Source organism: Allobosea sp. Tri-44, from assembly GCF_004123845.1.
Classification (GTDB): Bacteria; Pseudomonadota; Alphaproteobacteria; order Rhizobiales; family Beijerinckiaceae; genus Allobosea.
On record NZ_NBDP01000005.1, the window covers coordinates 167,932 to 223,404 of the forward strand.

At 67.0% G+C, this 55,473-nt stretch carries 54 protein-coding genes and 3 tRNA genes (2 of these 57 cut by a window edge); 27 read left to right on the forward strand and 30 right to left on the reverse strand.

Going from position 1 to position 55,473, the window contains the following annotated elements; translation table 11 throughout:
• Both B6S44_RS05390 and B6S44_RS05395 read right to left on the reverse strand, forming a co-directional pair.
• Positions 1-385, reverse strand: partial view of a glutathione S-transferase family protein gene (locus B6S44_RS05390; RefSeq protein ID WP_129155745.1) — the 5' portion only. Its footprint begins 242 nt before the window's first position; only the first 385 of its 627 coding nucleotides appear in the window; its start codon is at positions 383-385; its stop codon lies off the left edge, out of view.
• A gap of 86 nt (positions 386-471) precedes the next feature.
• Positions 472-831, reverse strand: coding sequence for a hypothetical protein (locus B6S44_RS05395; RefSeq protein WP_129155746.1), 360 nt, complete (start codon positions 829-831; stop codon positions 472-474).
• A 200-nt stretch (positions 832-1,031) separates the two neighbouring features.
• Here B6S44_RS05395 and B6S44_RS05400 point away from each other — a divergent pair, with 200 nt between their 5' ends.
• Positions 1,032-2,780 carry a PHA/PHB synthase family protein gene (locus tag B6S44_RS05400; protein WP_248309473.1) on the forward strand — a complete coding sequence of 583 codons (1,749 nt, stop codon included), beginning with the start codon at positions 1,032-1,034 and terminating at the stop codon, positions 2,778-2,780.
• 122 nt (positions 2,781-2,902) lie between these two features.
• Here B6S44_RS05400 and B6S44_RS05405 read toward each other — a convergent pair whose 3' ends face one another.
• Positions 2,903-4,243, reverse strand: coding sequence for an OmpP1/FadL family transporter (locus B6S44_RS05405; RefSeq protein WP_129155748.1), 1,341 nt, complete (start codon positions 4,241-4,243; stop codon positions 2,903-2,905).
• 463 nt (positions 4,244-4,706) lie between these two features.
• Here B6S44_RS05405 and B6S44_RS05410 point away from each other — a divergent pair, with 463 nt between their 5' ends.
• On the forward strand, positions 4,707-5,555 hold the full coding sequence (locus B6S44_RS05410; RefSeq protein WP_129155749.1) for a fumarylacetoacetate hydrolase family protein: 849 nt from the start codon (positions 4,707-4,709) through the stop codon (positions 5,553-5,555).
• A gap of 71 nt (positions 5,556-5,626) precedes the next feature.
• On the opposite strand, the gene B6S44_RS05415 is transcribed toward B6S44_RS05410, so the two are convergent.
• The 14 genes from B6S44_RS05415 to B6S44_RS05480 all read right to left on the reverse strand — a co-directional run bounded on the left by B6S44_RS05415 (position 5,627) and on the right by B6S44_RS05480 (position 15,077).
• On the reverse strand, positions 5,627-5,848 hold the full coding sequence (locus tag B6S44_RS05415; protein ID WP_129155750.1) for a hypothetical protein: 222 nt from the start codon (positions 5,846-5,848) through the stop codon (positions 5,627-5,629).
• 143 nt (positions 5,849-5,991) lie between these two features.
• Positions 5,992-6,924, reverse strand: a complete 933-nt coding sequence (gene argC / locus B6S44_RS05420) for an N-acetyl-gamma-glutamyl-phosphate reductase (RefSeq protein WP_129155751.1) — start codon at positions 6,922-6,924, stop codon at positions 5,992-5,994.
• Between the two features lie 246 nt (positions 6,925-7,170).
• Positions 7,171-7,686: a P-loop nucleotide/nucleoside kinase family protein gene (locus B6S44_RS05425; protein WP_129155752.1), complete on the reverse strand. Its 516-nt coding sequence runs from the start codon at positions 7,684-7,686 to the stop codon at positions 7,171-7,173.
• Between the two features lie 94 nt (positions 7,687-7,780).
• The gene (speB, locus tag B6S44_RS05430) at positions 7,781-8,737 is read right to left on the reverse strand and encodes an agmatinase (protein WP_129155753.1); all 957 of its coding nucleotides are present in this window, start codon (positions 8,735-8,737) and stop codon (positions 7,781-7,783) included.
• 21 nt (positions 8,738-8,758) lie between these two features.
• Positions 8,759-9,037: a hypothetical protein gene (locus B6S44_RS05435; RefSeq protein WP_129155754.1), complete on the reverse strand. Its 279-nt coding sequence runs from the start codon at positions 9,035-9,037 to the stop codon at positions 8,759-8,761.
• A 113-nt stretch (positions 9,038-9,150) separates the two neighbouring features.
• On the reverse strand, positions 9,151-9,906 hold the full coding sequence (locus tag B6S44_RS05440) for an SDR family oxidoreductase (protein WP_129155755.1): 756 nt from the start codon (positions 9,904-9,906) through the stop codon (positions 9,151-9,153).
• A 48-nt stretch (positions 9,907-9,954) separates the two neighbouring features.
• On the reverse strand, positions 9,955-10,938 hold the full coding sequence (locus B6S44_RS05445; protein ID WP_129155756.1) for a TRAP transporter substrate-binding protein: 984 nt from the start codon (positions 10,936-10,938) through the stop codon (positions 9,955-9,957).
• Positions 10,929-12,806: a TRAP transporter large permease gene (locus tag B6S44_RS05450; RefSeq protein ID WP_129155757.1), complete on the reverse strand. Its 1,878-nt coding sequence runs from the start codon at positions 12,804-12,806 to the stop codon at positions 10,929-10,931. The genes B6S44_RS05445 and B6S44_RS05450 overlap by 10 nt, the downstream gene beginning before the upstream one ends.
• 3 nt (positions 12,807-12,809) lie before the next feature.
• Positions 12,810-13,124: an NIPSNAP family protein gene (locus B6S44_RS05455; protein WP_057192325.1), complete on the reverse strand. Its 315-nt coding sequence runs from the start codon at positions 13,122-13,124 to the stop codon at positions 12,810-12,812.
• A 245-nt stretch (positions 13,125-13,369) separates the two neighbouring features.
• Entirely contained in the window at positions 13,370-13,873 is a 504-nt protein-coding gene (locus B6S44_RS05460; protein ID WP_129155758.1) for a GNAT family N-acetyltransferase, read from the reverse strand.
• A gap of 88 nt (positions 13,874-13,961) precedes the next feature.
• A complete protein-coding gene (locus B6S44_RS05465) occupies positions 13,962-14,195 on the reverse strand; it encodes a hypothetical protein (protein ID WP_129155759.1) in 234 nt (77 codons plus the stop codon).
• An 83-nt stretch (positions 14,196-14,278) separates the two neighbouring features.
• On the reverse strand, positions 14,279-14,485 hold the full coding sequence (locus tag B6S44_RS05470; protein ID WP_126112477.1) for a hypothetical protein: 207 nt from the start codon (positions 14,483-14,485) through the stop codon (positions 14,279-14,281).
• 108 nt (positions 14,486-14,593) lie between these two features.
• Positions 14,594-14,818, reverse strand: a complete 225-nt coding sequence (locus B6S44_RS05475; RefSeq protein ID WP_129155760.1) for a hypothetical protein — start codon at positions 14,816-14,818, stop codon at positions 14,594-14,596.
• A 10-nt stretch (positions 14,819-14,828) separates the two neighbouring features.
• A complete protein-coding gene (locus tag B6S44_RS05480) occupies positions 14,829-15,077 on the reverse strand; it encodes a hypothetical protein (protein ID WP_129155761.1) in 249 nt (82 codons plus the stop codon).
• A 605-nt stretch (positions 15,078-15,682) separates the two neighbouring features.
• Between B6S44_RS05480 and B6S44_RS05485 the strand changes: the two genes are divergently transcribed.
• The 9 genes from B6S44_RS05485 to B6S44_RS05525 are packed head-to-tail and all read left to right on the forward strand — an operon-like array spanning position 15,683 to position 24,968.
• The gene (locus tag B6S44_RS05485) at positions 15,683-16,471 is read left to right on the forward strand and encodes an enoyl-CoA hydratase/isomerase family protein (RefSeq protein WP_129155762.1); all 789 of its coding nucleotides are present in this window, start codon (positions 15,683-15,685) and stop codon (positions 16,469-16,471) included.
• A 1-nt stretch (position 16,472) separates the two neighbouring features.
• Positions 16,473-17,288, forward strand: coding sequence for an ABC transporter ATP-binding protein (locus B6S44_RS05490; RefSeq protein ID WP_129155763.1), 816 nt, complete (start codon positions 16,473-16,475; stop codon positions 17,286-17,288).
• Complete coding sequence (locus B6S44_RS05495; protein ID WP_129155764.1) at positions 17,288-18,166, forward strand: branched-chain amino acid ABC transporter permease; 879 nt, start codon at positions 17,288-17,290, stop codon at positions 18,164-18,166. Before B6S44_RS05490 ends, B6S44_RS05495 begins: the two co-directional genes overlap by 1 nt.
• A gap of 4 nt (positions 18,167-18,170) precedes the next feature.
• Positions 18,171-19,211, forward strand: a complete 1,041-nt coding sequence (locus B6S44_RS05500) for a branched-chain amino acid ABC transporter permease (RefSeq protein WP_129155765.1) — start codon at positions 18,171-18,173, stop codon at positions 19,209-19,211.
• Between the two features lie 53 nt (positions 19,212-19,264).
• Positions 19,265-20,449 carry an ABC transporter substrate-binding protein gene (locus B6S44_RS05505; protein ID WP_129155766.1) on the forward strand — a complete coding sequence of 395 codons (1,185 nt, stop codon included), beginning with the start codon at positions 19,265-19,267 and terminating at the stop codon, positions 20,447-20,449.
• 27 nt (positions 20,450-20,476) lie between these two features.
• On the forward strand, positions 20,477-21,286 hold the full coding sequence (locus B6S44_RS05510; RefSeq protein ID WP_129155767.1) for an ABC transporter ATP-binding protein: 810 nt from the start codon (positions 20,477-20,479) through the stop codon (positions 21,284-21,286).
• Positions 21,287-21,297: 11 nt separating this feature from the next.
• Positions 21,298-23,121 carry an AMP-dependent synthetase/ligase gene (locus tag B6S44_RS05515; RefSeq protein WP_129155768.1) on the forward strand — a complete coding sequence of 608 codons (1,824 nt, stop codon included), beginning with the start codon at positions 21,298-21,300 and terminating at the stop codon, positions 23,119-23,121.
• Positions 23,122-23,133: 12 nt separating this feature from the next.
• On the forward strand, positions 23,134-24,315 hold the full coding sequence (bktB, locus tag B6S44_RS05520) for a beta-ketothiolase BktB (protein WP_129155769.1): 1,182 nt from the start codon (positions 23,134-23,136) through the stop codon (positions 24,313-24,315).
• Positions 24,316-24,323: 8 nt separating this feature from the next.
• A complete protein-coding gene (locus B6S44_RS05525; RefSeq protein ID WP_129155770.1) occupies positions 24,324-24,968 on the forward strand; it encodes a TetR/AcrR family transcriptional regulator in 645 nt (214 codons plus the stop codon).
• Positions 24,969-25,017: 49 nt separating this feature from the next.
• On the opposite strand, the gene B6S44_RS05530 is transcribed toward B6S44_RS05525, so the two are convergent.
• A tRNA-Gly gene (locus tag B6S44_RS05530) sits at positions 25,018-25,091 on the reverse strand.
• A gap of 97 nt (positions 25,092-25,188) precedes the next feature.
• Positions 25,189-25,326 (reverse strand): hypothetical protein, encoded by a 138-nt coding sequence (locus B6S44_RS29255; RefSeq protein ID WP_164547461.1) that lies wholly within the window; start codon positions 25,324-25,326, stop codon positions 25,189-25,191.
• A gap of 160 nt (positions 25,327-25,486) precedes the next feature.
• On the opposite strand from B6S44_RS29255, the gene B6S44_RS30025 reads away from it, so the two are divergent.
• From B6S44_RS30025 to B6S44_RS05545, 4 genes are all read left to right on the forward strand, one after another.
• A complete protein-coding gene (locus B6S44_RS30025; protein WP_282568168.1) occupies positions 25,487-25,609 on the forward strand; it encodes a hypothetical protein in 123 nt (40 codons plus the stop codon).
• A 270-nt stretch (positions 25,610-25,879) separates the two neighbouring features.
• On the forward strand, positions 25,880-26,377 hold the full coding sequence (locus B6S44_RS05535; RefSeq protein WP_248309459.1) for a hypothetical protein: 498 nt from the start codon (positions 25,880-25,882) through the stop codon (positions 26,375-26,377).
• Positions 26,378-26,393: 16 nt separating this feature from the next.
• Positions 26,394-27,014, forward strand: coding sequence for a L,D-transpeptidase (locus tag B6S44_RS05540; protein ID WP_129155771.1), 621 nt, complete (start codon positions 26,394-26,396; stop codon positions 27,012-27,014).
• Positions 27,015-27,076: 62 nt separating this feature from the next.
• Positions 27,077-28,114 (forward strand): amino acid ABC transporter substrate-binding protein, encoded by a 1,038-nt coding sequence (locus tag B6S44_RS05545; RefSeq protein WP_129155772.1) that lies wholly within the window; start codon positions 27,077-27,079, stop codon positions 28,112-28,114.
• A gap of 96 nt (positions 28,115-28,210) precedes the next feature.
• On the opposite strand, the gene B6S44_RS05550 is transcribed toward B6S44_RS05545, so the two are convergent.
• From B6S44_RS05550 to B6S44_RS05565, 3 genes are all read right to left on the reverse strand, one after another.
• Positions 28,211-28,295 (reverse strand) — tRNA-Tyr (locus B6S44_RS05550).
• 262 nt (positions 28,296-28,557) lie between these two features.
• A complete protein-coding gene (locus tag B6S44_RS29260; protein WP_164985731.1) occupies positions 28,558-29,136 on the reverse strand; it encodes a YkgJ family cysteine cluster protein in 579 nt (192 codons plus the stop codon).
• A 34-nt stretch (positions 29,137-29,170) separates the two neighbouring features.
• Positions 29,171-29,755 (reverse strand): AAA family ATPase, encoded by a 585-nt coding sequence (locus tag B6S44_RS05565; RefSeq protein ID WP_206735082.1) that lies wholly within the window; start codon positions 29,753-29,755, stop codon positions 29,171-29,173.
• A gap of 107 nt (positions 29,756-29,862) precedes the next feature.
• Between B6S44_RS05565 and rlmB the strand changes: the two genes are divergently transcribed.
• Positions 29,863-30,654 carry a 23S rRNA (guanosine(2251)-2'-O)-methyltransferase RlmB gene (gene rlmB, locus B6S44_RS05570; protein ID WP_129155776.1) on the forward strand — a complete coding sequence of 264 codons (792 nt, stop codon included), beginning with the start codon at positions 29,863-29,865 and terminating at the stop codon, positions 30,652-30,654.
• Between the two features lie 3 nt (positions 30,655-30,657).
• On the opposite strand, the gene B6S44_RS05575 is transcribed toward rlmB, so the two are convergent.
• Positions 30,658-31,026 (reverse strand): hypothetical protein, encoded by a 369-nt coding sequence (locus tag B6S44_RS05575; protein WP_129155777.1) that lies wholly within the window; start codon positions 31,024-31,026, stop codon positions 30,658-30,660.
• A gap of 440 nt (positions 31,027-31,466) precedes the next feature.
• On the opposite strand from B6S44_RS05575, the gene B6S44_RS05580 reads away from it, so the two are divergent.
• Positions 31,467-33,095 carry an MFS transporter gene (locus tag B6S44_RS05580; protein ID WP_129155778.1) on the forward strand — a complete coding sequence of 543 codons (1,629 nt, stop codon included), beginning with the start codon at positions 31,467-31,469 and terminating at the stop codon, positions 33,093-33,095.
• Between the two features lie 213 nt (positions 33,096-33,308).
• The gene (locus tag B6S44_RS05585) at positions 33,309-34,478 is read left to right on the forward strand and encodes a GGDEF domain-containing protein (protein ID WP_129155779.1); all 1,170 of its coding nucleotides are present in this window, start codon (positions 33,309-33,311) and stop codon (positions 34,476-34,478) included.
• A 48-nt stretch (positions 34,479-34,526) separates the two neighbouring features.
• Here B6S44_RS05585 and B6S44_RS05590 read toward each other — a convergent pair whose 3' ends face one another.
• Positions 34,527-35,231, reverse strand: coding sequence for a L,D-transpeptidase (locus tag B6S44_RS05590; protein WP_129155780.1), 705 nt, complete (start codon positions 35,229-35,231; stop codon positions 34,527-34,529).
• A 92-nt stretch (positions 35,232-35,323) separates the two neighbouring features.
• Complete coding sequence (locus tag B6S44_RS05595) at positions 35,324-40,567, reverse strand: autotransporter-associated beta strand repeat-containing protein (RefSeq protein ID WP_129155781.1); 5,244 nt, start codon at positions 40,565-40,567, stop codon at positions 35,324-35,326.
• A gap of 347 nt (positions 40,568-40,914) precedes the next feature.
• On the opposite strand from B6S44_RS05595, the gene B6S44_RS05600 reads away from it, so the two are divergent.
• From B6S44_RS05600 to ssb, 5 genes are all read left to right on the forward strand, one after another.
• Positions 40,915-40,989 (forward strand) — tRNA-Thr (locus B6S44_RS05600).
• Positions 40,990-41,060: 71 nt separating this feature from the next.
• Positions 41,061-41,486, forward strand: coding sequence for a hypothetical protein (locus tag B6S44_RS05605; RefSeq protein WP_129155782.1), 426 nt, complete (start codon positions 41,061-41,063; stop codon positions 41,484-41,486).
• Between the two features lie 242 nt (positions 41,487-41,728).
• Complete coding sequence (locus tag B6S44_RS05610) at positions 41,729-42,715, forward strand: MBL fold metallo-hydrolase (RefSeq protein WP_129155783.1); 987 nt, start codon at positions 41,729-41,731, stop codon at positions 42,713-42,715.
• A 138-nt stretch (positions 42,716-42,853) separates the two neighbouring features.
• Positions 42,854-43,627 carry an NAD kinase gene (locus tag B6S44_RS05615; RefSeq protein WP_129155784.1) on the forward strand — a complete coding sequence of 258 codons (774 nt, stop codon included), beginning with the start codon at positions 42,854-42,856 and terminating at the stop codon, positions 43,625-43,627.
• Between the two features lie 225 nt (positions 43,628-43,852).
• Positions 43,853-44,386, forward strand: a complete 534-nt coding sequence (ssb, locus tag B6S44_RS05620; protein WP_129155785.1) for a single-stranded DNA-binding protein — start codon at positions 43,853-43,855, stop codon at positions 44,384-44,386.
• Between the two features lie 119 nt (positions 44,387-44,505).
• Here ssb and B6S44_RS05625 read toward each other — a convergent pair whose 3' ends face one another.
• The 5 genes from B6S44_RS05625 to B6S44_RS05645 form a co-directional block, all read right to left on the reverse strand.
• A complete protein-coding gene (locus tag B6S44_RS05625) occupies positions 44,506-45,777 on the reverse strand; it encodes a 3-phosphoshikimate 1-carboxyvinyltransferase (protein WP_129155786.1) in 1,272 nt (423 codons plus the stop codon).
• A 161-nt stretch (positions 45,778-45,938) separates the two neighbouring features.
• Entirely contained in the window at positions 45,939-46,238 is a 300-nt protein-coding gene (locus B6S44_RS05630; RefSeq protein WP_129155787.1) for a putative quinol monooxygenase, read from the reverse strand.
• Between the two features lie 87 nt (positions 46,239-46,325).
• Positions 46,326-47,183, reverse strand: coding sequence for an ABC transporter permease (locus B6S44_RS05635; protein ID WP_164985732.1), 858 nt, complete (start codon positions 47,181-47,183; stop codon positions 46,326-46,328).
• Positions 47,180-48,175, reverse strand: coding sequence for an ABC transporter substrate-binding protein (locus B6S44_RS05640; protein WP_206735083.1), 996 nt, complete (start codon positions 48,173-48,175; stop codon positions 47,180-47,182). The genes B6S44_RS05635 and B6S44_RS05640 overlap by 4 nt, the downstream gene beginning before the upstream one ends.
• Before the next feature lie 193 nt (positions 48,176-48,368).
• A complete protein-coding gene (locus B6S44_RS05645) occupies positions 48,369-49,253 on the reverse strand; it encodes a LysR family transcriptional regulator (protein WP_129155788.1) in 885 nt (294 codons plus the stop codon).
• Between the two features lie 323 nt (positions 49,254-49,576).
• Here B6S44_RS05645 and B6S44_RS05650 point away from each other — a divergent pair, with 323 nt between their 5' ends.
• The 4 genes from B6S44_RS05650 to B6S44_RS05665 all read left to right on the forward strand — a co-directional run.
• Positions 49,577-50,158, forward strand: a complete 582-nt coding sequence (locus B6S44_RS05650; protein ID WP_248309474.1) for a GNAT family N-acetyltransferase — start codon at positions 49,577-49,579, stop codon at positions 50,156-50,158.
• Positions 50,134-51,333: an MFS transporter gene (locus B6S44_RS05655; protein ID WP_248309460.1), complete on the forward strand. Its 1,200-nt coding sequence runs from the start codon at positions 50,134-50,136 to the stop codon at positions 51,331-51,333. The genes B6S44_RS05650 and B6S44_RS05655 overlap by 25 nt, the downstream gene beginning before the upstream one ends.
• 190 nt (positions 51,334-51,523) lie before the next feature.
• On the forward strand, positions 51,524-54,439 hold the full coding sequence (gene uvrA / locus B6S44_RS05660) for an excinuclease ABC subunit UvrA (RefSeq protein WP_129155950.1): 2,916 nt from the start codon (positions 51,524-51,526) through the stop codon (positions 54,437-54,439).
• An 88-nt stretch (positions 54,440-54,527) separates the two neighbouring features.
• On the forward strand, positions 54,528-55,473 hold the 5' portion of the coding sequence (locus tag B6S44_RS05665) for an NACHT domain-containing protein (RefSeq protein ID WP_129155790.1). Its footprint extends 908 nt past the window's final position; 946 of the gene's 1,854 nt are visible here — the first part of the coding sequence; its start codon is at positions 54,528-54,530; its stop codon lies off the right edge, out of view.

Here is a 55,473-nt window from a genome sequence, read left to right on the forward strand (position 1 = left end):
GGCCGCGGCATCGCCCGGCCCAGACCTCGGAGATCGGATCGTGCAGCCGCAGCTCGTAGAACAGGCTGACTGCCTTCTCGGCCAGCCCCATCGCCAGTCCGGCGACGCGCAGAGCCCGATGGCGCGCTGGCTCCTGCCGAGGAAACAAGGCGCGTTCGGCCGGAACCAGACTGTCGAGATAGTCCAGCATGGCATGGCTCTCGGCCAGTACGAGCCCGTCATCGAGCGCAAGCGTCGGCACCCGGACCAGCGGGTTGAGCGGCGCGATCCTCTCGCCGTCGCCGAAGACCGACCAGGGCCGGTGCTCGAAGGGCAACTCATAGAGTGTCAGCGCGATGCCGACACGGCGCACGAAAGGCGAATCATACTGGCCAATCAGGATCATTGCGGCGGCTCCAGTGCGGAACCGTCATTGGATCGATCCGGGAGACGTCGGGCAAGCCGCCCAAACGAGTGGGCGTCCCCCCATTTTTACGGCAGCGGCGGAGGAGCAGGCGGCGGCGCCGGTGGTGGCAGGACTTTGCCAAGGGTCTGCGCCTGCGAGCCGGCCGCCTCATTCGATGTCCGTTTGGCCTCGAGCTCGGCTTCGAGCTTCTTGAACTCGTCCACGGTCTTGCGCTTGGCCTGGCGCGTGACGGTGGTGCCGATGGGAATGAACTTTGGATCCTGCGGGCGTGTCTCGACCACGAAGGGCTTGGGTTCGCCCGGCGTGGTGGCGAAATCTGTCATCTCAGCGACGCCGCGAGCGGCCCCGCAGCCGCCGAGCACAGCTGCGACGAGCAGAACCAGCCCGGCCGCCTTGAGCGAGATTTCTGTCCGCCTGTCAGCCATTGCCCTGCTTCCGCAAAATTTCTTTGTCACTCATACCGGTTAGGTCCTTAATGGGTCCAAAATGGGGAGTGCAACTCCTGCGTAAGGCTACCGAGGGGAGCGTCGCCATGTGTCCGCCTGCTGACGAGAAGGGCAAAGCCGGCCACAAGGCAACCGAAACGCCGTTCGCCGACCTGCCGCCCGTGCCCGACTTCGAATCGATGGCGCAGAACATGGGCAAGCTGGTCGAGCACGCCGGCAAGGTGACGGCTGCCTATCTGAAACCGATCGAACGGGGCGAGGCCAAGACCGGCCAGGCCGACGAGGCGAGCGAGATGGTCAAGGTGCTTGGCCGCGTCGCCGAGCGCTGGATCAGCGATCCCCAGAAGATCATCGAGGCTCAAGGCGCGCTCACCAGCGACTTCCTCAGCCTGTGGAGCGCGACGCTGAAGCGCCTCGGCGGCGAGCAGGTCGAGCCGGTGATCGAGCCCGAGAAACGGGACGCCCGCTTCGCCGACCCCGAATGGAACACCCATCCGGTCTTCGACTTCGTCAAGCAGGCCTATCTTCTGACCACGCGCTGGGCCGAAGGCATGGTCGAGCAGGCCGACGACCTCGACCCGCATACGCGCAACAAGGCCCGTTTCTACGTCAAGCAGATCGCCGGGGCCCTCTCCCCCTCTAATTTCGTCGCGACCAATCCCGAGCTGCTGCGCGAGACCATGGCGCAGAGCGGCGAGAACCTGGTGCGCGGCATGAAGATGCTGGCCGAGGACGTCGAGGCCGGCGGCGGCGAGCTCAAGATCCGGCAATCCGATGCCGGCGCCTTCGAGGTCGGCGTCAACATCGCGACGACGCCCGGCAAGGTCATTTACCGCAACGACATCATCGAGCTGATCCAGTATGCGCCCTCGACCGAGACGGTGCTGAAGCGGCCGCTGCTGATCGTGCCGCCCTGGATCAACAAGTTCTACATTCTCGACCTCAATGCCGAAAAGAGTTTCATCCGCTGGTGTGTCAGCCAGGGACTGACGGTCTTCTGCATCTCCTGGGTCAACCCCGATCACCGCCACGCGCTCAAGGATTTCGAGAGCTATATGCGCGAGGGCATCTTCGCCGCGCTGGAGGCGGTCGAGCAGGTGACCGGCGAGAAGCAGGTTTCGACGATCGGCTATTGCGTCGGCGGCACGCTCCTGGGCGTTACCCTCGCCTATATGGCCGCGGTGAAGGACAAACGCATCGCCAGCGCCACCTTCTTCACCACGCAGGTCGACTTCACCCACGCCGGCGAGCTCGCGGTCTTCGTCGACGAGGAGCAGGTCCGCGCCGTCGAGGAGCAGATGGCCGAGCGCGGCTATCTCGACGGGTCACGCATGTCGGGCGCCTTCAACATGCTGCGCCCGAACGACCTGATCTGGTCCTATGCCGTCAACAACTACCTGAAGGGCAAGGCACCGACAGCCTTCGACCTGCTCTACTGGAATTCGGATTCGACCCGGATGCCGGCCGCCAACCACTCCTTCTACCTGCGCAACTGCTATCTCGAGAACAAGCTGAGCAAGGGCGAGATGCGTCTCGGCGGCAAGCTGCTCGACCTCAAGAAGGTGACGATCCCGGTCTATAATCTCGCGGCCCGCGAAGACCATATCGCGCCGGCGCAATCGGTTTTCCTCGGCTCGCAGAGCTTCGGCGGCCCGGTCGACTACGTCATGGCCGGGTCGGGCCACATCGCCGGCGTGGTCAATCCGCCGAACAAGGTCAAGTACCAGTTCTGGACCGGCCCGAAACCGGAGGGCGCCTTCGGCGATTGGATTCGGAAGACGCAAGAGCATCCGGGCTCCTGGTGGCCGCATTGGCTCGCCTGGCTGGAGAAGCAGGCGCCCAAGCGCGTCAAGCCGCGCGTCCCTGGCGAAGGTCCCCTGCCCGCGCTGGAGGACGCTCCCGGAAGCTATGTGAAGATCAAGGCGTAGCGGCGGCGCCGTTCGGTGCCCTGGTAGGCAAGCCGCTTGCCGGAGCGGCGAAACCGCCCGTTCCCTGACACAAAAAAAGCCGGCCCGAAGGCCGGCTCTTTCCTCGTCGCCGAACGCGCCGCTCAGTTCTTGCGAACGACCGGGCGAGCCGGGATCGTCTCCGTCGGGGTGTCCCAGCGATAGGTCAAGCCGGCCGAGACGATGTGGATGAAGGGATCGGCCTTGGCGGTGTAGAGCACCGGGCCCTGCTGCGGGTGGGCGCCGCCATAGTTCACCGTCGCCTCCTTCACCTTGATGAAGGTATAGCCGACATCGAGCTTCAGCTTCTCGGTCAGCTGGTAGCTGCCGCCGGCCGAGAGCCAGAGGCGGTCATTGTCCGAGATGAAGACGGTGCGATTGCGGTCGTTCACCGGCGAGAGCTCGTAGGCAATACCAGCGCGCAGGGTCAGATCGCGGTTCCACTTGTACTCGGCACCGAGAGCGAAATACCAGCTGTCGTCATACTCGAAATTGAGGCTGGTGACCGGCGTGCCGACGAGCCGGTTGACGATGCCGATGCGATTGAAGCGGCTCCAGTTGGTCCACTCGACGCCAGCATGCACCTGCCACTGCTCGTTCAGCTCATGCGAGACGCCGAACACCACCGAATCCGGCAGGTTCAGGCTGGCCTTGATCGGCAACGCCAATGTCGGGCTGGCCTGGAAAGTGCCCTTCAGCGTCTGGCGGATCGAGGAGCGGTAGGCCAGGCCGATGGTGGTCCCCGGCCCCCAAGGCGTCAGGGTGACACCGACACGGTAGCCGTAATCGATCGAGTCGCCGTCAAGGATGGCGCTCGTTGCACCGATACCGACGCCCGTCGCCTGCTTCAGCGTGGTCTTGATGTACTGGCCCTGGAAGGCGCCGCCGATGGAGAGCCAGTCGTTGACCTTGTAGCCGAAGGTCGGAGCCACGTTGATCGTGCGCACCTTGGCCGAGCGGCCATAGGTCTGCGCGGCGTGATAATCGTCGGTCTTCGAGCGCAACCCGAACGGTGCGCCGGTCGTCAAGCCGACCCAGAACCTGTCGGTGAGCTGCCAGGCCATATAGGAGGCCGGGATGAAGGCGCCGTCACCGCCGAGATTGCCGGTGCCGAACGGGCTGCCGCCGAGTGCGGTGTTCGGCACGCTCGTGCCCGGCCCGGTAACGATACGCGTCTGCGAGGTCGGATCGTATTCGGCGTTCGCATTGAGATAGGTGAAATTCCACTGGCTGTTGCGGCCTGGGAACATGGTGATCGTCGCCGGGTTCCAGGCCATCGAGCCCATGCCGATGCCGCCGGCAGCGGCGCCGGCATAGGCCATGCCGAGACCCTCGGCGCTCTGGCCGGAACGGATCGCGAAGGAGCCGGCGGAAGCCGCGCCGGCCGCCAGCAGCGCCGCGAGCGAGACGGTGGTGGCGGCGGTGAGTTTCAGGAGGCTCTTCATCGCGGCTTCTTCCCCAGGCTGAGGTTCTTGTTGAGACGGCTGCGGCAAATCACGCCGCGGAATCTGTCACCACCATGCCGCCTGCTCGTTTCCGCCGCAATCCCGCCCAGATCGCGCTCAAATCGCCATGCTCCACCGGCCGACCGCGGTGACATGGACGAAAACGTGCAAAAACGACGCGTTTCGCGCGTCGTGCCCGAATCTCGGTGACGGAAAAGATGGTTTACATGCGAACTATTGCGATTTTGCCATTGTGCGCCGCAACGTAGCCTTCTCCACCGCCTCGAAAAGGCGACACGGTTTCGCCAGGACCGTTGCATAAGCGCCACAATTACCGGAGCCTTCGCAAGCATGGCATGCGTCCCGACGGGCTTGCATCACGGCGGCAGTCCGCACAGGATCGCCGCGACCTCAATTCTGGTCTCACACTCTGTTTTAAACGTTTGAAAAAGGGGGAAACGACGTGAAACTGGTTCGTTACGGCGCATTTGGCCAGGAGAAGCCCGGCCTTGTCGACGCCGCCGGCAAGCTCCGCGATCTGTCGGCCCATGTGTCCGACATCGCCGGCGCTGGATTGAAGTCGGCCTCGCTCGCCAAGCTGAAGGCGCTGTCCCCCGAATCACTGCCGCTGGTCGAGGGCGCGCCGCGCATCGGCGCCTGCGTCGGCGACGTCCGGAACTTCATCGCCGTCGGCCTCAACTTCGCAGATCACGCCGCCGAGACCGGGGCTGCGATCCCGGCCGAGCCGATCCTGTTCAACAAGGCGCCGAATTGCATCGTCGGCCCGAATGACGACGTCATCATCCCGAAGAATTCGAAGAAGACCGACTGGGAAGTCGAGCTCGCCATCGTGATCGGCGATGGCGGCTCCTATATCGACGAGAAGGACGCGATGGCGGCGATCGCCGGCTTCTGCGTCTGCAACGACGTCTCGGAGCGCGAATTCCAGACCGAGCGCGGCGGGCAATGGGCCAAGGGCAAGGGCTGCCCGACCTTCGGCCCGCTCGGTCCCTGGCTGGTGACGCCGGACGAGATCGCCGACGTGCAGAACCTGGCGATGTGGCTCGAGGTCGACGGCGAGCGCGTCCAGAACGGCTCGACCAAGACGATGATCTTCGGCGCCGCCTATCTCGTCCACTATATCAGCCAGTTCATGCAGCTCGATCCGGGCGACGTCATCACCACCGGCACGCCCCCCGGCGTCGGGCTCGGCTTCAAGCCGCCGCGCTTCCTCAAGGGCGGTGAGACCGTGGCCCTCGGCATCGAGGGGCTGGGCACACAGAAGCAGCTGTTCAAGCCCTACGCAGGCTGACGAAAAAAGCGCTGCCGGGGTCGTTCGACCACCCCCGGCAGCGCTGGCAGCCTTGCTCCAGCAACGCTGCTTCAGTCCCGGACGCGCTCGTTCGAGCGCGGAAACGCGATCACCTGTGCGGACACGGTCTTCGGCCTGCCGAGTATCGCGAGCTGGCTCCCGGTGTCGCCCTGGTCAGAGCCCCCCAGCCCCTGCTCCACCGATTGCTCAGTCGCGGCGGCAACTGCACGCTCGCGTTCCAATCTGCGCCGGCTGCGCGCCAGGCGCACGCCCAACGTATCGAATCCCGGCATCGAATCGCCCCCGCTCCTAGCTGCCGGCATCAGCTATGATGTCGAGCATGAGCCGCTGCAGCCCCCATTTGGGGGGTGCAGCGGCTGTTTGGTCGCAGATTGCGGGAGTCAATGCCTCCGGAGAGCCGTGATGTGAACGGCCGTCAACCTTCCGCCAAGCCGAGCATCAGGCGGATGTTCTGGACGGCGGCGCCGGACGCGCCCTTGCCGAGGTTGTCGAGCCGGGCGACGAGCACGGCCTGGCCGAGATCGGCATTGCCGAAGACCCGCAGCTCCAGCTTGTTGGTGTCGTTCAGCGCTTCAGGTTCGAGCTTGCCCCCGGCTTCAGCCGGCAGGACGCTGACATAGGTCGAGCCGGCATAGCGCTCGGCGAGCGCCGCCTCGAGGTCCGCGGGCCTGGGCTTGCCGGGCAGCGTGTCGAGATGCAGCGGTATCGAGACCAGCATGCCTTGCCGGAAATTGCCGACCGACGGCACGAAGATCGGCCGCCGCTCAAGCCGCGAATAGACCTGCAGCTCGGGCAGATGCTTGTGCTTGAGGCCAAGACCGTAGAGCTCGAAATCGGGCGCGGTGCCGGCCTCATAAGCCTCGATCATGCTCTTGCCACCGCCGGAATAGCCTGAGACCGCGTTGACGGTGATCGGGTAATCGACCGGCAGCAGCCCGGCATCGACGAGCGGGCGCAGCAGCGCGATGCCGCCGGTCGGATAACAGCCCGGATTGGCGACGCGGTTGGCGTTGGCGACCCTCGTGGCGAAGCCCGGCTCGAGCTCAGCGAAGCCATAGATCCAGTCCGGCGCGACGCGATGGGCTGTCGAGGCGTCGACGATCTTGGGCGCGTCATTGCCGAGCTCATCGGCGAGCGCGACCGACTCCTTGGCGGCATCGTCGGGCAGGCAGAGCACGACGAGATCGACGCCCGCCATCATCGCCTTGCGGGCGGCCGGGTCCTTGCGCTTGTCGGGGTCGATGCTCTTGACCACGACCTCCGACACATCGGCCAGGCGCTCGCGGATGCCGAGCCCGGTGGTGCCGGCTTCGCCGTCGATGAAAATGGATTTCAGGTTCTGGCTCATCGGACCCTCGCAAGGTGTCTGGTGGAAGCGGGCGGAACTAGTTGGCTGGCTTGGGAGTACGGCCTTGTCGCAAAACCGGACATCACTTTTGCGACGGGCATAAAAAAACCGCGCTCGGGGCGCGGTCGCGGGCGTTCGGACTAGAAGCCGAGCGTCATCGCGGGCGCGCCGGGGCGGCCTGTTCACTGCGACGTCGGGTCGGGTTCGTGGTCATGGCGCGGTATATGTTCCCTGTCCGGCCGCCTGTCAATCCGCGCTGCGCGCCAGCGACGCCAGACGGCCTTCAATCAGGCGCAATGCGTCCTCTACCGACAGAACGGCCGTGTCGACGATCAGCCGGTCGCTCGTCCAGGGCCGATAGGCGTGTGTCTCCACTGAGGCCCAGTCCGGGAGGGTAAATCCCGCGATATCGGGCTGTCGCTGCTCGACCCTGCGGCGATGCTCCGCCCTGTCGGAGCAGACGACCTCGATGTCGAGATGCGGCACAGCCGAAGCGCTGGCGAGCTCGTGCCAGGCACCCCGGCTCTCGGCGACCGGGTTCACGCAATCGGCCACGACCGCGATGCCAAGCGAAAGGTTTCCGCCCGCGATCGCGAGAGCCACGTCATAGCCCGCCGGCCCGATGTCATCGCCGGGCCTCGCCTTGCGCAATACATGCTCGATGCTGTCGATGCGCAGATAGGTCGCTGACCGCCCTGCCGCGAGTTGGCGGGCAAGGGTCGTCTTGCCGCTACCGGGGAGTCCACTGAAGACGATCAGCACGTATGCCTCCGGTCGGTTCGGTTGATTTAACCCGCGTTTCGAAGCGCTCGGTGTGTTCGCTTCTCAAGGAGATTCAAACGCCTCGCATCGCGATTCAACCCGCTTTCCTCAACGCCAGCGCCTGGAGGTAGTGCTGCGCCACCGCCGCGCCTGCGATCGCCGTCGCGTCGGCATGGTCGTAGGGCGGAGAGACCTCGACCACGTCCATGCCGCGGAAATCGAGATCGCGGATCGCCCAGACCATCCGCAGCGCTTCTGCTGAAGAGAAGCCGCCGGCGACTGGCGTGCCGGTGCCCGGCGCGAAAGCCGGATCGAGCGCATCGATGTCGAAGGTGAGGTAGGCCGGCCCCTGCCCCACGCGCTCCTTGATCTGATCTGCGATGCCGTCGACGCCGAGCGCATGCGCCTGATGCGCGTCGATCACTTTGATCCCGCAATCGCGCGGTGCGACGGTGCGGATGCCGATCTGGATCGAACGTTCGGTATCGATCAGCCCCTCCCGCACTGCCTCAAGCACGAAAGTGCCGTGGCTGATCGCGCCGACGCCGTCATCCCAGGTGTCCTGATGCGCGTCGAACTGGACGATGGCGAGCTTGCCATGGCGGGCGGCATGGGCGCGCAGCAGCGGCAGGGTGATGAAATGGTCGCCGCCGAGCGTGATGAGCTGGGCACCGCTCGCGATGATCGCGGCCGCCTCGCTCTCGATCGCCCGGGCACAGCCCTGCAAATCGCTGCGCGGCAAGAGGCAATCGCCATAGTCGACCACGGCGAGCGTCTCGAACGGGTCGATCCGCGAAGGATACTGCGCATCGCCGTCGAAGATCGTGCTGACGCGGCGCAACGCCTGCGGCCCGAAGCGGGTGCCCGGCCGGTTCGAGACGGCAAGATCGAAGGGCACGCCCCAGACCACGGCATCGCAGCCGGCAACGTCCTTGCTGTAGCGGCGGCGCATGAAGGAGAGCGCACCGGCATAGGTCGGGTCATGGGCCGGGCCCTTGCGGTCGCCGGTAAAGGCGTGGTCGATCGGCGGGATCTGGGCGGGTTCGGTCATCTTGAATAAGTCCGTAGGAGGTCAGCGCCGGCCGTTCAGCCAGACATAGAGGCACCAGGGCAGGATCAAAGCGAGCCCGGTCAGGACGAGCCGAAGCGTGGTCCAGGCGACCGGGTATTGCAGCGCCCTGCCGTCGAGTTCCGGCACGCCGTGGATCAGGCCGAGCGCGAAGGCCGGCGCCAGGAAGACGATCAGCGCGTTGACGATGCGGCGGCCGCGCGGGAGCTCGCTGCGTGCCAGCGCCAGCAGCGCTGGCACCGCGACCATGCCGAAGGCGATCAGGATGAGCAGGACGCGCATGGCGGCTTCCGGTTGAACAGGCTGGCAGCCGATTTAGCACGGACAGAGTGCGGCTCCAGCCGTCTGCGGCTGTTCCTGCAGCCGTTTCTGTCGTTCGAATGCCCGCTGGGACCTTAGCGGCCGCCGCCGACCCGAATGATCGAGCCGACCATGTAGGACGCCGCCTCGGACAGTGCGAACAGCACGGCTTCGGCGATTTCCTCCGGCTGGGCGACGCGCTTCAGCGGGATCGACGGTGCGATGCGGGCGACGCGCCCGGGTTCGCCGGTCGAGAGCGCATGGATATCCGTCTGCGTCATGCCCGGCGCCACCGCATTGACGCGGATGCCGGCCGGGGCGAGCTCGATCGCGAGGCCGATGGTCAGGGAATCGACTGCCGCCTTCGAGGCCGCGTACCAGACATATTCGTTCGGCGAGCCGAGGCCGGCGGCGATCGAAGAGATATTGACGATCGAGCGGTTCTTCGCGCCCTCATTGGCGAGCAGGGCCTGCGCCGCCTCGCGCGCCACCAGGATCGCGCCGGTGACGTTGAGGTCGATGCAGGCGCGGATGACCTGCGGGTCGGACTTGGCGAGCGGGCTGCTCTTGCCGGTGATCGCCGCGTTGTTGACGACCGCGGTCAGCGGCCCGAGCGCCGCCTTGGTCTCGGCAAAGACACGGGTGATGTCGGCGAGGTTCGCCATGTCGCCCTGGATCGCGACCGCCTTCGCCCCCGCCCTTCCGCAGGTCGCGACGACATCGGCCGCCGCCTGCGCATTGCCCTGGTAGTTGACGGCGACGTCATAGCCGCGCTCGGCGGCGAAACGGCAGATCGAGGCGCCGATGCCACGGCTGCCGCCGGTGACGAGAAGGACGGGACGGTCGGACATGCGGACAGCGCTCCTGTAATATCGATGCGGCGTTGGACGGCGGCAGCCTCAAGTGCTGCTGGCGATCGCCTCGATCTTCTCGATCCCGCCCAGCTTCGGCGCGAAGGAGGCCCAAACCTTGCGCGCGCCGGCTTCCCAGCCGGGGCGATCCTGCGGCTGCACGACCTTGCCGCCTTCGGCCTTGGCCTTGGCCATCGAGGCATCCTCGTCGGCGACGATGAGCTCGTCGAAATAGCCCGCCCCCTCCGCGGCTGCGACCGCGAACGCCATCTTGTCCTCGGCGGAGAGGCCTTTCCAGAAGCTGGCCGAGACCGCCACCACGCCGGCCGCCCAGATATGGCCGGTCTCGATCAGGTAGGGCACGACCTCGTGCAGCTTGAAGCCGACATAGGCCGACTTGGTCAGGTCCATGCAGTCGACCACCCCGGTCTTCAGCGCGTTGTAGGTCTCGGGGATCGGAATCGGCGTCGGATGGGCGCCGAAGCCGGACCAGAGCTCGGTGTGCAGCGGGCTCTGGATGACGCGGATGCGCTTGCCCTTGACGCTGGCCGGCGTGGTCAGCGGCTCCTTGGCGAGGAGATGGCGGGCACCGTAGTTGATGAAACCGAGCACGACGAAGCCCTGCGCCTCGTATTTGTGCTTGAGCTCCTCGCCGAGCGGCCCGGCGAGCACGCGCTTCAGATGCGCACGGTCGCGGAACAGGAAGGGCAGATCGAGGAGCTGCCCGTCCGGCACCCATGAGGAGAGCGCCGAGATGGTGAACAGCGAGGCCTGGACCGAACCGAGCCGCAGGCCCTCGGCAACCTCCTTCTCACCACCAAGCGCGGCATTGGGCACGACGCGCAGGTCGAAACGGCCGGGCGCGCTCTGCGCGAGTTTTTCCATGACGCGGCGCCAGATCCGGGTTTCCGGCTTGTCCTCGCCGAGCAGCGAGGCGACCGTGACCGGCCGGCCGGCGGCGAAGGCGTGGCCTGACAAAACGGCCGGCGCAGCGATCGTGGCGGCGGCAAAGGCGCGGCGGGTCAAAGCCATCGGAACAACTCCTTGAAGGACAGAGGTAGCGACGGCCAGACCGCCACCGCAAGGCAGAGAACGAAGAGCGCGACGAGCAGGCTCGCCAGCAAGGGCAGCACCGCGCGGAACACCGCGGCCGGCGACAGCCGCATGATGCCGCTCGTGACATAGACGAGGATGCCGAGTGGCGGCGTCAGGCCGTGGATCATCAGGTTGACCACGAGGACGACGCCGAACTGGATCGGGTCGAGGCCGGCGGCGATGGCGGCCGGCAGCAGCAACGGCGCCAGCAGCAGGATCGCCGCGCCGATGTCGAGGAAGAGGCCGGCGATCAGCAGGACGAGGTTCGACAGCAGCATCACCGCGAGCGGCCCGCCGCCCAGCGCCGTCACCAGCCCGGCCATCTGCTCCGAGACACGGTCGACCGCGAGCAGGAACGCGAAGGGCGCGGAGGCGCCGATCAGGAGGCCGACGGCTGCCGCCTCCCCTGCCGCTTTGCGCAAGGACGCCAGCACGGTGCCGGCGTTCAGGCTGCGCAGGAGAAGGCAGGCGACGAGCGCATACGCGACGGCGAGCGCCGAAGCTTCCGTCACGGTGACCATGCCGAAGCGGATGCCGACCACAACGACGATGCCGAGCCCGATCGCCGGCAGCGCGCCGACGAAGGATCGCGCCCGCTCGGCGCGGCTGGCGCGCGGGGCGGAATCGACCACGCCGCGGACGCTGAGATGGATGCCGATGGCGAGCGCCAGCGTCAGCACCGCGCCGGCGACGAAGCCGCCGACCAGCAACGAGCCGACCGAGAGATTGGTCGCCGCCGCCAGGATCAGGAAGGCGATCGAGGGCGGGATGATGTTGTCGAGCATCGAGACGCCGGCGACGATCGCCGCCGCATTGGCCGGCGGATAGCCGCGCGCCACCAGCGCCGGTGCCATTACCTTGGCGCCGAAGGCGGCGTTGGCGACCGAGGAGCCGGAGGCGCCCGAGAAGAGCACGCTCGCAACCAGCGCCGTCTGCGCCAGTCCGGCCCGGAAATGCCCGACCAGCGCCGCGGCAAAGCGCACCAGCCGCTCTGCGAGGCCGCCCGCGGTCAGCAATTCGCCGGCGAGCAGGAAGAACGGGATCGCCAGCAGCAGGAATTTCGAAACGCCGGCGACCGTGTTCTGGACGATGGCCGGCTCCGGCAGGAGCCCGCCGAAGGCGCCCGAGAGCGAGACGCCGGCCAGCAGTGCGAAGGGCAGCGGCGCGCCAAGCAGGAGCCCTGCCCCGGTAGCGAGCCCGGCGACGAGGCTCGGCGTGCCGACAAAGAGCCCGGTCGCGCTCTGTGCCAGTGCATAGAGGCCGGCGCCGATCAGCAGTGCCGCGAGCGCCGCGGGCCAGGACAGGTTCAGCGCCGCCCGCCAGAGCACGACCACGAGCGTCAGCCCGCCGCCGATGGCGAAGACGGCAAAGCGCAGGCTCTCGGGCAGGCCGAGCACGGTCGAGGTGCCGCCGACCAGCGCCGCGACGCTGGCGCCGCCGAGCGCCAGGACCAGCGAGCCATGGACGGCGATCGCTTCGGCCAGGATGGCGGCAAGGCGTCGTCCCGTCGGCGGCAGGAGATTGGCGACGACATCGAGCCGCATGGCGAGCGCGCTCGTCGCCGCCAGCGGCGCACCGACCGCCACGAGCGCGACATTGAGCCAGATCGCGAGTTCGTCCGACCAGACGAGGCCGTCGCCGAACAGATAGCGGCGCGTGACCGCCGCCATCACCACGAGGAAGAGCAGCGCGAGGATCGCCGCGCCAAGCCATTCGAGACCCGCCACGAGCACTGCGAGTCCGCGTCCGCCGACGAAGCGAGCGGGTGTCTGGGTCGGCGCAGCGGTCACGGCAGCGCCCGACATCAGCTAGCGTAGCGGCGAGAAGTGCGTCGGCCGCAAGATCCGGCTGCGCATCTCGAGCACGTAAGGGGCCGCCTTGGCGCGGAAGACCTGCCAGCGCGGATCGGCCTCCATCGCAGCGCGCCGGCGCTCGCGATCGCCGGCATCCTCGAAGCGCCACATGTGCACGACCTCGTTGACCACGCCCGTGTCGGTGGTGAACCAGCCGATCAGATGGCCGAGATGGGAGATCTGCAGCTCCATCCCCTCGGCGACGTAGAGGTCGAGATAGTCGCGCACATGCGCGGGCTTGATGGCGTAGGTACGCTCGTCGAGGATCATCCAAGCCCCTCATGGCAAAACGGCGAAGCCGCGCTGCGGCCATGCGATCAGATAGCCGTCTTCGCGCCAAAGCCCAACCGGCACAACTCCGGTCTCGGCCGCGATCGATACATGACGGATATCTCTCACGCCCCCCGCCAACCGGTGGCGACGGGCGCAGCACGCAAGAGCAGCCTGACGGAGGAGAATGAACTGCAATCCTGCACAGAATGAGCGGCTTTTTGCTTTTTCGAGGTGGGGCGCCGTCAGGCTCCCCGCAGGTAGAGATCGCTCCCGGCATCGCCGCCATAGCCCGGCTCGGCGAGCACGAATCCGGCCTGCCGCAGCAGATGAATCGAGGCGCGGTTGGCCGGGTCGACCGTCGCCCTGATCGGCTTGATGCCGCGCTCTTCGGCAAAGGCGACGAGGCCGGCGAGAAGTTCCCTGCCCAGCCCCCTGCCCCAGCTTACGCGGCGCAGGCCGTAGATCAGCTCCTCGGAGCCATCGCCTGGCCGCGCGAACCCGGCCCAGCCGATCAGCTCGCCGCTGGCGCGCTCGACCACGGCGCCGGTGCCGTAGCCGAAGCGTTCGAGATTGGCGGCCGAGCGCTCGACCCAGAGCGCTGCGACATCCGGCGCGAGCGGCTGCCCGTCATCGACGAAGCAGTGGACGTCAGGATCGGCGAAGAGGGTGACTAGCAGCGGCGCGTCGGCCTGCACGAAAGGCCGGACGACGAGCCGCGCAGTCTCAAGCTGCGAAGCATGGATCATGGGCCTGACTGAACAGTCTGACGCGGCCTGAATCAGGCAGGAGCCGAGGCTACCCCCGCATGGGCCTCAGGCGCCCTCGGACCGGCAGCTATTCCTCTTCGGAACTGTAGGGTCGTTCGGGGCGGGAGGGGCGCTGCCCTGCCTGGCGGTCGTAACGACGCTCGCGATCGCGATCCTGCGTCAAGACGCAGTTCGCATAGGCGTCGGTGCCACGCTGGAAGCCATAGGCGTCGCAGCGTGAGCGGTCCTCGACGATCGGGTCCGGCGTGCTCGCGCAGGCGCTGAGAGCCAGGGTGAGTGCTGATGCGGCGATGATCCTCATGGCGCGAGGATGGAAGCGCCGCATGGCTGCTTTGGGGCGACAATCCGGCGGTCATGGGGAGACGATCGTCTCGGCCCGCCCCGTCAGCGCCCGGTATCTTCAGCCGCGCTTTCAAGAATCCTGACAGTCTCTTCCAGGCTTTCCTTCACACCGAGCTGGAAGTCCTTGCGGAAGGCGATGATGGTATCGGGCGGCAGGCCCTTGAAGGTGTAGACGACGCTGACCTGGTCGGGATTGACGTAGACGGGCTTGCCGTCGCTGGGCGAGGTGAACTTGCAGAGTTTGGGCATGTGACGTGTCTCCGGAGCAATCCGAGCGATTCCGTCACTATAGCCTAGCAAAGGTACAGGCCCCGCCACAGCCGTGGCGAGGCCTGCGCGAGGATCAAAGCGTGATGGTCAGCGCGCGATACGGGCGCGCCCGCCGCAGAAGCGCTGCTCCATCGCGCGCTCGTAGCCGAGCTCACGGTCGAAGACCATGACCGTGCGGGTCAGGCAGTCGCCGTCTTGGACCACGCCGGTATTGACGAGAGTACCATCGGGGGCGGCCACGATGGTCGGGCCGCAAGCGGCAGCGGCGGCCGCAAGGCCGAGCGCGATGGTGAACTTTGCGATGCGGTTCATCTGCAGCCTCCTAGAAATAGAGGCCGCGGCCGCAGCGGCGCACCCGCCGGTTCTCGTAGTAGCCGGTGTAGCGGTTGAACACGCGCACCGTCTTGTAGAGGCAGTACTTGCCGTCGTTGCGACCGTCGTAATAGGTCCGGCCGGTATCCATGTCGACGCCAAGGAATTCGTCTTTGCCCTTCTTGCCCTGGGCGAAGGCCGGAGCCGCCGCGAGGCTGAGAGCAGCGAACCCTGCTGCGGCGATGGCTATCTTGAGCATGGCATTTCTCCTGTCCTGCGGCGGAAATATGTCCAGCACCGCGTGCGGGGCCTTGGAGCGATCAGTACGGTTTTCGCGCGCCTCTACGAGATTATCCATGGTGAACGGCCAAATCGGCAGGCAGATCACCGCAATTCCTCCTGAATCCATAGCAGACCGGAACGCAGTTTTGCTACCCGTCACCTGACGCAATCTGGCCACGATTGCGCCGAGAGCCTGGAACGATGCTCCGATGCTGACCTGCTAGAAGTGAGCAAGATAGCCGCCGTCGACCGGCAGCGTGACACCGGTGATGAACGAAGCCTCGGGCGGTGGCCGAGCTCGGCGACGAGTGCCTCAGTCAGCGCATCCAGCCCACCCTTGGTCGCGATGTATTGGTTGGAGTGTGGTGATCTCCCGGTAAAGCTTCGAGGTGCCCTGCGCCTTCGCCTCGTCCGACGCCAAAAACCCGGCGAAGCCCCGTTCCGTTTCGACAATCCCGGCCGTGCGCAATTGCGCATAGCGTATGCCATCAGGTTTCGCCTTACTCACGAGTAAGCTCAGGAATATCGAGTAGAGCTGGAGATACCGCGGCGGCCAACGACCGCGGACTCAAGGGGAACGTCATGGAACAGGCCGAGAGCCCGGTGCTGCTCACGATCGAGCAGGCCGTCGCCACCGTCACGCTCAATCGTCCGCGCGTGCTGAACGCGATCGATCCGCACATGGCGCGGAGCCTTGCGGATGCGATCGAACGCATCGCCCATGATGGCACGGCGCGCGTCCTACTATTGCGCGGCGAGGGTCGCGCCTTCTGCGCCGGCGGCGACGTCGCCCGCTTCGCGGGGGAAGACCCGGTCGCAGCGGTCGAGGCGATCATCGACCCGTTTCATAGCGCGTTGCGCGCGCTGGATGCGCTGAAGCTGCCGACGCTCGCGGCCGTGCAGGGCCCGGTCGCCGGAGCGGGCTTCAGCCTCGCCACGGCCTACGATCTCTGCATCGCGGCGGATGATGCCGTCTTCACCATGGCCTATTCCCGCATCGGCGCCTCCCCGGACGGCTCGGCGACCTATCGGCTGCCGCGCCTCGTCGGCGAGCGCAAGGCGCTCGAACTCGCCTTTCTCGCTGAGTCAGTGGATGCCGCGCAGGCGCTGGCGCTCGGGCTGGTCAACCGGGTGGTGCCGGCCGCTTCGCTGCAGTCCGAAGCCATGTCGCTGGCGCGCCGGCTCGCGCAGGGGCCGACGGCCGCCTATGCCCGGATCAAGCATCTCGTCGGCCGTTCGCTCGTCAACGATCTCTCCGCGCAGCTCGATCTCGAGCGCGAGGCTTTCCTCGCCGGCACGCGCACGGCAGACTTCAGGGAGGGCGCGCAGGCCTTCCTGGCCAAGCGGCCTCCGCAGTTCGAGGGGCGCTGAGATGGTTGCTTCGCCCATTCTGGAGGTCTCGGGCGTCTCGCTCGCCTTCGGCGGGGTGCGCGCCCTCAGCGACGTCTCGTTCACGGTGCCGGAAGGCGCGATCACCGCCGTGATCGGCCCGAACGGCGCCGGCAAGACCTCGCTGTTCAACACGATCTCGGGCTTCTACCGACCGCAGGCGGGCAGCATCCGCTTCGCCGGCGAAAGCCTCGACGGCGTGCGCGCGCCGCAGCGCGCCGCGCGCGGCCTCGCCCGCACCTTCCAGAACATCGCGCTGTTCCGCGGCATGACCGTGCTCGACAACATCAAGCTCGGCCGCCACGCCCATATGCGCACCGGCGTGCTCGACGCGCTGCTCTATTGGGGCCGGGCCCAGAAGGAGGAGCTGGAGCTGCGCGCCGAGATCGAGGAGCGCATCATCGACTTCCTCGAGATCCAGCATATCCGCAACGCCTCGGTCGGCACGCTGTCCTACGGCTTGCAGAAGCGCGTCGAGCTGGCGCGGGCGCTGGCCATGCGCCCGCGTATCCTGATGCTCGACGAGCCGGTCGCCGGGATGAACCGCGAGGAGACCGAGGATATGGCCCGCTTCATCCTCGACGTGAAGGAGGAATGGGGCGTCACCATCCTGATGGTCGAGCACGACATGGGCATGGTGATGGACATCTCCGACCATGTCGTGGTGCTGAATTTCGGCCAGGTCATCGCCAGCGGCACGCCGCGCGACATGCAAGGCAACGAGGCGGTGGTCGCCGCCTATCTCGGCTCGGGCGATGTCGGCGCGATCGCGCGCCGGATCAAGGCGGAGGCGGCGTGATGGACACCCTCTTCCTTGTCGAGGTCACCCTCGCCGGCCTCGGAGCCGGCGCGCTCTATGCCCTGACCGGCGTCGCCTTCGTGCTGATCTACAAGGCCACGCGCGTGGTGAACCTCGCCATCGGCGAGATCCTGATGCTCGGCGGCTATGCCTTCCTCGGCTTCGCGGCCGGGCTCGGCCTGTCACCCTGGCTCGCATTGCCGCTCGCCATCGCGGCCGGCGGTGCGCTCGGCTGGCTGGTCGAGCGCGCCCTGATCCGGCCGATGCTGGGCGAGAGCCCGATATCGGTGTTCATGGTGACGATCGGCCTCGGCTCGATCCTGGCCGGCGTCGTGCAGCTCGGCTGGGGTGCCGACCCGCTGCGGCTGCCCGAATTCATGCCGTCGACACCGGTCTTCATCGGCGAGGCCTATCTCGCGCCGAAGGTCGCGATCGGCTTCGTCGCCGCCGCCGTGGTAATCGGGCTCTTCCTCGCTCTGTTCCGCTTCTCGCGCGGCGGCGTCGCGCTGAAGGCGACGGCGGCCGACCAGGGCGCGGCCTATTCGGTCGGCATCGACGTGCCGCGCGTCTTCTCGGTCGCCTGGATCCTCGCCTGCGCCACCGCTGCAGGCGCCGGCGTGCTGATCGGGGCTATCGGCGGTATATCGCCGACCATGGGCGTGTTCGGTCTTTCCGTCCTCGTCGTGGTGATCATCGGCGGCCTCGACTCGATCGCCGGCGCGCTGGTCGGCGGCCTCTTGATCGGGCTGGTCGAGGCGCTCGCCGGCGCCTTCCTCGGCGGCGAGTTCAAGCTCGTCGTCACCTTCGCGCTGCTGCTCGTGCTGCTGATGGTCCGTCCCTACGGACTGTTCGGCACCCACGAGATCGAGAGGCTGTAGCGCCATGCGGATCGGCACGCTCAAGACCAGCTACGCCGCCGACGAGGCGCTGTTCGACACGCCGACGCAACGCGTGCTGCTGGTGCTGCTCGCGCTTGGCGCGATCGCCTTTCCCTTCGTCGCCAGCCCCTATTGGCTCTTCCTCGCCTGCCTCTGCGCGATCAATGTCGCAAGCGCAACGGGCCTCAACCTGCTCACCGGCTATACCGGCCTCGTCAGCCTCGGCCAGGCCGCCTTCATGAGCGTCGGCGCCTATACCGTCGCCGTGCTGGAGATCCGGCTCGGCACGCCCTTCCTGCTCAACCTGCTGATCGGCGCCGGCCTCGCCGCGATGATCGGCATTCTCGTCGGCATTCCCAGCCTCAAGGTGAAGGGGCTCTATCTCGCCATCGCGACGATCGCGGCCTCGGTCATCCTGCATTTCCTGTTCGCGCACTGGAGCTTGACCGGTGAGTCGCGCGGCCTGTCGATGCCGCCGGCACGCCTGTTCGGGTTGACGCTCGACCAGCCCTTCTCGCTCTACTGGCTGATCATGCCGGTGACCTGCCTGATGGTGCTCGGCGCGGCCAACCTGCTGCGCACCAGGATCGGGCGCGCCTTCATCGCAATCCGCGACCGCGACATCTCGGCCGAGGTGCTCGGCATTCCCCTGCTGCGCTACAAGCTGACGAGCTTTGCGATCTCGTCCTTCTATGCCGGGCTCGCCGGTGGGCTCTGGGCCTATTTCTTCCGCGTCGTCACGCCGGAGAGCTTCCCGCTGGTCAATTCGATCTTCTACCTCGCCGCGATCATCGTCGGCGGCATGGGGACGATCCTCGGCGGCATCCTCGGCGCGGTCTTCATGACGCTGGTGCCGGAGCTGCTGAAGTTCGTCGCGAACTGGGCGACGCCGATCTACCCGGATGCGCTCGCGGCACTGGCGCCGGTGCGCACCATCGTCTTCGGCGGCCTGATCGTCGGCTTCCTGATCTTCGAACCGCGCGGCCTCGCCGAAATCTGGCGGCGGCTGCGGCGCTTCTTCCATCTCTGGCCGTTCAGGACCTGAGCACTTCGCTGAAACGGCTGCCGGCAAGAGCAGCCAACCCTAGGGAGGATGAGATGACGAATACGACACTCGACAGGCGCCAGCTTCTGGCCGGCACCGCGGCGCTCGCCGGTGGATTGGCGCTCGGTGTCAGGCCGCTCGCGGCGCAAGACGGCGGCGACATCGTGCTCGGCGGCTCGATCCCGCTGACCGGCGTCTTCGCCTTCGCCGGCGTCGGCATCCATGCCGGCATCCAAGACTATCTCAAGATCCTGAACGATGGCGGCGGCATCAAGGGCCGCAAGATCAAGTATGTCGCCGAGGACACCGCCTACAAGGTCGACGCCTCGGTCGCCGCCTTCAACAAGATTACCAGCCAGGAGAAGGTCTCGCTCTACTATGGCGACTCGACCGGCTTCTCGAAGACGATCAATCCCGAGCTCGACCGGCGCGGCAGCATGATCATGGCCGGCGCCTCCTTCGCGACCGAGCTCAACGATCCCAAGAAGTTCCCGCTGCAGTTCATGGCCGGGCCCGACTACACCGAGATGTTCGGCATTCTCTTACGCTACATCGCCAAGGAGAAGCCGGGCGCGCGCGTCGCCTTCGTCTATTCCGACAGCGAGTTCGGGCGCGATCCGATCGTGCCGAGCGAGGCCGTCGCCAAGGAGCTGAAGCTCAGCGTGGTCGAGAAGATCGTGACGCCGCCCGGCAGCGTCGACGTTTCGACCGAGGTGCTGAAGCTGCGCCGCGCCAATCCCGACTTCACGATCTTCCACGGCTATGTGCTGGCGCCGATCCCGGAATTCGTGGCGCAGGCGAAGCAGATGGGCATGAAGAGCCAGTTCATGGGCACGTTCTGGACCATGGACAACTCGACCGTGCAGCGCATGGGCGATTCAGCCGACGGCTTCATGGGCGTGATGCCCTACCGCTACTATTACGACAAGGAAGGCACCGCGCCGATGCTGGAGAAGATCCGGCAGATGCGTCCCGACTACCAGTCGACCGGCTACCTGCAGGGCTTCGTCACCGCCATGCTGATGGCGGAGGCGGTGAAGCGCACCCTCGATGCCGGCAAGGAGCTGACCGGCGTCAACCTCAAGGCCGGGCTCAACAGCATCAAGGATTTCGACACCGGCGGGCTGTTCGGCGTGCCGATCTCGATCCCCGGCAATTCCGTGCCGGTCGGGCGAATCTATCGCTTCGACGCCAAGGCGAAGCAGATGCAGCCGGCTTCCGACTGGATCAAGCTGTAACGGCGGCCGGATGAAGGGCTAGAGGTCATGGCCGGTCCCGCGGTGCTCGACGTCAACAATGTCGAGGTGGTCTATAACCGGACCGTGCAGGTGCTGCGCGGGCTGTCGCTGCAAGTGCCGGAGGGCGAGATCGTCGCCCTCCTCGGCTCGAACGGCGCCGGCAAGTCGACGCTGCTCAAGGCAGTGTCGAACCTGCTCTCGCTCGAGGATGGCGACGTCACCGCCGGCGCCATCCGCTTCCGCGGCGACGACATCGCCAGCCTGACCCCGCACGGCCTAGTCCGGCGTGGCCTTTTCCACGTCATGGAGGGGCGGCGCATCTTCGAGGACCTGACGGTCGAGGAGAACCTGACGGCCGCGACCTTCGCCCTGACCGGGCGCAAGCTGCCTGCCGCCGATTTCGACCTGGTCTACAGCTACTTTCCGCGCCTGCACGAGCGCCGCAAGGGATTGGCGGGCTATCTCTCCGGCGGCGAGCAGCAGATGCTCGCGATCGGACGGGCGTTGATCGCGCGGCCCTCGCTGATCCTGCTCGACGAGCCCTCGCTCGGCCTCGCGCCCAAGCTGGTCGAGGAGATCTTCGCGATCATCGCCCGCATCAACGCCGAGCAGAAGGTCTCGATGCTGCTGGTCGAGCAGAACGCCGCCGTCGCCTTCGCGGTGGCGAGCTACGGCTACATCCTCGAAATGGGCAAGGTCGTGATCGACGGCCCGGTCGAGAAGCTGATGCGCGACCAGGACGTGCGCGAGTTCTATCTCGGTCTCGGCGGTGCTGGGGGTGAGCGCAGCTATCGCGACATCAAGCACTACAAGCGCCGCAAGCGCTGGCTCTCGTAGGGATGGCGACGATGCGCGAGCTTCCCGACCTCACTTTGCCGCAGATGCTGCGCGAGAACGCCCGGACGATGCAGGATCGTATCGCGATCAGGCAGAAGGATTTCGGCATCTGGCTGCCGATCAACTGGGCCGAGTATGACCGACGCGCCCGCTATTTCGGCCTCGGACTGCGCGCGCTCGGCCTCGCCGAAGGCGGGCATGTCGGCATCCTCTCCGAGAACCGCGCGGAATGGGTCGTCGCCCAGCTCGGCGCCGGCATGGTCAGCGCGGTCGCGATCGGCGTCTATGCGACGAGTCCGGCAAACGAGGTCGCCTATGTTCTGGGCCATGCGCAAGTCGAGATCGTGGTCTGCGAGGACCAGGAGCAGACCGACAAGGTGCTGGAGCGGCTGGCGGACCTGCCGCAGCTGAAGCGCATCGTGGTGATCGATCCCAAGGGATTGAGGGGCTATGCCTCCGAGCTGGTCGTCGCCTTCGCCGAGGTGCTGCGCCTCGGCGCTGAGCACGAGACCGCGCATCCCGGGCTGGTCGAGGCCTGCCTCGCCGCGCAGACGCAGGCCGATATCGGCCTGATGGTCTACACCTCCGGCTCGACCGGCAAGCCCAAGGGCGCGATGCTGAGCTATCGCAACATGCGCGCCCAGGCCGCCGGTGTCGTCGAGCGGCTCGGCTATGACGCCACCACGACGAACCTGTCCTACCTGCCGCTCTGCCATGTCGCCGAGCAGATGCTGAGCACGATGGCGCCGATCTATGCCGGCGCCTGCGTCTCCTTCGGCGAGTCGATCCGCACCGTGCAGGAAGACCTGCGCGAGGTCGCGCCGACCCTCTTCCTCGGCGTCCCCCGCATCTGGGAGAAGCTGCACGCCTCGATCCACATCAAGCTGATGGAGGCCGGTGGTTGGCGCCGGGCCCTGTTCGAGGCGGGCCTTGCCGCCTGCGGGCCCTTCGCCACCAAGCCGAAAGCCGCGCGCAGCCTGCGCGAGAAGACGATCGCAGACTTCTATCACCTCGTCATCTTCCGGGCCCTGCAGAACTTCATCGGCCTGCGCAAAGCCAAGGTCGCGCTCACCGGTGCGGCGCCGATCCCGCCGCGCATCGCGCAGTTCTTCCGCACGCTCGGCGTGCCGCTGGTCGAGGTCTACGGGCTGACCGAGACCTCCGGCATGGCGACCGGGCAGCGTCTTGAGCATCTGCTGCCAGGCTCAGTCGGCGAAGCGGCGGCGGGCGCGGAGGCCAAGCTCGGCGATCAGGGCGAATTGCTGGTGCGCGGCGACATCGTCTTCGAGGGCTATTTCGGCAATCCCGAGGCGACGGAAGGCGTGCTGCGCGACGGCTGGCTCCACACCGGCGACGTTGCCGTGATCGAGGCCGGCCAGGTCAGGATCGTCGACCGTCTCAAGGACATCATGATCACCGCCGGCGGCAAGAACCTCAGCCCCTCGGAGATCGAGAACACGGTCAAGGGCAGCGCCTTCATCAAGGAGTGCATCGTCGTCGCCGACGGACGCCGCTACCCCTCCGCGCTGATCCAGATCGACGGCGAGACCGTCGGCAAATGGGCCGAGGAGAACCGCCTCCCCTTCACCCATTTCCGCAGCCTTGCCGAGCATGAGCGCGTGCGTGAGCTCGTCGCCGCCGAGATCGAGCAGGCGAACAGCCAGCTCGCGCCGGTGGCGCAGCTCAAGCGCTTCCACCTCCTCGTCAAGGAGCTCGACCATGACGATGACGAGGTCACCGCGACGATGAAGGTGCGCCGCGCCAACATCGCGCAGAAATACGCCGCCGAGATCGAGGCCCTGTACAGGCCCGAGCGGCAGGCCGAGCCAGCCTGAAGGAGCAATCTCATGAGCCGACATGTCGTCATCACCGCGGGCGTACGCACCGCGATCGGAACCTTCGGCGGGGCGCTCTCCGGCCATACGCCGACGCAGCTCGGCGCGCTCTGCGTCGGAGAGGCGCTGCGCCGCGCCGAGCTGCCAGCCTCGGAGGTCGGCCATGTCGTCTTCGGCAACGTCATCCTGACCGAATCGAAGGACGCCTATCTCGCACGTGTCGCGGCGATCGACGCCGGCATCCCGGTCGAGGTGCCGGCACTGACGCTGAACCGGCTCTGCGGCTCGGGCGTGCAGGCGATCGTCTCGGCCGCCCAGGCGATCATGCTCGGCGATTGCGACACAGCCGTCGCCGGCGGCGCCGAGACGATGAGCCGCGCGCCGCACCTCTTGTCGACCGCCCGCTTCGGCCAGCGCATGGGCGACACGGTCGCCTCCGACCACCTGACCGGCATCCTGACCGACCCGTTCGGCAACGGGATCATGGGCATCACCGCCGAGAACGTCGCCGAGCGCTACGGCATCGACCGCGAGGCGCAGGACGCCTTCGCCGCCGAGAGCCAGCGCCGCGCCGCTGAAGCGATTGCCGCCGGCCGTTTCCGCGAGCAGATCCTGCCGGTCGAGGCGCGCAAGGGCCGCGACACGATCAGCTTCGACACTGACGAGCATCCCAAGCCCGGCACGACGGCGGAGTCGCTGAAGGGCCTGCGCTCGACCTTCAAGAAGGACGGCACGGTCACGCCCGGCAACGCCTCGGGCATCAATGATGGCGCCGCCGCGATGGTGCTGATGGAGGAAGGCCGCGCCGGCCGCGAGGGCAAGCCGATCCTGGCGCGGATCGTCGGCTATGCCCATGCCGGCGTCGAGCCGGGCGTGATGGGCATCGGTCCGGTGCCGGCGGTACAGGCGTTGCTCAAGCGTACCGGACTGTCGCTCGGCGACTTTGACGTGATCGAGTCGAACGAAGCCTTCGCCGCCCAGGCCTGTGCGGTCGCCAAGGAGCTCGGCTTCGATCCGGCCAGGGTCAATCCGAATGGCGGCGCGATCGCGCTCGGCCATCCGGTCGGCGCGACCGGCGCGATCATCACCCTGAAGGCGGCTTATGAGCTGCAGCGCACCGGCAGCCGCTACGGGCTGGTGACGATGTGCATCGGCGGCGGCCAGGGCATCGCGCTTGCGATCGAGCGGGTCTGAGCCAGGCCATGGCGACAGCCCTCTGGAAGACGCCGGCGCAACGCGAACATGAGCGTGCCCTGAAGCGCGAGGCCGTGCTGCGCGTCGCGGCGCAGGCCTTCAGCGAGCAGGGGTTCCACCGGACCTCGCTCGACGATGTCGCCGAGCGCCTGAACGTCACCAAGCCGACGATCTACCACTATGTGCGCAGCAAGGACGAGATCCTGTTCGAATGCGTGCGCATCGGGCTTGAGCGGCTCGATGCCGCCGCCGCCTCGGCCGAAGCCAGGCGCAGCGGCGGCAGCGGCCTCGACCGGCTGATCGTGCTCTGGACCGAATACGCCCATATCGTCACCGAGGATTTCGGGCGCTGCCTCATCCTCGTCGGCGAAGACCCGCTGCCGGCCGAGACCCGCAAGGAATTGCGCGCCCTCAAGGGCAAGATCGACAAGCGCTTCCGTGGGCTGATCGAGGCCGGTATCGCCGACGGCTCGATCCGCTCCTGCGACCCCAAGCTGCTCGCCTTCGCGGCGGCGGGCGCGCTGAGCTGGATCGCCCGCTGGCATGACCCGGCCGGGCCGCTCTCGGTCGATCACATCGCCCGAGAGACGATCGGGCTCTTCGTCAACGGCATCGGCGCGCTCGAGCACAGCGCCCGCCGCGTCAGCTCCTAGCCGGGGAGCTCAGCAGCAAAGCGGGGCGAACATGAAACGATGTGGGGGCTGGAGCGGGTGGAGGGAATCGAACCCTCGTATTCAGCTTGGAAGGCTGCTGCTCTACCATTGAGCTACACCCGCGCCGGGCCGCCAAATTCCGCATCCGGCCGGTAGGTGTCAACCCATCGCAGGAAAGAAGATGGCGTCATCCACCTGCACGGCGGCAGGCAGGCGCATTTTACGTATCGCTCAACGCCAGTCGGCCGAGCCAGATCGCGGCGCCGGTGAACGCGCCGAGCGCCGCCCCTCCGGCGAGCGTGCCGAAGGCCAAGGCGCCGGCCGCGGCCACCGCCGTGCTGAAAAGTGCAATTCCCATAGTCCCTCTTCCCTAACGGCAAGCCTAGCGTGGCCGCGCCGCGCGGCTGCCCCCATTTGGGGGTGAAAGAGCGAAATTCGAGCCCACTGCGACAAAATCCCCCCAAATGGGGGGTGAAGGCGGAATGGCGGGCCGCTAGCGTGACGTTGGGGGAAGCGACATGTCCGAATTCGACGATCTGCGCTGTCCATTCAGAGCCGAGGTCCTCGCCGCGGTTCCTGTCTGGCAGATGATGCTGATCCATGGTGCGGGCACGCTCGCGCTGCTGATGCTGCTGCGCTGATCGGCCCTCCCATGATCCGTCCGATCTGCGCCGTTTTTCTCATCGGCGCCGTGTCTTCGCGTCTTCGTCCCGCAGGTGAGTAACCGTTCTGAGCCATGAGGGGTTGATCGCAATCCGATTTGCGGGTGTCCTGTCGACCAATCCAGCCGTTCCCTTGCGGCCTGACGGACGCAGCACGCTGCGCCTGAAAGCCCTGGAAGCAGCTTGCCGCGCCCGAGTGCCGGCCACTTCGCGACTCGCATCGACGCCGATGACACGCCTGGAGGGACAATGACACCAAGACATGTGGAGCTTGCGAGCGCCAAGCGCCTCGGCGGCCCGGCCTGTGGCCTGCTGCTGCCGCTTCTCCTGGCCGGCTGCGGCGGTGGCGAAGGCCTGTCGTCTTCAGCCGGGAGCGCGGCGAGCGCCCCTGCTCCGGCCGGCATCTCGCGCGACGCCCTGGTCGGGCGCTGGGGCATCGCCTCCTTCCACACCGACAAGGACCGCAAGCGCACCGAGGCGGAGGCGCGCGGGCAATGCAAGCAGCCCTATGTGATCAGCAACGGGCCGAATGACGGGGTGATGATGCACGTCGCCGACGACCCCAAGCCCTATGAGCTCCGGCTGAAGGCCGGTGGCGGCAAGACCTATGTCGGCTTCGAGGCGCCGGCCGGCGATCCGCAGGACCGCGAGATCCTCTCGCACAGCAAGTCGATGCTGGTGATGCGCTTCGTCGATCCGGATGCGAGCCGCCGCTACGGCACCTTCATCTATTCCCGTTGCGGCTGACCGGAGGAGACGAGCGATGAGCACCACTCGTAGCGTTCTGCGCAGTCTCCTGGCCTGCGGCCTGCTTGCCCTGCCCGGCCTCGCCCTCGCCCAGCCGCGCCCGCCCGCGGCGCTGCAGGAGACGATGGACATCGGCGACGAGCCGGGCCGCGTCTCGACCGAGGAGGTCAGCATCAGCGACGGGCCCTATGCCCGCCAGATGGTGCTGTTTCGCTCGAACGAGGCGCCGGGCACCGTCGTGATCCACTCGGGAGAGCGCTTCCTCTACATCGTCCAGGGCAATGGCCGGGCGCTGCGCTACGGCATCGGCGTCGGCCGCGAAGGCTTCACCTGGTCCGGCCAGGTCCAGGTCAGCCGCAAGGCCGAATGGCCGGACTGGCGCCCGCCGCCGGAAATGATCCAACGCCAGCCCTATCTGCCGCGCTTCATGGCCGGTGGTCCCGGCAACCCGATGGGCGCGCGTGCCCTTTATCTCGGCTCGACCGTCTTCCGCGTCCACGGCACCAACCAGCCCGAGACGATCGGCCAGGCGATCTCGTCGGGCTGCTTCCGGCTCGCCAATGGCGACATCGTCGATCTCTACGACCGCGTCCCGGTCGGGACCAAGGTCATCATCCGCCATAAGGCAACGCTATGACTGGCGACGCTGTGACCAACCCCGCCCTCCCCGACGACCATATCCGCAAGGAGACGAGAGCCATGTCGAAGGCCTCACGGGTTCGCTCACGCAGTCTCCGATTCGCAGCCCTCGGCGTGCTGGCGAGCCTGTCTGCAGCGCCGGCCAGCGCCGGGACGCTCGATACGGTGAAGCAGCGCGGCACGCTGCAATGCGGCGTCAGCGAGGGCGTGACCGGCTTCTCGGACAAGGATGCCCAGGGCAACTGGCGCGGTTTCGACGTCGACTTCTGCCGCGCCACCGCGGCGGCGGTGCTCGGCGATGCGAGCAAGGTCGCCTTCACACCGCTCTCGGCCAGCGAGCGTTTCGAGGCGCTGAAGAGCGGCAAGGTCGATCTGCTGGCGCGCAATTCGACCTGGACGCTCGCACGCGAGGCGCAGCTCGGCCTCGCCTTCACCGGCATCACCTTCCATGACGGCCAGGGCTTCCTGGCCAAGCGCGCACTCGGCGTCGACGGGGCACTGGCGCTCGACAAGGCCAAGATCTGCGTCGAGGCCGGCACCACCACCCAGCTCAACCTCGCCGACTTCTTCCGGGCCAACTCGATGAGCTACGAGGAGAAGGCCTTTCCGGGTGCGGCGGAGGCCCTTTCCGCCTTCCAGTCCGGGCAATGCGACGTGCTGACCCGCGACCAGTCGGCGCTGCATGGCGAGCGCCTCAAGCTGGCGAAGCCGGCCGACGCGGTGGTGCTGCCGGATGTGATCTCGAAGGAGCCGCTCGGCCCAGTGGTACGCAGCGACGACTTCGCCTGGTTCAACCTGGTGAAATGGGTGAACTTCGCGCTGGTCAATGCCGAGGAGCTCGGCATTGCGGCCGCCAATGTCGACCAGGCGCTGAAGTCGCAGAAACCGGATGTGCGCCGCTTCACCGGCGCCGAAGGCGATTTCGGCAAGGCGCTCGGCCTCGACGCCGCCTGGGCGATCCGGGCGGTCAAGGCGACCGGAAACTATGCCGAGATCTACGAGCGCAATCTCGGGACCGGCTCGCAGCTCGCCATTCCGCGCGGCCTCAACCAGCTCTGGAGCATGGGCGGCGTGCTCTACGCGCCGCCGCTGCGATAGCGCGCCGGGCAAAGGCGAACGTCTATTCTCGCACCTGACGTCGGGTGCGGGCATGGCGCCGAAGAACTGAGAAAAACCAACGCTCAAAAGGCAAGGTGGTGGGGGAAGCAGGACTCGAACCTGCGAAGGCATAGCCAGCGGATTTACAGTCCGCCCCCTTTGCCGCTCGGGACATTCCCCCGCCTTGCCGCAGGCTGACCCGAAGGCCGGCCGCAACCGCCTGTTTCACTTTTGTGAAGGGCGGCAGGCGCGGGCGGACTTATGAGGAGAGGTCAGCCGGCTGTCAACGCCAAAAAGCCATCTGGCGCGCTTTCCGGTCGACCGCTTCCGGTCGAACGAAAAGAATTCGCGCAAAATCAACAAAGTGAGCATGTTCTCATCGCAAAAGTGGTTTCCACTTTTGCGGAACATGCTCGCGACAAGCAATCGCATTGGCATCCCGCTCAGCCCTGCGGCCACATGGCGCGATGGCGCCTGCGCCAGGCGAGCGCAGCCGGGACGAAGGCCTGGAACGGCGTCGCCTGTGGTCGCTCGATCGCATCGGCGAGATCCGGCGGCGGATGAATCAGGCTGCGCACGCCATGGCGGTGCACCCAGACCGGCAGTTCCCCCTGACGGGCGAACATGGCGACGACCTGCCTGACCAGGGCGCTGCGCAGCGCCCGCGAGCCGGCGACGGGCCGTGCCACGACGCAGAAGCGGGCGAACGGATTCGGATGTTCCTCCTCGCCCTCGAGACAGAAGATCACGCCGCTGCGATCCGGCCGCGCCTCGTCCGGCATGGCATCGATGCGTCGCCACAGGCAGAACCAGGTGCGGCAGATATCCGGCCGTATCGCATGGATGCCGCAGCCCTTGCCGGTGTTATGGCGGCACATCACGCCGGCCGGCTTGCCGACCTCCGGATCGACGATGCGCAGCACTTCGCAACAGGCGACGCAGTCGCCGCAATCGCGCCCGGGCACCAGATGGTTCAGCGTCCGGCCCGAGCGCATCGTGCCGGCTTCGGGACTTTCCACCATGACACGCCTCCCGAGCGCGGTGAGGAATCTCAGCCTAGATCGTATCGCTGCCGCCCGGAAGTGACACCCGTATCGACGCCACGCGCTCCAGCACGAAGGCGGTGCGGGTCGCGACATCGGCGCGCGGCAGTTCGACCAATTCGTAGCCATGGTCGCGATAGGCTGCTGTAACGGCGTCATAGGTGCGCTCGGCTTCGGCAAAATCCTGCTTGCGCTCGGCGTCCTGCGCATAGATCTCGCGCCAGGGCGGCGCGGCAAAGACGATGCGAGCATAGCGGAAGGCGCGGGCTGCCCGATCGAGATGCTCCGGCACCTCGAGCCCGCACAGCCGCAGATAGCCGACGGTGTCGGGGATGCCGCGGTCGAAGAAGACCGCAGCCGGGCTCGCCTTGGCCTCACCCTGGGAGCGCATGTCGAAGCTCAGCATCAACTCGGCGAACAAAGCGCGGTCGCGCCAGGGCAAGGCCGGCCCGTCGATGGCGAGCTGATCGCGGATGATCGCCCGCCCCGCCTCCGGCGCAACCCGGTGACCTGCGGCTGCCAGCGCGGTAAGCAATGTCGTCTTGCCGGCGCCGGGGCCGCCGGTCACCACGAACAGGCGTTCATTCGTCTTCGTCATCGGCATAGTCTCCTTGCAATGAATCCGGTCAAAATCCCTCGTCCCGGCCTTCGGGCTGGCCAAGTCGGCCGCGCCATGGCAGGGCATGGCGTCACCTTTCCGGAGCCATGATGCCCGCCCCGTCCCGCACCCGTTTCCAGAGCCGCCAGGGCCGCCCGCATCGGGAGGGGCCGCCGCCACATCGGCCCGGCGAGATCGACGAAGCGATCCTCTACGGCGCCCATCCCGTGATCGAGGCGCTGCGCAATCCGCAGCGGCGCTTCCGCAAGCTGCTCGCCACAGAGAACGCGCTGAAGCGCCTGGTCGAGGAGATCGGCGAATTGCCGATCGAGCCGGAAATGGTCCGGCCTTCGCAGATCGACCGGCTGCTGACGCCCGACTCGGTGCATCAGGGGCTCTATCTCGTCTGCGATCCCCTGCCCTCGCCCGATCTCGACAGCCTGCCGGACGATGCGATCGTGCTGGCGCTCGACCAGATCACCGACCCGCACAATGTCGGGGCGATCCTGCGCTCGGCCGCCGCCTTCGCGGTCGCGGCCGTGATCGTCACCATCCGCCATTCGCCGGCGGCGACGGGCGTCCTGGCCAAATCGGCCTCTGGCGCGCTCGAGCACGTGCCGCTGATCGCGGTGAAGAATCTGGGCGATGCACTCGACAAGCTCGGCGAGCGCGGCTTCCTGCGGCTCGGCTTCGATTCGGAAGGGGACGTCTCGCTCGACGAGGTCACCTTGCGCCGCCCGCTCGTCCTGGTGATGGGCGCCGAGGGCAAGGGCCTGCGCCAGCGCTCGCGCGAACTTTGCGACCAGCTCGCCAGGCTCGATATGCCAGGCGCGATCAAGAGCCTCAACGTCTCGAACGCGACTGCGATCGCGCTCTACGCCGCGACCCGGCGCGGCTGAAGCTCAGCGGCGCGCCACCCGGCCGTCGCTGGCGAAACGCATCACCCGCACCACCGGGCGCCCGTTGCGCGTTTCGATCCGGTACAGCACCGGATCGGCGGCTGGCGGTCGCGGGATGCCGATCGCGACGGGCACCGACGGCTCCTTCACTGGCGGCGGCTCGCTGGCTTCCGGGAACACGATCACGGTCTGCTGGCCGCCGGGCCAGCCATAGAAGCCGGGATAGCCACCACCATAGATGCCAGCATGGCGGCGATGGGCGTGACCGGGCCGCGCCATCGGCCGCATCGGCGCAAACCGCGGAGCTGAGCCGGATATGCCGGCCGAGGGTGCTGCGCCGAAACCCGGCGCGGCCGTAGCAGGGGATGCCACGACGCAGAATCCTGCGAATGCGGCGAGCAGAGCCACTCCAGAGAGAACTCTCATGCGACCAACTCCCCTCTAACGCAGCCTGTCGGCTCGAGGCCGGCATGGTTATGGAGAGGTTAACGACTCGGAGCAGGCAAGGCGAGTCGCGACAAGATATGGAGGTGGATCGCCTCCGCCGAGCGCTCAATCCTTCGTCTTACGCCTTTCGGTGCAAGACCAAGTGCTCGGTTGAAGATTGCCGGGGTCGGCCGCATTCGTAGCCGATCAAACTTGGCTTTTCCAAGGCCTTTTGTCCTGAGTCGGCCCTCGCGCCGGCTCCAAGCGAAGAACCGCCGGACAGGCGGCACGAGGGCGCAGCAGATGGTCTGTGGCGCCGGGGGAACGAAAAACGGGAGCGCTTCATGAGCATGGCACATGCATCGGCGGCCGCAGGGCCACAACCGATGACCAGAGAGCAAAAGAAGGTCATTCTGGCCTCCTCGCTGGGCACGGTCTTCGAATGGTACGATTTCTACCTCTACGGTTCGCTCGCCGTGATGATCGGCGCGCATTTCTTCTCGGCCTTCGACCCGAATACCCGCGCGATCTTTGCGCTGCTCGCCTTCGCCGCCGGCTTCCTGGTGCGTCCGTTCGGCGCGCTGTTCTTCGGCCGGCTCGGTGACCTGATCGGCCGCAAATACACCTTCCTCGTCACCATCCTGATCATGGGCGCCTCGACCTTCCTGGTCGGCCTCCTTCCAGGCTACAACACGATCGGCTGGATCGCCCCGGTGATCCTGATCGCGCTCCGCATGCTGCAGGGCCTCGCGCTCGGCGGCGAATATGGCGGCGCGGCGGTCTATGTCGCCGAGCACGCTCCTCCGGGACGGCGCGGCTTCTACACCTCCTTCATCCAGACCACGGCGACGCTCGGCCTGCTGCTGTCGCTGATCGTCATCCTCGGCATCCGCACCACCATGGGCGAGGCAGATTTCGCCGCCTGGGGCTGGCGCATTCCGTTCCTGGCCTCGATCATCCTGCTCGGAATCTCGGTCTACATCCGGCTCCAGATGCAGGAATCGCCGGCCTTCCAGAAGATGAAGGAAGAGGGCACCGGCTCGAAGGCGCCGCTGTCGGAAGCCTTCGGCCAGTGGAAGAACGCCAAGATCGCGCTGCTGGCGCTGTTCGGGCTCACCGCCGGCCAGGCCGTCGTCTGGTACACTGGCCAGTTCTACGCCCTGTTCTTCATCCAGAGCATCCTGAAGGTCGATCTCTACACCGCCAACGTGCTGATCGCCTGGTCGCTCATCCTCGGCACCGGCGGCTTCATCGTCTTCGGTTCGCTGTCCGACAGGATCGGCCGCAAGCCGATCATCCTGGCCGGCTGCCTGATCGCGGCGCTGACCTATTTCCCGCTGTTCGGCGCGCTCACCAAGGCGGCCAATCCCGGCCTCGCCGCGGCACACGCCAACGTCAAGGTCCAGGTCGTCGCCGACCCCGCCACCTGCGGCTCGGTCTTCGATCCGGTCGGCGTGCGCACCTTCACCCAGCCTTGCGATGTCGCCCGCCGCACGCTGGCGACGCAGGCGATCGTCTACACCCAGGCCCCGGCTCCCGCCGGCACGCCTGCCAAGGTCACGGTCAACGGCAAGGACGTCGCGATCGACGCCACCTTCGCCGCCAATATCGGCAAGGAAGCGATCGCGGCCGGCTATCCGGCGCCAGGCGATGCCCGCATCGTCAAGACCGGCTTCCTCAATGCGTTGTTCGGCGCGCAGTCGCTGACCATCATCGCGATCCTGACCGTGCTCGTGATCTACGTGACCATGGTCTACGGCCCGATCGCGGCGGCGCTGGTCGAGCTCTTCCCGACCCGCATCCGCTACACCGGCATGTCGCTGCCCTACCATATCGGCAATGGCTGGTTCGGCGGCCTGCTGCCGGCGACCTCCTTCGCCATGGTGGCCGGCACCGGCGACATCTTCTACGGCCTCTGGTACCCGATCGTGATCGCGATGATGACCTTCGTCATCGGCATGCTCTTCGTGCCCGAGACCAAGGATCGCGACATCCTCACCCACGACGGCGGCTGATCCGTCAGCCAAGGTCGGCTTTGCCGGTCCTGAGGAGCCCCGCCCGAAAGGGCGGGGCTTTTTTGTTGGTGGAAGACCGGAGTACCCGATGCGGCCCTGCATCGGCACAAGCTGAAATTAACCCGCGTCAGACCAAATGGACGGTACGTTGAGCGAGCAGGGAGCACGCGATCATGCCTGAAGCCGGACGCAGGCATCGCTGACGACGATACGATGGACCTTGCAACCCTCTGGTACCTGACGCTCGGAACGCTGCTCGTCGCGGCCGCCATGACGCTTTGGGAGCGGGCAGCGCAGGCACAGCGGTCTCGCGAGCTCGGCATCTGGGCCACAGCCTACGGGGTATTCGCCCTGGGCTGCGTCCTCGCCATGAACCGGAGCCTACTTCCGGGCGTCGCCGGCCCGGCCCTCACCAATGTCGTCATGGTGTTCGGCTACACGCTGGTCCTGCAGGGAACTTTGGCACTGGACGGCAAGGCGCTGCGCCCCGCTCTCGTCGCCGGCCTGCTGACCGTCATCGGCGCAGCCTGGTTCGTCGCAGGCACGGACATGGGCAGCGTCTTCTGGAATTATGCGAGCGCGCTGCCGATTGCGATCATCTCGGCCCTGACCGCCCTCACCGTTCTTCGCAGCCGAACCGCAAGCGGCCTGCGTTCCCGCCCGATCGCAGTTGCCGTCTTCGCCTGCCACAGCCTCTTCTACGCGGCGCGGGCCTTCGTTGTGCCGGTCATCACCTCATTTTATGGCGATGGCGTGCCGCCCGTCGTCGCCAAGATCACGATGTACGAGGCCGTGCTGTTCACGGTTGCGATGCCGATGTGCCTGCTTGCGCTGGTGCGCGAGGAGGACCGGCTGCAGCTCCTCGCCAACGTGCGCACCGACTTTCTGACCGGCCTTCTCAATCGCCAGGGCTTCTTCGAGCTCGGCTCCGAGCGTCTGGATCGCAAGGGCGAGGAGATCTCGCACGCGCTGCTCGCCTTCGATCTCGATCACTTCAAGGCCATCAACGACACCTATGGGCACGACGCGGGAGACAGCGTCCTGAAGCTCTTCGCGAGCATCGCCCGCGAGGCCGCGGGTCCAGCCGCCATGAGCGCGCGGCTGGGCGGCGAGGAGTTCGCAATGCTGCTGCCGGGCATGGGCGCAGACGAAGCCCGGGATGTCGGGGAGGACATCGCCCGACGCTTTGCGGAAGCCGCGGCGCGCAGCGACGGCCTCGCCATTGCAGCCACCGTCAGCGTCGGCCTGGCCGTGGCCGATGCGGGCGGGGTCGAATTGACCGAACTACTGGCCGCCGCCGATCGCGCCCTCTACCGAGCCAAGACGCTGGGGCGCAACCGCATCGAGATCGCCAAGCCTGACGCGATCGCCGAGGCGGCCTAGCAGGACTTGTCGCCCCTGCTGTCTTTAGGGACCTGGCGGCGGCGAGCGTCACACAGGCAGGACAGTGACCGGCGTGCCCAACGCGACGCGGGCATAGAGGTGGGTGATGTCCTGGTTGATCATCCGGATGCAGCCCGAGGAGACATTGGTGCCGACGGTATAGGGCTCGGTGGTGCCGTGGATACGGTAGCCGAGATCGCGCCCTTCGCCGAAGAGATAGAGGGTGCGGGCGCCGAGCGGGCTCTTCGGCCCACCGCGGACGCCAGGGCCGCGCGGCGTCGGCTCGAGCTGGGCCCTGATCTGCGGATCGCGCTCGATCATCTCCTGCGGCGGCACCCAGTCGGGCCAGTCGCGCTTCATGTTGATCTTCGCCACCCCAGTCCAGCCGAAGCCCTCGCGGCCGACGCCGACGCCGTAACGCGTTGCGACTCCCTGCGATTCGACGAAATAGAGGTGATAGGAACCGGGATCGACGACGATCGAGCCTGGCGGCTCGGCTCGGCGGAACTCGACCGTCTGGCGCAGATAGCGCGGCTCGATGCTGGCATAGTCGATCGCCGGCACCGGAAAGCGCTCGCCCGGATATTCGATGTAGACCTGCGCATAATTCGGGCGCGCCAGCGTGCGCGTCAGGCTGCGCCCGCTCGGGGCGGCGATGTCCGGCAACGCGACGATGCTTCCGCCGCCGCAGCCGGCGAGGCCGGGAGCGATGAGCGAGAGGGAGGACATGGTAAAAGAACGACGGTTCAGCATGGGCACATCTCAGGCAAGGCTTTTGAAAAGCATCGACTTAGATGGTTACGGGCCGGTGAACGCCGCCATGTCCGGTAGGCTCGCCCTCCCCCTCAGAAGCGCATTTCGACCCTGCCCTTGAGGGCGTGGTCCCTGGAGCGTTCGCCGATGGCGGCGGAGTAGGTCAGGCCGAGCGCAGTGGCAGACGAGATGCGCCAGTCGAGGCCGGCTTCGGCGATGAGCGCCTCGCGGTCGATCTGGGCCGCGAACACGCGGGCCGGGGTGGTGCCGACCGCGAAGGCGGTGCTCGCCTGCGGCGTGAGCTCGCCGAAGCCGTGGCGCCAGCCGAGCATGGCGCGGGCGAAGAGCGGGGCGCTTCCGAGCTGCGCTTCGGCGCGCAGGCCGAGCGTGCTGAAGCCGAGCGTCTGATCCGAGGACAAGACCCGCAGCGCCGCGGCGCCACCCTGCTCGATTCCGGATTCGGTGCTGACGCGGATCAGCGCCAGCTGGGCGAAGGGTTCGAGCGCAAAGCCGCTGAAGGCGAAGCCATAGCCGAGCTCGGCGAAGGCCTGCGCCACCGCGCCCGGGCGCTGCAGGCGCAAGCTGTCACCGAAGCCGCGGATCTGGACCTGGCGGCGGATGTCGCTCTCGGACCAGCTGTAAGCCGCACCGGCATCGAGACGCAGGTTGCCGAAGCGGGCCCCGGCATAGAGCGCGGCATGGCCGCTCTCGAGCTTGCCGGTGGAGAAGCGGGCATCGAGGTCGAAGCGCGACTGGCTGTAGCCGCCGGCGACACCGACCCTGAGCGACGAGCCGGGAGTGTCGTGGAGCAGTACATCGGCGCCGAGCAGCGCGCCGCCGCTGCGGCGCGACAGGCTCGCGGCATTGCCATCGGCATCGCTGTTGCCGGCGCCGCCAAAGGCCTCGCCCCAGAGCGCGTAGCGTGGCTGCGGGACCGGCGCTGCCATCAGCACCGCGCCCTTGCGGCCGGGCAAGTCGGCGCTGTACGAGGCCGCGACCTGTCCACCGGGCGCCGTCAGCAGCGGCCCGCGCAGGCGGCCCAGGATGGTGTCGCGCACCAGCCGGCTCTCGTCGATCATGACGGAAACGGCCTGGGCATGGGCCTCGCCCGAGAGCAGGTCGAAGCCGGCGCGGGCCTCGGCCGCAGTGCCCGAGAGCAGCGTGTCGTAGACCGCGTTGCCGACGCCGAGACGCTCGGCCGCGTTGGCGATAAAGCCCTGGTTGCGCGTCGAAGCGATGTAGGGGCGCGCCGCGCCGCCGCCGGAGCTGCCGCCACCGGAGGTTCCGCCACCGCCCGAGCTCCCACCATCGGACGTGCCGCCGCCACCGGTGTTCGTGTCGCCGCCGGGGGGCGTGCCGCCGCCATCACCCGGGCCGAAGCTGGTGTCGTTGCGCGTCATGGTCAGCGTGACGTTGTTGGCATCATAGCCGAGCGAGGGCGTCAGGAAGGCGAGGTTCGAGCTGACGTTGCTGAAGCGGCCACTGACCCCGCCCGAAGCGGTCAGGATGGTGTAATTGGTCGCCGCCGCATAGTTGCCGGCTTCGGCCAGGACCTGGACCGTGCCGCCGGACAGCGTCGCAATCCCGGAGGCGACGATCCTGTCGCTCTGGCCGGCGGCGTTGACCTCGACCTGATAGGTCGAGCCCGCCGCGAAGGCGACATTGCCGGTGACATTCAGCGTCCCGATCGAGTTGCCGGGCGCGACCGTCGAGCCGCTGCTGACGCTGACCCCGCCGATCGTGCCCGAACCGCCGAGCGAACCGCCGTTGAGCGCCACGCTGCTGGCGAGCGAGCCGTTCACCACCAGCTTGCCGGCCGAAACCGTCGTTGCACCGGTATAGGTGTTGGTGCCCGATAGCGTCAGCGTGCCGGTGCCGGTCTTGGTGACGCCGCCCGTGCCGGTGATCGCCCCCGAGAAGGTGGTCGAGCTGTTGTTCGCGCCGGTGATCAGCGAAGCGCTGCCCAGCGTGACCGTGCCGGCGCCGGCGAGCGAGGCGATCGTCTGGTTGAAGCCGGCGAGATCGAGCCGCGCACCTGAGGCTACCGTGAAGGCCGAGTTCGCCGAGAACGCGCCCGCCCGCCCGGCCCGCAGCGTTCCGCCTGAAACCGTCGTCGTGCCGAAATAGCTCTGCGTGCCCTTGAGCAGGAGCGTGCCGGCGCCGGCCTTGGAGAACGAGCCGGTGCCCGCGAGCGACTGGTTCACCGTGAAGCTGTTGGCCGCGTCCGCGATGTCGAAGCCGCCGCCCGCCGCGCCGAAGACGACCGCGCGCGTCAGCTCGTGCAGCGTCGTGCCGGTCACCTGCAGCATGCCGCCGTCCAGGGTCAGCGCGCCGGCGAAGGCGCCGAGATTGACCTCCCGGTCGATGCTGATCGCCCCGTCGGCGATCGTCGTGCCGCCGGAATAGGTGTTCTCCTGCGTCAGCGTCAGCGTGCCGCTGCCGACCTTCCTGATGCTGCCGGCGTCGTAGATCATGCCGCTGAAGGTGGTTGAGGCGTTGGTCGCGCCGGTCTCCAGCGTCGAGCCGCTCTCGATCCGGAGCTGGCCGGCACCGGCGATCGAGCCGGCTGTCACCGTGCCGAGCGTGTCGTTGACATTGAGCAACGCGCCCGCCGCGACGGTGTAGTCGGACGCCGCCGACAGCGCGCCGGCGCCATTGATGTAGAGCGTCCCGGCCGACACCGTGGTCGCGCCCGAATAGGTGCTCGTGCCTGACAGGGTGAGCTGGCCAGTGCCGCTCTTGGTCAGGCCACCGGCGCCCGAGATCGTGCCGCTATGCATGAAGAGCTGTCCGCTCGCGACCTCGATCCCGCCGCCGGCGCTGCCCAGCGTCACCGTGCGCGAGGAGGCGAAGTTGCCGGCCACCAGCAGCGTGCCGCCATCCAGTGTCAGCCTGCCCGAGGCGTCGCCGAGATTGACGTCCGACGAGACCGAGAGCTTGCCGCCGGACACCGTCGTCCCGCCGCTATAGGTGTTGTTCCCGGTCAGCGTCAGCGTGCCGGTGCCGACCTTCCGCAAGCTGCCGCCGTCGGAAATCACCCCGCTGAAAATGGTCGAGGCGTTGGTCGCGCCGGTCTCGAGCGTCGAGCCCTGCTCGATCCGGACCTGGCCAGCACCTGCGATCGAGCCGGCCGTAACCGTGCCGACGCCATCATTGACATTGAGCAGCGCACCGGCGGCGATTGTGTAATCGGACGCGGCCGACAGCGCGCCGGCGCCATTGATGTAGAGCGTGCCGTCCGACACCAGGGTCGCGCCGGAATAGCTGCTGGTGCCCGAGAGCATGAGCATGCCGGCGCCGGTCTTGGTCAACCCGCCAGCACCCGAGATCGTGCCGCTGAAGGCCTGATTGCTCGCCACCTCGATCGTACCACCAGAACTGCCCAGGGTCACCGCGCGCGCCGTAGCGAAGCCGCTGGCGACCAGCGTGCCGCCATCCAGCGTCAAGCCGCCCGAAGCAGCGCCGAGATTGCCGTCGGACGAGACCGAGAGCCTGCCGCCCGTGACGGTCGTTCCGCCTGTATAGGTGTTGTTGTTGGTGAGCACGAGCTCGCCGGCCCCCGATTTGGTCAGGCTGCCGGAACCGGCGATCACGCCGCCCTGCGTGAAGCTCTGGCCGGAAGCGACCTCGATCGTGCCGCCGACAGTCAATGCCATCGTCCGGGTCGAGACGAAGCTGCCGGTGACGAGCAGCGTGCCGCCGTCGAAGGTCAGCCCGCTCGAGCTCGCGCCGAGATTGTTGTCGGCCGAGATCGAGAGAGTCCCGGCATTGAGCGTCGTCCCGTCGGTGTAGCTGCTCGCCCCGGTGAGCTCCAGCGTGCCGGCGCCGAGCTTGATGACGCTGCCGCTGCCGGATATCTGCCCGCCGAAACTGACCGCGTCGCTGCGGTTGAAGATCAGTTGCGCATCGTTGACGATATTGCCGGCGATCGAGCCGACCGTACCGCCATCGCCGATCTGCAGCGTTCCAGCGGAAATCGTCGTCCCGCCGGTGTATGTATTGGTGCCGGTCAGCGTCAGCATGCCGGTGCCGGTCTTGGTCAGGCTACCGACGCCGGAGGCGTCGCCGCTCATGGTGAAGCTCTGGCCGGAAACGACCTCGACCGTGCCTGCGCCAAGGAGGATGACGGTTCGCGCCGTCGAGAAGCTGGCCGTCACCTGCAGGGTGCCGCCATCGAAGGTGAGCCCGCCCGATGCCGCGCCGAGATTGGCGTCCGACGAAACCGCGAGCTTGCCCGCGGTGAAAGTCGTGCCACCGGTGTAGGTGTTGCTGCCGGTCAAGGTCAGCGTGCCCGAGCCCTCCTTGATCACGCTGCCCCCGCCGCTGATCACGCTGCTGATCGTGGCGTCGATCGTCTGGTCGAAGGTCAGGGTGCCGGTGTCGATGACGATGCCGCCATTGATGCTGGCAGTGACGCTGCCGATGGTCAGCCTGTTGCTGCCGGCGGTGAAATGGATCGCTGCGGCGCGCGTTACGCCGTCGCCCGAGAGGCCGCCCTCGATCGTGCCGTTATTGGTGATGATCAGGTCGGCGCCGATGATGGCCTCGCCGCCGGCAGCGCCAGCGCCGTTCGCCTCTTCGCCTGGATTAGGGGTACGACCAAAAGACGTCGGCAAATTCGAGCCGCCGCGCCCGCCATCGCCCCCGCGGATCGTGCCGTTGACGGTCAGCGTCGTCGTCGCGCCGCCATTGGTGAAGACCAGGCCGGCGCCGCCGACGCCGGCGGCGCCGGCGGCGCCAGTGCCGTCCGACACATACGAGCCGCCATGGCCACCAGTTCCGCCCTGGACCGTGCCGTCGATGGTCAGGGTCTGTGCCGCGCTGCCATCGGTCAAGAGCAGGCCTATGCCGCCGGAGCCGCCAGAGCCGCCGAAACCATAAAAGCTACCACCGCCATGGCCGCCATTGCCGCCAGTGTTCGTGCCGGCAATCGTCCCCGTGGTGCCCGCGCCTGTGACCACGGCGCCATAGCCACCGGCGCCGCCGCCGCCGCCGGAATAATGATTGCCGGAAGTGCCATTGCCGCCGTCGCTGCCGGTGCTGGGGCCGGTCGGCAGGGGCGCGCCGACGCTACCATGCACACCGCCATCGCCGCCTCGGCCTTCGCTGGGGTTGCCATCGCCGGCGAGCCCGCCAGCTCCGCCGGTGACAGCGCCGGCGCCACCGCCGCCACCGCCCGCGTTGCCTCCTGGGACTGTTTGGCCCCTGACGCCCGCACCACCGGCACCCGTCGGGTTGTCGACGCCGCCCGCGCCACCGGAGCCGGGTTGCGCGCTGCTTCGGTCACCGCCGCGCCCGCCATTGGCGAGCGCCTGGCCGGCGAACAACAGCAGCACAAGTGCTGTGCCTGCGAGCAGGCGCGAGGCGAGTCGCGTGCGAGATGTCCCGCTGTTCGCAGGAGTGATGACGGATATCATAAGAGTGCCCAACCCAACCGTAGCGGCAGGCTTAGGCGGGCGCGGGCAGGAGGCAATGAACAGCCGTTCACACCTCGCCAAATCGATACGGTGTGGCAGATTTGCAGCTGCCTGCGACACAAGCCGGCGAGTCGGACGAGATGCCCACGCCTGAAAAGCCGCGGCGAACATCGTCGTCACAGAGGCGCCGGCGACCGTGACGCCGCCGGCCAGCCCGCCGACCGATCTTGCCCTCGTCGCACCGGCCTGATACCGCAGCGCTCAGGGCCGGCGTAGCACAGCGGTAGTGCAGCGGTTTTGTAAACCGAAGGTCGGGAGTTCGATCCTCTCCGCCGGCACCACTCGACTTTGCGGCCTGTCGCTTGCAAGCCAAGCTGCCGCAATGACGGAGACGATCGGAGCCCGCCGAGCGATGACCTCTGCCGACCAGCGCGACCATCTGCTCGCTCTCGCGCAACGCTGCGAGCGCACCGGCCGCCCCGACCGCAATCTCGACGCCGACATCTACGAGGCCCTCGGCTTCACCGTGCGCCGCAAGCCGACCACCTTGCTCGCCCCGCGCACCCCGCCCGGCGGCATCTACCAGCAGGGCTCGCTGTGGAAGGCGATCGGCAAGATCAGTGCCGAGATCGACGTCGCGGTCGGCGTCATCCGGCAGAAGGCGCCGGACTGGAATTGGAGCCTGCAATCGGTCGCAACCGAAGAACAGACTTTCGAGGCGCTGGTCGCCGGCTGCTCGGGCCAGGGCGCACTCGCCTCGCTCGCGCTCTGTGCTGCCCTGCTCAAGGCCTTCGCCAGGAGCCGCTCCGATCAGCCTCAGGCTCCGGCCGAGCCGTAAAAGGGTTTCCCTTTCAAAGGTGAAGCCGATTCGCCGAAGAAATTGATTCACCCTGCCCCGGCCAAGGCCGTCGCGGCGGCGGCAGCTCACGGAAAGTTGACCCTGCGCAACCGACTGGCGGTTGATGTCGTTGCTTGCCCAGCTAGTTTGACGCTCGGGCGAGCCGATGCCCAGGGCATGATGCCGGTTGGCGGGGCGCCAGCCGGGGGAGGTCGTGCCCTTCTCGTTGTTGGAGCCTGATCATGGCCCGTTTCGAACCCTCGCGCCGCACCGTGATGGCGGGGGCCGGCGTGCTCGCCACCGCAGCCGCGCTCGATCTGCCCGCCGGCATCGCGCCGGCCCACGCGCAAGGAGCTTCCGTGAACCAGAATCCGGGATTCTACCGCTACAAGGTCGGCGACATCACCGTCACCGCCCTGAACGACGGCTTCGCCAAGCGTCCGCTCGAAGGCTTCGTCCGCAATGCTGAGCTCGCCGACGTCAAGAAGGCGATGGAGCAGGCCTATCTGCCGGCCGACGCGCTCTCGATCAGCTTCACCACGCTGGCGCTGCAGATCGGCGACAAACTCACCCTGATCGACACTGGCAACGGCGATTCCGGCGCGCCGACCTCGGGCGCCTGGATGAAGAACTTCCAGGCCGCCGGGCTCGACCCGAAGAACGTCTCGACCGTGGTCTTCAGCCATTTCCACGGCGACCACATCAACGGCTTCCGGCTCAAGAACGGCAGCGCCGTGTTCCCGAATGCCGAGGTCATGGTACCGGCGGCCGAATGGGCGTTCTGGATGGACGACGCCAGGATGAACGCGGCGCCCGAGGCGATGAAGGGAGCCTTCAACGGTGTGCGCCGCGTCTTCGGGCCCGTCGCCAAGGATGTGAAGCAATACGAGGCCGGCAAGGAGATCCTGCCCGGCGTGACCGCGATCGCCGCTCCCGGCCATACGCCCGGCCACACCGTCTATGCCGTCTCCTCCGGCAGCGGCAGGCTGATGGTGATGTCGGACACGACCAACCACCCGGCCCTGTTCGTGCGTAATCCCGACTGGTCGGCGGTATTCGACATGGATGGGCCGCAGGCGGCCGCCACCCGCCGCAAGCTGCTCGACATGGCCGTGGCCGACAAGATGCAGGTCGCCTTCTACCACGCTCCCTTCCCCGCCACCGGCCATATCGCCAAGGCCGGCAACGGCTTCGAGCTCGTGCCGTTGCAGTGGAGCAGCGCGATCTGAGACCCTCGCGCCTCCGCTGGAGAAAGGCCGGGGCATGCGCCTCGGCCTTTCTTTTTTCGGCATGTTCGCAAGGCGGCTCGCGATCCTATCCAAGGCCATGCTAGACCGGCCGGAGATACCGCCGACCGGATACCAGCGATGACCGAGCGCTTCGCCGCCATCTCCTTCGTCGCCAGCGACACCGCCGAGGCCCAGGCCGCGCGGCTCAAGCTGGTCGAGCGCTATGGCGACGCCGATCCGGCCGAGGCCGAGGTGGTCGTCGCGCTCGGCGGCGACGGGCTGATGCTGCAGACGCTGCATCGTTTCATGGGCACCGCCAAGCCGATCTACGGCATCAACCGCGGCTCGGTCGGCTTCCTGATGAACGAGTTCCGCGAGCGCGGCCTGCGCCAGCGGCTCGAGGCGGCGCACCGCAGCGTCGTCCACCCGCTGGCGATGACGGCGGTCGACTGCAACGGCAAGCGCGTCGAGGCGCGCGCGATCAACGAGGTCTCGCTGTTCCGCCGGTCCTACCAGGCGGCGAAGCTGCGGCTCTCGGTCGACGGGCAGGTGCGCCTGTCCGAGCTCGTCGCCGACGGCGTGCTGGTCGCGACCCCGGCCGGCTCGACCGCCTACAACCTCTCCGCCAACGGCCCGATCCTGCCGCTCGACGCGCCGCTGCTGGCGCTCACCCCGCTTTCGCCCTTCCGGCCGCGGCGCTGGCGCGGCGCGCTGCTGCCCGACCATGCCAAGGTGACGATCGCGGTGATGGAGGCCGACAAGCGCCCGGTCAGCGCCGTCGCCGACCACACCCAGATCGACAATGTCGTCTCGGTCTCGATCGCGATCGATCGATCGCTCGACCTCGTCATGCTGCACGACCCCGGCCACAGCCTGGACGAACGCATCCTGCGCGAGCAGTTCGGCTATTGAAGCCGCGGCGTCGGCGGCCGCGCCTCGCTCACGGCCCTGACGTTTGCCGGTCGTCCTGGTCCGTTTGCCGGCCCTCGGACAGCTCGAATATTTGTCGGGGACAAATCCCGGAAAGTCCTTGAACAAAACAAGAACATCGTTGATAGTGCCTGCATGGCCGGCTAGGGTCCGGCTCCGGTCGATCGGCCGGGTTTGTGATGAAGTGCGCAGGAAACGGAGCCTGTCATGGCTGGTAGCGTCAACAAGGTCATTCTGGTCGGCAATCTCGGGCGCGACCCCGAGGTGCGGCGCCTCGGCAGCGGCGAGCCGGTGGTCAATCTCAGGATCGCCACCTCGGAAACCTGGCGCGACAAGCAGTCGGGCGAGCGCAAGGAGCGCACCGAGTGGCACTCCGTGGTGATCTTCAACGAGAACCTCGCCAAGGTCGCCGAGCAGTATCTGAAGAAGGGCTCGAAGATTTACATCGAAGGCCAGCTGCAGACCCGCAAATGGCAGGACCAGCAGGGCGTCGAGAAGTACACCACCGAAATCGTGCTGCAGCGTTTCCGCGGCGAGCTCACCATTCTCGACAGCCGCGGCCAGGGCGGTGACGAGGCTGGTGGCGGCTATGGTGACGAGGGCTCGTCGGGCGGTAGCGGCTCCTTCGGCCGGTCGAGCCCGGTCGGCGGCGGCTCGCGCCAGCCGGCGATGGCGAGCGGCGGCGGCAGCAGCGGCGGTTCGCGCTCGTCGAGCCATCTCGACGACGACATCCCGTTCTAGGACGATTGCCCGGCGAGACCGGGCGTCATTTCCGGACTGGCCGCGAGAGCGGTGCGCGCCGGGATCCATCTTGGGCTTTGTGCTCCATGATGGATTCCGGCGTTTCGCTTTGTCGGGCCCTAGGGCAGCTCGCCCTCGAACCGCACGCCGAGCGATCCGAGCGCGCGCCAGTAATCCGGATAGGTCTTCGCGACGCAGCCGGGGTCGAGGATGGTGATGCCGCCGATCTTCAGCCCCGCCAGTGCGAAGCTCATGGCGATGCGGTGATCGGCGAAGGTGTCGATCTCGGCGGGCAGCGTCTGGCCGGCCAGCGCCGGATCCGAGGCGACGAGGAGATCGTCGCCCTCCTCCACCCCGAGCCCCGGCCTGATCCGAGACAAGCCCTGAGCCAGCGCCGCGACGCGGTCGCATTCCTTGACGCGTAGGTTGGCGATGCCGGTGAAGCGCACCGGCGTGCGGTTGAAGGCGGCGAGCACGGCCAGCGTCGGCACCGCATCCTGCATCTGCGAGCCGTCGATCACGGCCGGCAGGTTCGGGAAGGCGGCGATCAGCGCATGGGCCTTGGCGTCAGGCTGGGTGAAGGCGGAAGCCGGCACGCCGAGATCGATCGCGCCGCCGGTCAGTACCTCCGCCGCCCAGAGATAGGTCGCAGCCGAGGCGTCCGGCTCGATCAGGTAGTCGATCGCGACATAGCCGGTCGGCGCGATCCGCCAGCCGCCGCTCTCAGGCTCGGAGACCTCAGCGCCAAAGGCGCGCATCGTCGCCAACGTCAGGTCGACATAGCCGCGCGCCCCGATCTCTTGCCCCGTCAGCACGACATCGACCGGATTGCGGGCGCAGGCGCCGGCCATCAGCAGTGCCGAGACGTACTGGCTGGAGAGCCCGCCATCGACCTCGACCAGCCCGCCATCGAAACCGCCCTGCCCCTGGATGGTCACCGGCGGACAGCCGCTCAGCGCCTCGATCGCAACGCCGAGCCGGGTGAGCGCCGCGACCAGCGGCAGGATCGGCCGCTTGCGCATGTGCTCGTCGCCGTCGACGACGACCGTGCCGTCGACCAGCGCCGCAGCAGCCGTCAGGAAGCGGGTCGCTGTGCCGGCATTGCCGAGGAAGAGCGGTGCTGTGGGGGCCTTCAGCCGCCCGTCGCTGGTGACGATGAAGCTGGTTTCGTCGGGCTCGGCGATCTCGACGCCCATGTCGCGCAGCGCCTGCGCCATATAGCGGGTGTCGTCGCTCTTCAGCGCGCCGCTGAGCCGGCTGGTGCCTTTCGCCAGTGCCGCGACCAGCAGCGCCCGGTTGGTGATCGACTTCGAGCCCGGCGGCATCACCCGGCCGGTCAGCGCCGCCGTGGTGGGCAGGATGGTGAGTTTGCTCAAGGCGGATTGGGTCATGGCAGGCTCGCGGCTCGGTCGCGAGGGTCTTAGACGCTAGGCCCCGGGAGCGAAAGGCATACCGTCATTGCGAGCGCAGCGAAGCAATCCAGGGGGGCACAGAGCTCCGCGGCCCCTGGATTGCTTCGTCGCTTTGCTCCTCGCAATGACGGAAAAACCCTTCAGACCTTCGCCAGCCCGAACCCGCCGACCGGCTGCGTGACGACATGGCTGTCGAAGCCGGCGATGATCGGCCTGGCCTTGGCGATCGCCGCCTGCACCGCCGGCAGAGCGAGCGAGGCCTTGTGACTCTCTTCCTTGTCCCAGACCTCGGTCACCCAGATCGCATCGGCGTCGGCCGGATCGCGGGCGACGACATAGCTCAGGCAGCCCGGCATCGTGCCGCTGCTCTCGAGGATGTATCCGATCAAGGCGTCGCGCTCGCCGGGCTTGGCCCGCATCTTCCCGATCAATCCGTACATGGCGGCGGCCTCTCCCGTTTCGGCCGGCACCCTGCCCAAGCGCCAAGCGGCGCGCAACCGGTCGTCCTGACCGAATTCGTCAGCAGCTCACGCCGGCGGCCGCCGCTCGCCGAGAATCGCCTGCGCCATGCGGTCGAGCAGGATCGCGAGCGCGACGATCGCAAGGCCACCGATGAAGCCGAGCCCGGGATCGGCTCGCTGCAGGCCGAGCAGCACGACTTCCCCCAGCCCCTTGGCGCCGATCATCGAGGCGACCACGACCATGGCGAGCGCCAGCATGATCGCCTGGTTGAGGCCTTGCAGGATGACCGGCCGCGCCAGCGGCAATTCGATGAGCCAGAGCGTCTGGCGCGGACGCAGGCCAAGCGCCTGGGCGGCCTGGATCATGCCGATATCGATGCTGCGCAAACCGAGTTCGGTCAGCCGCGCGAAGGGCGGCAAAGCGTAGATCAAGGTCGCGAGCAGCGCCGGCGCTCGCCCCAGCCCGAGCAGCATCGCCACCGGGATCAGGTAGACGAAGCTCGGAATGGTCTGCATCAGGTCGTAGACGGGCGCGAGCACCCGCCCGAGCCGCGGCAGGCGCGCCGCGGCGATGCCGAGCGGCAGGCCGAGAACGACGACCAGCGCCACGGCGACGGTGACGAGGGCGAGCGACTGCATCGCTTCGGTCCAGACGCCGAGTCCGGCGAGGACAAGTGGAAGGGCCGCCATCGCGAGCGCGAAGCCGACCTCGCGCCTTGAGAGCCAGGCACCTGCGGCGACAGCCATCACAAAAACCGGCACAGGGATGTGCAGAAGAGCCGTCTCGACACCGCGCACCGGCGCCGTCAGCAGCCTGCTGAAACCGTCGAGATCATTGCCATAGCCGGTGACGACAGCATTGACCGCCTGGTTGACCAGCCTTTGCAGCGCCTTGCCGAGATCCGGCAGCCAGTCCGGACTCACAGGCCGGACGCGACCTTGCTGGCGATATCGGCCGGCAGCCACGCCTTCCAGACATCCGCTTTCGTCTTGAGGAAGACGAGCGCTTGCTGTTCTGGCGACTGGCCCTTCTCACGCGCCTCCGCGAGCATTCTCGAGGTCAGCTCGCTTGTCGTGGTGTATTTTTTGAAGAAGCCGGCGAGCTGCGGCGCCTTCTTGGCGAGCTCGATATTGGCGCCGATGACAACGCGGCTCACCGGATAGGCGCTCGCGCGCTTCGGCGCATCGCTCGCCTTGAGCTCGTTCCAGATCGCCTGATCGAAGGCCGGCTCGTCGAGCTTGACCAGGTCATAGGCGCCGAGCAGCCAGCTCGGCCCCCAATAGTAGAACACGACTGGCCGCTTGCGCTTCAGGGCGGATTCGACCGCGGCGACGATCGCCTCGCCGGAGCCGCCGCGGAGGTTGCTGAAATCCCCGGCCAGCCCATAGGCGATGAGCTTCTTGCTGTTGATGCCCTCGCAGACCCAACCGGCGACGCAATTATAGAAGCGCGCCTTGCCAGGCTCGTCCGGGTCGGCGAACAGGTCCTTGTAGCGCTTGAGGTCCTGTACGGATTTCAGCTCCGGAGCCTTGGCGTCGGGGCCGGAGACCAGATAGCGCGGCACGAACCAGCCTTCGTTGGCATCCGGGAATGTCGTGCCGAGCGGCTCGACCTTGCCGGCGGCGGCTTCCTTGACCCAGGCCTCGACCGGGTTGGCCAGCCAGATCTCCATGACGATGTCGACATCGCCGCGGCCAAGGCCGTTGACCAGCGGCGCGATCACGCCGGGCACGCGCTCGACCTTGCAGCCAAAGCCCTTCTCGGCGATGGCGCTGGCGACGGCGGTGTGAAAGGCGGCGGAATCATAGTCGAGCCCGGCCATTTTCAGCGGCCGGTCGAGCTCGCAGGCGAGAACGGGAGCGGTGAGACCGAGGCCGAACAGCAGCGCGGCCCCTCGCAGAACGGCTTTCATCATGACGATCCCCCGCTGGCTGCCTTGCCCGATCAGGACACCTGACTTTCCGGCATGTCCACGAAGCGCGAAAGCGGGCGAAATGTTCCGCCCGGACAGGCGAAAACCTTAGCGCCGGTTTCAGGTCATGGGCATTGCGCAAACGGCGGATGACATGGACCGCGCGCCTGACCGGGCCTGTCAGGAGGCAAAGCGCTCAGCCAAGCGTGCCCAGCGCCCGCAAGGCCTTCAGCGTCTCGCGCAGGCCGCGATGCAATGGCTTGTCCTTGCGCAGGACGAGGCCGAGCGTGCGATGCACCCGCGGCGACAGGGGCCGAACGATCAGCCCGTCATTCTCACCATGCACCGCCATGCCGGGCAGGATAGCGCAGCCGAGGCCGGCGCCGACCAGCCGCTTGATCGCCTCGACGCTGCCGAGCGACATCACCGGCTTGAGCGTTACGCCAGCCCGGGCGAACCATTCATCGGCGATGCGCCGGGTGATGCCACCCGGCTCGAACAGCAGCACCGGCAGGCGCGCCAGCGCTTCCGGCGTCAATCGCGCCGGCAGCTCCATGTCCGGCGGCGCGATCACGGCGAACTCGTCGTCGAGCAGCGGCGTGACGTCGAGGCTGCGGCCAGCGGCCGGCAGCGAGACCAGGCCAATATCGATCTGATTGTCCTCGATCGCCTTGACGATGTCGGAGGTGTTGCCGGTACTGACGGTGATTTCCAGCGTCGGATGGCGCTGGCGCAGTTCGCGCAGCACCGGCGGCAGCAGGAAGATGCAGGCGGTGGCGCCAGTGCCGATCCGGACACGACCCATCGCCCCGGTCGCATGCCGCGCCATCGCCTCTTGCGCCGCCGCAACCGCCGCCGCGATCCGGCCGGCATGGTCGAGCAATTCGGTGCCTGCCGCCGTCGGCTGCGCCCGGCGTCCGACGCGCTCGATCAGCACCGTGCCGAGCCGGCGCTCGAGTTCGCGGATCTGCAGGCTGACGGCCGGCTGGCTCAGCCCGAGCCTCTCGGCGGCCGCCGAGAAGCTGCCGAGTGCAATCACCTGGCGGAAGCTGTCGAGCTGGTCGAGGCGAAGATCGCGCATCTCAAAGAATTTCTTATGCTCTGCATAACTTTGAGAAGCTTCATTTATGAGACGGCAAAGCGCAAGCTGCCCTGGCGGCTGGGGCAGAACCCGGCCGTGACAGGACACGAGTGATGAGCGGGATCTGGGTTGCGGGAGGACAGCTGCTGCTTGAGGCGGCAAACTATCTCGGCGCCTCCCAGCATTCGCGCTATCAGCAATTGCGAGCCCTGCGCGAAATCGACGAGCACCGCCTCGCCGATATCGGCGTGACGCGACGGGAAGCGCTGACTGGGCTCCCCGACAAGACGGAAAGGCGGCCCAGCCGGGCCGGAACGATGACGATGACCACCTCAGAGCTTGCCGGCAATGCTGCGCCATCCATCCTGGTTCGCGATGCCGAGGAAGCGGACATGGATGCGATCCAGGCGATCTATACCCACCACGTCCTGCATGGCTTCGCCAGCTTCGAGGAGACGCCGCCGAGCGTCGGGGAGATGCTGGCGCGCCGAGAGGCAGTGCTGGCGCTCGGCCTGCCCTATCTCGCCGCCGAGCAGGGCGGCCGGATCGTCGGCTACAGCTATGCGACGTCCTATCGCCCCCGCCCGGCCTATCGCCACACCATCGAGGACTCGATCTATGTCGCCGACGGGCTCGGCGGCCGGAAGATCGGCTCCACCTTACTCGGCGCACTGATCGCCCGCTGCGAAGCCGGGCCCTGGCGCCAGATGCTCGCCAATATCGGGGACAGCGGCAATGCCGGCTCGATCGGCCTGCACCGCCGCTTCGGCTTCGAGCCGGTCGGCACCTTGCGCTCGACCGGCTTCAAGTTCGGCCGCTGGGTCGACACGGTCCTGATGCAGCGCAGTCTCGGGCCCGGCGACGAGACGCTGCCACAGCCATGGACAGCCGGATCGGCAAGGTGATCTCCCGCAGCACCGTCTTCTGCCTCGGGCTGGCGCAGCTCATCTCCTGGGGCGTCTCCTACTATCTGGTCGGTGCCTTTGGCGAGCGGATCGCGGCCGAGCTCGGCTGGTCGCAGGCGATCATCCATGGCGGGCTTTCGGCCGGCCTCCTGGTGATGGGACTGACCTCGGGCGCGGTCGGACGGCTGATCGATCACCATGGCGGCCGCAATGTGATGTGCGCCGGCTCGCTGCTCACCGCTGTCGGCATCGCCGGCCTCGCCTTCGCCCATACGATCCCCGCCTATTACGCCGCCTGGATCTGCCTCGGCCTTGCCATGCGGCTCACCCTCTACGACGCCGCCTTCGCGGCGCTGGCCTATATCGGTGGCAGCGCCGCGCGCCGGCCGATCGCCCAGATCACCTTGCTCGGAGGCCTCGCCTCGACGGTGTTCTGGCCGCTCGGCCATGCGCTCGCCGAGCAGTTCGGCTGGCGCGGCGCGCTTATCGCTTATGCCGGCTTCGCGCTCCTCACCCTGCCCTTGCACCTGACGCTGCCGGCCGGCTCGGCACGGCCTTTGCCCAGTGCGGCCACAGCGAAACCCACCGCCACACTCAGCCCGGCGGATACGCGCGTCGCCGGCATCCTTTACGCGCTGATCGTCACCTTCGCCGGCATCCTCAATGCCGGCATGTCGGCCCATATGATCGGCATCCTTGCCGGCCTCGGCCTGCCCGCCGCCGCAGCGGTCTGGATCGGCGCGACGCGCGGCATCGGCCAGTCGCTGGCGCGGCTCGGCGAGGTGCTGTTCGGGTCCCGCACCAGCCCGTTCGACCTCAACCTCGTCGCCTGCCTGGTGCTGCCGCTCTGCTTCGTCGTCGGTCTCGCGGGCGGCGCGAGCGCCATCGCGGCGCTCGCTTTCGCCTTTGCCTACGGAGCGGGCAATGGCGTGCTGACGATCACGCGCGGCACGCTGCCGCTGATGCTGTTCGATCCGAAGAGCTATGGCGCCTATGTCGGGCGACTGCTGGCGCCCGGCTTCTTCCTCTCGGCCGCAGCCCCGCTCGGCTATGCGCTGCTGATCGAGCGCTATGGCGCCTCGGCGGCGCTGATCCTGTCCGGGGCCCTGGCCGTCGCCATGCTGGTCGCAGCGATCCTGCTGCGGCTACGTTTCCGCAACCTGCCACGCTCCTGACAATCTCTGTCAGCACACCCCGTAAGAACAATGCGGCAACATCCGCGACTGCGTGCTACTCATGCCGGCCTCCCGCCCGGCCGCACTGGCACGGCACGGCGATTGCCCTATCTCTACGGCTCATCCCGAACCGGACACCGCAATGGCTCGCAAGACCACGCTCGCCGATCAGGCCGCCGCGCTGGAAGACATGTTCGACCGCAACCGTGCGGCCGACCCGAATGCGCGCGTCATCTCCGTGCGCGGCGCGCGCGAGCACAATCTCAAGAATGTCGACCTCGCGATTCCGCGCGACAAGCTCGTGGTGTTCACCGGGCTTTCCGGCTCCGGAAAGTCCTCGCTCGCCTTCGATACGATCTATGCGGAGGGCCAGCGCCGCTATGTCGAGTCGCTCTCGGCCTATGCCCGCCAGTTCCTCGAGATGATGCAGAAGCCCGATGTCGACCAGATCGACGGGCTCTCGCCGGCGATCTCGATCGAGCAGAAGACGACCTCGAAGAACCCGCGCTCGACGGTCGGCACCGTCACCGAGATCCACGACTATATGCGCCTGCTCTGGGCGCGGACCGGCATCCCCTATTCGCCGGCGACCGGCCTGCCGATCGAGAGCCAGACCGTCCAGCAGATGGTCGACCGGCTGGTCGAGCTGCCGGAGAAGACGCGCGGCTACCTGCTCGCGCCGGTGGTGCGCGGCCGTAAGGGCGAGTTCCGCAAGGAGATGGCCGACTGGCTGAAGCGCGGCTTCCAGCGCGTCAAGGTCAATGGCGAGTTCTACGAGATCCCGGACGCGCCGGCGCTCGACAAGAAGTTCAAGCACGACATCGACGTGGTGGTCGACCGCATCGTCATCCGCCCCGATCTCGGCGCCCGCCTCGCCGACTCGCTGGAGCAGGCGCTCGACCTCGCCGACGGCATCGCCGTCTTCGAATATGCCGACGAGAAGGAGGAGAACGGCGAGGCCCGCCGCGTCACCTTCTCCTCCAAGTTCGCCTGCCCCGTCTCCGGCTTCACCATTCCCGAGATCGAGCCCAGGCTGTTCTCGTTCAACAACCCGTTCGGCGCCTGCCCGGTCTGCGACGGCCTCGGCCATGAAATGCGGATCGATCCGGAGATGATCGTCCCGGATCATGGGCTCAGCCTGAAGAAGGGCGCGATCGCGCCCTGGGCCAAGTCGACTTCGCCCTATTACGGCCAGACGCTCGATGCGCTCGCCAAGCATTTCGGCTTCTCGACGACCAAGCCCTGGAGCGAGCTGCCGCAAAGCGCCCGCGACGCCATCCTGTTCGGCACGGGCACCGAGCCCGTGCGCATGGCCTATAATGACGGCCTGCGTGCCTATGAGGTGAAGAAGCCCTTCGAGGGCGTGATCACAAATATGGAGCGGCGCTGGAAGGAGACCGAGAGCGACTGGGCCCGCGAGGAGATCGGCCGCTTCATGTCGGAGACGCCCTGCGCCGCGTGCAACGGCTTCAGGCTCAAGCCCGAGGCGCTGGCGGTCAAGATCGACATGCGCCATATCGGCGAGATCTCGCAGCTCTCGGTCAAGGACGCGCTCGCCTGGGTCAGCGCCCTGCCCTCGCGCCTGTCGCACAAGCAGAACGAGATCGCCCCGCGCATCCTCAAGGAAATCCGCGACCGGCTGACCTTCCTGCTCGATGTCGGGCTCGAATACCTGACGCTGGCCCGCGGCTCGCGCACGCTCTCGGGTGGCGAGAGCCAGCGCATCCGCCTCGCCTCGCAGATCGGCTCGGGCCTCACCGGCGTACTCTATGTGCTCGACGAGCCCTCGATCGGCCTGCACCAGCGCGACAATGAGCGCCTGCTCGGCACGCTGCGCCGCCTGCGCGACCTCGGCAACACCGTGATCGTGGTCGAGCATGACGAGGACGCGATCCTCACCGCCGACTATGTCGTCGATGTCGGCCCCGGCGCCGGCATCCATGGCGGCGAGATCGTCTCGAAGGGCACGCCGCAGGACATTCTGGCCGACCCGAACTCGCTCACCGGCAAATACCTCACCGGCGAGATGAGCGTGCCGGTGCCGCTGAAGCGCCGCAAGCCGCAGAAGGGCCGCTCCCTCAAGATCGTCGGCGCCCGCGGCAACAACCTCAAGGACGTCACGGTCGACATCCCGCTCGGCCTGTTCACCTGCATCACCGGCGTGTCGGGCGGCGGCAAGTCGACGCTGATCATCGACACGCTCTACAAGGCGATCGCGCGCAAGCTCAACGGCTCGATCGAGCATCCGGCGAGCCATGACCGCATCGAGGGCATGGAGCATCTCGACAAGGTCATCGACATCGACCAGTCGCCGATCGGCCGCACGCCGCGCTCGAACCCGGCGACCTATACCGGCGCCTTCACGCCGATCCGCGAATGGTTCGCCGGCCTGCCCGAGGCCAAGGCGCGCGGCTACCAGGCCGGCAGGTTCAGCTTCAACGTGAAAGGAGGCCGCTGCGAGGCCTGCCAGGGCGACGGCGTCATCAAGATCGAGATGCACTTCCTGCCCGACGTCTACGTCACCTGCGACGTCTGCAAGGGCAAGCGCTATGACCGCGAGACGCTCGAGGTGAAATACCGCGATCATTCGATCGCCGACGTGCTCGACATGACGGTCGAGGAGGCGAAGGACCTGTTCAAGGCCGTGCCCTCGATCCGCGACAAGATGGTGACGCTCGCCCGCGTCGGCCTCGACTATGTCAAGGTCGGCCAGCAGGCGACGACGCTCTCGGGCGGCGAGGCGCAGCGCGTCAAGCTCTCGAAGGAGCTCTCCAAGCGCGCCACCGGCCGCACCCTCTACATCCTCGACGAGCCGACCACCGGCCTGCATTTCCACGACGTCGCCAAGCTGATGGAGGTGCTGCATGAGCTGGTCGAGCAGGGCAATTCCGTGGTGGTGATCGAGCACAATCTCGAAGTGATCAAGACCGCCGACTGGGTCCTCGACCTCGGCCCCGAAGGCGGCGACGGCGGCGGCATGGTGGTGGCGCAAGGCACGCCGGAGGACATCGTCCGGATCGGCAAGGGCCACACCGCGCGCTTCCTCAAGGAGGTGCTGGAGCGGCGACCGTTGAAGGGCAAGGGGGCGCGGGAGGCGGCGGAGTGAGTACTGCAGCGCGACTTGAGGTTGAATTTATCTCAGAATACGTGTTACCGAGTTGTAGTCTCTTACAGATTACCTTGGGGAATAGCACGTGGCAGATCCAGTCATTTCTGCAGTCCTGCCTATAGCAGGTAAGCTTGCATCTGCGTTCATAGAGGCAGGAAAGCCCGCTACCATAAAAATTGCCGAGAAACTGCTGGTCAAATTTGGTGTTGGCTTGTCCACTTTGCTCAGAGAACAGGCTGAGCGACATCGCTATGTCAAGACTATCATCTCGGGTAGCACACCGATCGAACTGACCGACTTGTACGTCAATCTGAGTCTTAAGCGCGACAAGAAGATCATCAGGGACGATGATTTATTTAAACTCTTAGACACTGAACGTGCTATTCTGGTGCATGCGGCGGCAGGATCTGGAAAATCGATGCTTCTCAGATACCTTCTACTTACAGCAAATCAACATCTAGAACAGAGATTTCCCATTTTAATCGAACTAAGAGATCTTAATTCGCACCCAGGAAAATCTTTCCTTGAGATAATACAAGAATGTATCGCCGAATACATCGACGGATTCTCTCGAAACCAAACTGATTTTGCACTTAAATCCGGACGCCTACTTCTGATACTCGATGGCTTCGACGAGATCGACTACGATCGCCGGCGAGAGCGAGAGAGGGAGGTCAATCGCCTTGTCGAAAGATACCCCAACTTGCAGGTCATCGTCTCCAGTAGACCGGATGAAGGAAATTCGAAGTGGCAATCTTTTTTTGCCTACGAGGTACAACACCTCTCAAAGGGACAAGTTCGATTGCTCATCGATAAAGTCCCCTATGACGAGGCACCAAAGAAATTGTTTAGAAGTAAATTAGACACCGACCTCTTTGAGACGCACGGAGAATTTCTTCGTAATCCGCTCCTTACAATCATGATGCTTGTTATGCTTGAAACATTCGCGGATGTTCCAGCGAAGATTCACCTTTTTTACGAGTACGCTTTTGAAGCGTTATTTCAGCGCCACGATGTTTCTAAGGGCGGCG

What these genes read in the sequence shown, in the direction of transcription:
- B6S44_RS05465 (WP_129155759.1), bottom strand. Translation starts at nt 14,195, where the DNA reads ATGAGGATCATCGCCGCATCAGCACTCACCCTGGCTCTCAGCGCCTGC.
- B6S44_RS05475 (WP_129155760.1), bottom strand. Translation starts at nt 14,818, where the DNA reads ATGAACCGCATCGCAAAGTTCACCATCGCGCTCGGCCTTGCGGCCGCC.
- B6S44_RS05395 (WP_129155746.1), bottom strand. Translation starts at nt 831, where the DNA reads ATGGCTGACAGGCGGACAGAAATCTCGCTCAAGGCGGCCGGGCTGGTT.
- speB (WP_129155753.1), bottom strand. Translation starts at nt 8,737, where the DNA reads ATGACCGAACCCGCCCAGATCCCGCCGATCGACCACGCCTTTACCGGC.
- B6S44_RS05605 (WP_129155782.1), top strand. Translation starts at nt 41,061, where the DNA reads ATGACCTCTGCCGACCAGCGCGACCATCTGCTCGCTCTCGCGCAACGC.
- uvrA (WP_129155950.1), top strand. Translation starts at nt 51,524, where the DNA reads ATGTTCGACCGCAACCGTGCGGCCGACCCGAATGCGCGCGTCATCTCC.
- B6S44_RS05625 (WP_129155786.1), bottom strand. Translation starts at nt 45,777, where the DNA reads ATGACCCAATCCGCCTTGAGCAAACTCACCATCCTGCCCACCACGGCG.
- B6S44_RS05510 (WP_129155767.1), top strand. Translation starts at nt 20,477, where the DNA reads ATGGCCGGTCCCGCGGTGCTCGACGTCAACAATGTCGAGGTGGTCTAT.
- B6S44_RS05460 (WP_129155758.1), bottom strand. Translation starts at nt 13,873, where the DNA reads ATGATCCATGCTTCGCAGCTTGAGACTGCGCGGCTCGTCGTCCGGCCT.
- B6S44_RS05495 (WP_129155764.1), top strand. Translation starts at nt 17,288, where the DNA reads ATGGACACCCTCTTCCTTGTCGAGGTCACCCTCGCCGGCCTCGGAGCC.
- B6S44_RS05485 (WP_129155762.1), top strand. Translation starts at nt 15,683, where the DNA reads ATGGAACAGGCCGAGAGCCCGGTGCTGCTCACGATCGAGCAGGCCGTC.
- B6S44_RS05450 (WP_129155757.1), bottom strand. Translation starts at nt 12,806, where the DNA reads ATGTCGGGCGCTGCCGTGACCGCTGCGCCGACCCAGACACCCGCTCGC.
- B6S44_RS05400 (WP_248309473.1), top strand. Translation starts at nt 1,032, where the DNA reads ATGGCGCAGAACATGGGCAAGCTGGTCGAGCACGCCGGCAAGGTGACG.
- B6S44_RS05455 (WP_057192325.1), bottom strand. Translation starts at nt 13,124, where the DNA reads ATGATCCTCGACGAGCGTACCTACGCCATCAAGCCCGCGCATGTGCGC.
- bktB (WP_129155769.1), top strand. Translation starts at nt 23,134, where the DNA reads ATGAGCCGACATGTCGTCATCACCGCGGGCGTACGCACCGCGATCGGA.
- B6S44_RS05540 (WP_129155771.1), top strand. Translation starts at nt 26,394, where the DNA reads ATGAGCACCACTCGTAGCGTTCTGCGCAGTCTCCTGGCCTGCGGCCTG.
- B6S44_RS05525 (WP_129155770.1), top strand. Translation starts at nt 24,324, where the DNA reads ATGGCGACAGCCCTCTGGAAGACGCCGGCGCAACGCGAACATGAGCGT.
- B6S44_RS05415 (WP_129155750.1), bottom strand. Translation starts at nt 5,848, where the DNA reads ATGCCGGGATTCGATACGTTGGGCGTGCGCCTGGCGCGCAGCCGGCGC.
- B6S44_RS05565 (WP_206735082.1), bottom strand. Translation starts at nt 29,755, where the DNA reads ATGACGAAGACGAATGAACGCCTGTTCGTGGTGACCGGCGGCCCCGGC.
- B6S44_RS30025 (WP_282568168.1), top strand. Translation starts at nt 25,487, where the DNA reads ATGTCCGAATTCGACGATCTGCGCTGTCCATTCAGAGCCGAGGTCCTC.
- B6S44_RS05440 (WP_129155755.1), bottom strand. Translation starts at nt 9,906, where the DNA reads ATGTCCGACCGTCCCGTCCTTCTCGTCACCGGCGGCAGCCGTGGCATC.
- B6S44_RS05505 (WP_129155766.1), top strand. Translation starts at nt 19,265, where the DNA reads ATGACGAATACGACACTCGACAGGCGCCAGCTTCTGGCCGGCACCGCG.
- B6S44_RS05515 (WP_129155768.1), top strand. Translation starts at nt 21,298, where the DNA reads ATGCGCGAGCTTCCCGACCTCACTTTGCCGCAGATGCTGCGCGAGAAC.
- B6S44_RS05535 (WP_248309459.1), top strand. Translation starts at nt 25,880, where the DNA reads ATGACACCAAGACATGTGGAGCTTGCGAGCGCCAAGCGCCTCGGCGGC.
- B6S44_RS05580 (WP_129155778.1), top strand. Translation starts at nt 31,467, where the DNA reads ATGACCAGAGAGCAAAAGAAGGTCATTCTGGCCTCCTCGCTGGGCACG.
- B6S44_RS05615 (WP_129155784.1), top strand. Translation starts at nt 42,854, where the DNA reads ATGACCGAGCGCTTCGCCGCCATCTCCTTCGTCGCCAGCGACACCGCC.
- B6S44_RS05645 (WP_129155788.1), bottom strand. Translation starts at nt 49,253, where the DNA reads ATGCGCGATCTTCGCCTCGACCAGCTCGACAGCTTCCGCCAGGTGATT.
- B6S44_RS05405 (WP_129155748.1), bottom strand. Translation starts at nt 4,243, where the DNA reads ATGAAGAGCCTCCTGAAACTCACCGCCGCCACCACCGTCTCGCTCGCG.
- B6S44_RS05630 (WP_129155787.1), bottom strand. Translation starts at nt 46,238, where the DNA reads ATGTACGGATTGATCGGGAAGATGCGGGCCAAGCCCGGCGAGCGCGAC.
- B6S44_RS05650 (WP_248309474.1), top strand. Translation starts at nt 49,577, where the DNA reads ATGACCACCTCAGAGCTTGCCGGCAATGCTGCGCCATCCATCCTGGTT.
- B6S44_RS05500 (WP_129155765.1), top strand. Translation starts at nt 18,171, where the DNA reads ATGCGGATCGGCACGCTCAAGACCAGCTACGCCGCCGACGAGGCGCTG.
- B6S44_RS05610 (WP_129155783.1), top strand. Translation starts at nt 41,729, where the DNA reads ATGGCCCGTTTCGAACCCTCGCGCCGCACCGTGATGGCGGGGGCCGGC.
- B6S44_RS29255 (WP_164547461.1), bottom strand. Translation starts at nt 25,326, where the DNA reads ATGGGAATTGCACTTTTCAGCACGGCGGTGGCCGCGGCCGGCGCCTTG.
- B6S44_RS29260 (WP_164985731.1), bottom strand. Translation starts at nt 29,136, where the DNA reads ATGGTGGAAAGTCCCGAAGCCGGCACGATGCGCTCGGGCCGGACGCTG.
- B6S44_RS05590 (WP_129155780.1), bottom strand. Translation starts at nt 35,231, where the DNA reads ATGCTGAACCGTCGTTCTTTTACCATGTCCTCCCTCTCGCTCATCGCT.
- rlmB (WP_129155776.1), top strand. Translation starts at nt 29,863, where the DNA reads ATGATGCCCGCCCCGTCCCGCACCCGTTTCCAGAGCCGCCAGGGCCGC.
- B6S44_RS05435 (WP_129155754.1), bottom strand. Translation starts at nt 9,037, where the DNA reads ATGCGCGTCCTGCTCATCCTGATCGCCTTCGGCATGGTCGCGGTGCCA.
- B6S44_RS05490 (WP_129155763.1), top strand. Translation starts at nt 16,473, where the DNA reads ATGGTTGCTTCGCCCATTCTGGAGGTCTCGGGCGTCTCGCTCGCCTTC.
- argC (WP_129155751.1), bottom strand. Translation starts at nt 6,924, where the DNA reads ATGAGCCAGAACCTGAAATCCATTTTCATCGACGGCGAAGCCGGCACC.
- B6S44_RS05655 (WP_248309460.1), top strand. Translation starts at nt 50,134, where the DNA reads ATGGACAGCCGGATCGGCAAGGTGATCTCCCGCAGCACCGTCTTCTGC.
- B6S44_RS05445 (WP_129155756.1), bottom strand. Translation starts at nt 10,938, where the DNA reads ATGGCTTTGACCCGCCGCGCCTTTGCCGCCGCCACGATCGCTGCGCCG.
- ssb (WP_129155785.1), top strand. Translation starts at nt 43,853, where the DNA reads ATGGCTGGTAGCGTCAACAAGGTCATTCTGGTCGGCAATCTCGGGCGC.
- B6S44_RS05470 (WP_126112477.1), bottom strand. Translation starts at nt 14,485, where the DNA reads ATGCCCAAACTCTGCAAGTTCACCTCGCCCAGCGACGGCAAGCCCGTC.
- B6S44_RS05480 (WP_129155761.1), bottom strand. Translation starts at nt 15,077, where the DNA reads ATGCTCAAGATAGCCATCGCCGCAGCAGGGTTCGCTGCTCTCAGCCTC.
- B6S44_RS05640 (WP_206735083.1), bottom strand. Translation starts at nt 48,175, where the DNA reads ATGATGAAAGCCGTTCTGCGAGGGGCCGCGCTGCTGTTCGGCCTCGGT.
- B6S44_RS05585 (WP_129155779.1), top strand. Translation starts at nt 33,309, where the DNA reads ATGGACCTTGCAACCCTCTGGTACCTGACGCTCGGAACGCTGCTCGTC.
- B6S44_RS05545 (WP_129155772.1), top strand. Translation starts at nt 27,077, where the DNA reads ATGTCGAAGGCCTCACGGGTTCGCTCACGCAGTCTCCGATTCGCAGCC.